Origin of the sequence: Nostoc sp. DedSLP04 (assembly GCF_034530775.1) — a bacterium.
Lineage (GTDB): Bacteria > Cyanobacteriota > Cyanobacteriia > Cyanobacteriales > Nostocaceae > Nostoc.
In genome coordinates this window covers 1-52,716 of sequence record NZ_JAVRCL010000059.1, presented here as the reverse complement: position 1 = coordinate 52,716, position 52,716 = coordinate 1, and the positions used below count along the sequence as shown (strand labels likewise).

56 protein-coding genes and 1 tRNA gene are annotated in these 52,716 nt (G+C 40.0%); 36 read left to right on the top strand and 21 right to left on the bottom strand.

The features are described 5' to 3' along the window. The first annotated feature begins 358 nt into the window (after positions 1–358). The 11 genes from nifK to RMX89_RS26980 all read left to right on the top strand — a co-directional run bounded on the left by nifK (position 359) and on the right by RMX89_RS26980 (position 8,958). Positions 359–1,894, top strand: coding sequence for a nitrogenase molybdenum-iron protein subunit beta (nifK, locus tag RMX89_RS27030; RefSeq protein WP_322674575.1), 1,536 nt, complete (start codon positions 359–361; stop codon positions 1,892–1,894). A 124-nt stretch (positions 1,895–2,018) separates the two neighbouring features. After that, on the top strand, positions 2,019–2,366 hold the full coding sequence (locus tag RMX89_RS27025; protein ID WP_322683917.1) for a Mo-dependent nitrogenase C-terminal domain-containing protein: 348 nt from the start codon (positions 2,019–2,021) through the stop codon (positions 2,364–2,366). A gap of 132 nt (positions 2,367–2,498) precedes the next feature. After that, complete coding sequence (nifE, locus tag RMX89_RS27020; protein ID WP_322691081.1) at positions 2,499–3,881, top strand: nitrogenase iron-molybdenum cofactor biosynthesis protein NifE; 1,383 nt, start codon at positions 2,499–2,501, stop codon at positions 3,879–3,881. Further along, the gene (gene nifN, locus RMX89_RS27015) at positions 3,881–5,218 is read left to right on the top strand and encodes a nitrogenase iron-molybdenum cofactor biosynthesis protein NifN (protein WP_322691080.1); all 1,338 of its coding nucleotides are present in this window, start codon (positions 3,881–3,883) and stop codon (positions 5,216–5,218) included. Before nifE ends, nifN begins: the two co-directional genes overlap by 1 nt. A 304-nt stretch (positions 5,219–5,522) precedes the next feature. Then, entirely contained in the window at positions 5,523–5,936 is a 414-nt protein-coding gene (gene nifX / locus RMX89_RS27010; RefSeq protein ID WP_069069804.1) for a nitrogen fixation protein NifX, read from the top strand. Beyond that, positions 5,933–6,409 carry a NifX-associated nitrogen fixation protein gene (locus RMX89_RS27005; protein WP_322674578.1) on the top strand — a complete coding sequence of 159 codons (477 nt, stop codon included), beginning with the start codon at positions 5,933–5,935 and terminating at the stop codon, positions 6,407–6,409. Before nifX ends, RMX89_RS27005 begins: the two co-directional genes overlap by 4 nt. Positions 6,410–6,544: 135 nt before the next feature. Next, positions 6,545–6,760: a CCE_0567 family metalloprotein gene (locus RMX89_RS27000; RefSeq protein WP_322667906.1), complete on the top strand. Its 216-nt coding sequence runs from the start codon at positions 6,545–6,547 to the stop codon at positions 6,758–6,760. Further along, entirely contained in the window at positions 6,757–7,074 is a 318-nt protein-coding gene (gene nifW, locus RMX89_RS26995; protein ID WP_322674579.1) for a nitrogenase-stabilizing/protective protein NifW, read from the top strand. The genes RMX89_RS27000 and nifW overlap by 4 nt, the downstream gene beginning before the upstream one ends. A gap of 10 nt (positions 7,075–7,084) precedes the next feature. Continuing rightward, positions 7,085–7,882, top strand: a complete 798-nt coding sequence (locus RMX89_RS26990) for a HesA/MoeB/ThiF family protein (protein WP_322691079.1) — start codon at positions 7,085–7,087, stop codon at positions 7,880–7,882. 176 nt (positions 7,883–8,058) lie between these two features. Then, positions 8,059–8,430 carry an iron-sulfur cluster assembly accessory protein gene (locus RMX89_RS26985; protein ID WP_322691083.1) on the top strand — a complete coding sequence of 124 codons (372 nt, stop codon included), beginning with the start codon at positions 8,059–8,061 and terminating at the stop codon, positions 8,428–8,430. A gap of 228 nt (positions 8,431–8,658) precedes the next feature. Continuing rightward, on the top strand, positions 8,659–8,958 hold the full coding sequence (locus tag RMX89_RS26980; protein WP_069069799.1) for a 2Fe-2S iron-sulfur cluster-binding protein: 300 nt from the start codon (positions 8,659–8,661) through the stop codon (positions 8,956–8,958). A gap of 570 nt (positions 8,959–9,528) precedes the next feature. On the opposite strand, the gene RMX89_RS26975 is transcribed toward RMX89_RS26980, so the two are convergent. Beyond that, a complete protein-coding gene (locus RMX89_RS26975) occupies positions 9,529–9,738 on the bottom strand; it encodes a molybdopterin-binding protein (protein ID WP_322667910.1) in 210 nt (69 codons plus the stop codon). 315 nt (positions 9,739–10,053) lie between these two features. Between RMX89_RS26975 and RMX89_RS26970 the strand changes: the two genes are divergently transcribed. From RMX89_RS26970 to RMX89_RS26950, 5 genes are all read left to right on the top strand, one after another. Next, positions 10,054–10,935: an AAA family ATPase gene (locus RMX89_RS26970; protein ID WP_322691078.1), complete on the top strand. Its 882-nt coding sequence runs from the start codon at positions 10,054–10,056 to the stop codon at positions 10,933–10,935. 35 nt (positions 10,936–10,970) lie between these two features. After that, complete coding sequence (lysS, locus tag RMX89_RS26965; RefSeq protein WP_322674582.1) at positions 10,971–12,110, top strand: homocitrate synthase; 1,140 nt, start codon at positions 10,971–10,973, stop codon at positions 12,108–12,110. A gap of 327 nt (positions 12,111–12,437) precedes the next feature. Then, complete coding sequence (locus RMX89_RS26960; RefSeq protein ID WP_322691077.1) at positions 12,438–12,926, top strand: ankyrin repeat domain-containing protein; 489 nt, start codon at positions 12,438–12,440, stop codon at positions 12,924–12,926. Next, positions 12,889–14,175, top strand: coding sequence for a SagB/ThcOx family dehydrogenase (locus tag RMX89_RS26955; protein ID WP_322691076.1), 1,287 nt, complete (start codon positions 12,889–12,891; stop codon positions 14,173–14,175). The genes RMX89_RS26960 and RMX89_RS26955 overlap by 38 nt, the downstream gene beginning before the upstream one ends. Before the next feature lie 18 nt (positions 14,176–14,193). Further along, positions 14,194–14,568, top strand: a complete 375-nt coding sequence (locus tag RMX89_RS26950) for a hypothetical protein (RefSeq protein WP_322683925.1) — start codon at positions 14,194–14,196, stop codon at positions 14,566–14,568. A gap of 33 nt (positions 14,569–14,601) precedes the next feature. On the opposite strand, the gene RMX89_RS26945 is transcribed toward RMX89_RS26950, so the two are convergent. Then, complete coding sequence (locus RMX89_RS26945) at positions 14,602–15,072, bottom strand: hydrogenase maturation protease (protein ID WP_322691075.1); 471 nt, start codon at positions 15,070–15,072, stop codon at positions 14,602–14,604. Between the two features lie 87 nt (positions 15,073–15,159). Here RMX89_RS26945 and RMX89_RS26940 point away from each other — a divergent pair, with 87 nt between their 5' ends. Beyond that, positions 15,160–15,435: a DUF2281 domain-containing protein gene (locus tag RMX89_RS26940; protein ID WP_322683927.1), complete on the top strand. Its 276-nt coding sequence runs from the start codon at positions 15,160–15,162 to the stop codon at positions 15,433–15,435. Further along, positions 15,432–15,845 carry a type II toxin-antitoxin system VapC family toxin gene (locus RMX89_RS26935; protein ID WP_322683928.1) on the top strand — a complete coding sequence of 138 codons (414 nt, stop codon included), beginning with the start codon at positions 15,432–15,434 and terminating at the stop codon, positions 15,843–15,845. The genes RMX89_RS26940 and RMX89_RS26935 overlap by 4 nt, the downstream gene beginning before the upstream one ends. A 69-nt stretch (positions 15,846–15,914) precedes the next feature. Here the strand turns inward: RMX89_RS26935 and RMX89_RS26930 are convergent, their stop codons facing one another. Then, complete coding sequence (locus RMX89_RS26930) at positions 15,915–16,337, bottom strand: hypothetical protein (RefSeq protein ID WP_322667916.1); 423 nt, start codon at positions 16,335–16,337, stop codon at positions 15,915–15,917. 242 nt (positions 16,338–16,579) lie between these two features. Between RMX89_RS26930 and RMX89_RS26925 the strand changes: the two genes are divergently transcribed. Then, positions 16,580–17,230, top strand: coding sequence for an RNA ligase family protein (locus RMX89_RS26925; protein WP_322683929.1), 651 nt, complete (start codon positions 16,580–16,582; stop codon positions 17,228–17,230). 89 nt (positions 17,231–17,319) lie between these two features. Here RMX89_RS26925 and RMX89_RS26920 read toward each other — a convergent pair whose 3' ends face one another. The 3 genes from RMX89_RS26920 to RMX89_RS26910 all read right to left on the bottom strand — a co-directional run bounded on the left by RMX89_RS26920 (position 17,320) and on the right by RMX89_RS26910 (position 21,465). Continuing rightward, positions 17,320–18,915 (bottom strand): nickel-dependent hydrogenase large subunit, encoded by a 1,596-nt coding sequence (locus RMX89_RS26920; RefSeq protein ID WP_322683930.1) that lies wholly within the window; start codon positions 18,913–18,915, stop codon positions 17,320–17,322. Between the two features lie 213 nt (positions 18,916–19,128). Continuing rightward, positions 19,129–20,091 carry a hydrogenase small subunit gene (locus RMX89_RS26915; protein ID WP_322674491.1) on the bottom strand — a complete coding sequence of 321 codons (963 nt, stop codon included), beginning with the start codon at positions 20,089–20,091 and terminating at the stop codon, positions 19,129–19,131. Between the two features lie 570 nt (positions 20,092–20,661). After that, positions 20,662–21,465: an Rpn family recombination-promoting nuclease/putative transposase gene (locus tag RMX89_RS26910; protein WP_322691074.1), complete on the bottom strand. Its 804-nt coding sequence runs from the start codon at positions 21,463–21,465 to the stop codon at positions 20,662–20,664. 442 nt (positions 21,466–21,907) lie between these two features. Between RMX89_RS26910 and RMX89_RS26905 the strand changes: the two genes are divergently transcribed. The 12 genes from RMX89_RS26905 to RMX89_RS26850 all read left to right on the top strand — a co-directional run bounded on the left by RMX89_RS26905 (position 21,908) and on the right by RMX89_RS26850 (position 33,314). Then, positions 21,908–22,876: a hypothetical protein gene (locus RMX89_RS26905; RefSeq protein ID WP_322691082.1), complete on the top strand. Its 969-nt coding sequence runs from the start codon at positions 21,908–21,910 to the stop codon at positions 22,874–22,876. 54 nt (positions 22,877–22,930) lie between these two features. Then, positions 22,931–23,197, top strand: a complete 267-nt coding sequence (locus RMX89_RS26900) for a hypothetical protein (RefSeq protein ID WP_322691073.1) — start codon at positions 22,931–22,933, stop codon at positions 23,195–23,197. Positions 23,198–23,205: 8 nt separating this feature from the next. After that, positions 23,206–23,430 carry a hypothetical protein gene (locus tag RMX89_RS26895; protein ID WP_322691072.1) on the top strand — a complete coding sequence of 75 codons (225 nt, stop codon included), beginning with the start codon at positions 23,206–23,208 and terminating at the stop codon, positions 23,428–23,430. Between the two features lie 56 nt (positions 23,431–23,486). Further along, positions 23,487–24,332 (top strand): NifU family protein, encoded by an 846-nt coding sequence (locus tag RMX89_RS26890; protein WP_322691071.1) that lies wholly within the window; start codon positions 23,487–23,489, stop codon positions 24,330–24,332. A 629-nt stretch (positions 24,333–24,961) separates the two neighbouring features. Continuing rightward, the gene (locus RMX89_RS26885) at positions 24,962–26,179 is read left to right on the top strand and encodes a hypothetical protein (RefSeq protein ID WP_322691070.1); all 1,218 of its coding nucleotides are present in this window, start codon (positions 24,962–24,964) and stop codon (positions 26,177–26,179) included. After that, positions 26,169–28,514, top strand: a complete 2,346-nt coding sequence (hypF, locus tag RMX89_RS26880) for a carbamoyltransferase HypF (protein ID WP_322691069.1) — start codon at positions 26,169–26,171, stop codon at positions 28,512–28,514. Before RMX89_RS26885 ends, hypF begins: the two co-directional genes overlap by 11 nt. 82 nt (positions 28,515–28,596) lie before the next feature. Continuing rightward, positions 28,597–28,860, top strand: coding sequence for a HypC/HybG/HupF family hydrogenase formation chaperone (locus tag RMX89_RS26875; protein ID WP_322691068.1), 264 nt, complete (start codon positions 28,597–28,599; stop codon positions 28,858–28,860). Positions 28,861–28,893: 33 nt separating this feature from the next. Then, the gene (hypD, locus tag RMX89_RS26870) at positions 28,894–30,072 is read left to right on the top strand and encodes a hydrogenase formation protein HypD (protein ID WP_322691067.1); all 1,179 of its coding nucleotides are present in this window, start codon (positions 28,894–28,896) and stop codon (positions 30,070–30,072) included. Positions 30,073–30,131: 59 nt separating this feature from the next. After that, positions 30,132–31,235: a hydrogenase expression/formation protein HypE gene (gene hypE, locus RMX89_RS26865; RefSeq protein WP_322691066.1), complete on the top strand. Its 1,104-nt coding sequence runs from the start codon at positions 30,132–30,134 to the stop codon at positions 31,233–31,235. 20 nt (positions 31,236–31,255) lie between these two features. Continuing rightward, positions 31,256–31,597 (top strand): hydrogenase maturation nickel metallochaperone HypA, encoded by a 342-nt coding sequence (gene hypA / locus RMX89_RS26860; protein WP_322691065.1) that lies wholly within the window; start codon positions 31,256–31,258, stop codon positions 31,595–31,597. After that, the gene (gene hypB / locus RMX89_RS26855) at positions 31,588–32,409 is read left to right on the top strand and encodes a hydrogenase nickel incorporation protein HypB (RefSeq protein ID WP_322691064.1); all 822 of its coding nucleotides are present in this window, start codon (positions 31,588–31,590) and stop codon (positions 32,407–32,409) included. The genes hypA and hypB overlap by 10 nt, the downstream gene beginning before the upstream one ends. Before the next feature lie 218 nt (positions 32,410–32,627). Beyond that, positions 32,628–33,314, top strand: coding sequence for a pentapeptide repeat-containing protein (locus RMX89_RS26850; protein WP_322691063.1), 687 nt, complete (start codon positions 32,628–32,630; stop codon positions 33,312–33,314). Between the two features lie 182 nt (positions 33,315–33,496). Here the strand turns inward: RMX89_RS26850 and RMX89_RS26845 are convergent, their stop codons facing one another. From RMX89_RS26845 to RMX89_RS26815, 7 genes are all read right to left on the bottom strand, one after another. After that, complete coding sequence (locus RMX89_RS26845; RefSeq protein WP_322691062.1) at positions 33,497–34,345, bottom strand: Rpn family recombination-promoting nuclease/putative transposase; 849 nt, start codon at positions 34,343–34,345, stop codon at positions 33,497–33,499. Positions 34,346–34,703: 358 nt separating this feature from the next. Then, positions 34,704–35,078 (bottom strand): hypothetical protein, encoded by a 375-nt coding sequence (locus tag RMX89_RS26840; protein WP_322691061.1) that lies wholly within the window; start codon positions 35,076–35,078, stop codon positions 34,704–34,706. Next, positions 35,068–36,075, bottom strand: coding sequence for an LLM class flavin-dependent oxidoreductase (locus RMX89_RS26835; protein WP_322691060.1), 1,008 nt, complete (start codon positions 36,073–36,075; stop codon positions 35,068–35,070). Before RMX89_RS26835 ends, RMX89_RS26840 begins: the two co-directional genes overlap by 11 nt. 149 nt (positions 36,076–36,224) lie before the next feature. Beyond that, positions 36,225–36,587, bottom strand: coding sequence for a hypothetical protein (locus RMX89_RS26830; protein ID WP_069068421.1), 363 nt, complete (start codon positions 36,585–36,587; stop codon positions 36,225–36,227). A 320-nt stretch (positions 36,588–36,907) separates the two neighbouring features. Then, the gene (locus RMX89_RS26825; protein WP_322674505.1) at positions 36,908–37,219 is read right to left on the bottom strand and encodes a hypothetical protein; all 312 of its coding nucleotides are present in this window, start codon (positions 37,217–37,219) and stop codon (positions 36,908–36,910) included. A 2-nt stretch (positions 37,220–37,221) separates the two neighbouring features. Continuing rightward, a complete protein-coding gene (locus RMX89_RS26820) occupies positions 37,222–37,509 on the bottom strand; it encodes a hypothetical protein (protein WP_322674506.1) in 288 nt (95 codons plus the stop codon). A gap of 35 nt (positions 37,510–37,544) precedes the next feature. Continuing rightward, positions 37,545–37,967: a hypothetical protein gene (locus RMX89_RS26815; protein ID WP_322674507.1), complete on the bottom strand. Its 423-nt coding sequence runs from the start codon at positions 37,965–37,967 to the stop codon at positions 37,545–37,547. Between the two features lie 1,017 nt (positions 37,968–38,984). Between RMX89_RS26815 and cysK the strand changes: the two genes are divergently transcribed. The 4 genes from cysK (at position 38,985) to RMX89_RS26795 (ending at position 43,129) form a co-directional block, all read left to right on the top strand. Next, complete coding sequence (cysK, locus tag RMX89_RS26810) at positions 38,985–39,944, top strand: cysteine synthase A (protein WP_322691059.1); 960 nt, start codon at positions 38,985–38,987, stop codon at positions 39,942–39,944. Between the two features lie 585 nt (positions 39,945–40,529). Continuing rightward, the gene (locus RMX89_RS26805) at positions 40,530–41,225 is read left to right on the top strand and encodes an NYN domain-containing protein (RefSeq protein ID WP_322683944.1); all 696 of its coding nucleotides are present in this window, start codon (positions 40,530–40,532) and stop codon (positions 41,223–41,225) included. Between the two features lie 99 nt (positions 41,226–41,324). After that, the gene (locus RMX89_RS26800; protein ID WP_322674510.1) at positions 41,325–42,035 is read left to right on the top strand and encodes a response regulator transcription factor; all 711 of its coding nucleotides are present in this window, start codon (positions 41,325–41,327) and stop codon (positions 42,033–42,035) included. Between the two features lie 5 nt (positions 42,036–42,040). Beyond that, positions 42,041–43,129, top strand: coding sequence for a HAMP domain-containing sensor histidine kinase (locus RMX89_RS26795; protein WP_322691058.1), 1,089 nt, complete (start codon positions 42,041–42,043; stop codon positions 43,127–43,129). A gap of 316 nt (positions 43,130–43,445) precedes the next feature. On the opposite strand, the gene RMX89_RS26790 is transcribed toward RMX89_RS26795, so the two are convergent. From RMX89_RS26790 to RMX89_RS26780, 3 genes are all read right to left on the bottom strand, one after another. Beyond that, on the bottom strand, positions 43,446–44,327 hold the full coding sequence (locus RMX89_RS26790) for a CoA-binding protein (RefSeq protein WP_322674512.1): 882 nt from the start codon (positions 44,325–44,327) through the stop codon (positions 43,446–43,448). Between the two features lie 297 nt (positions 44,328–44,624). Beyond that, positions 44,625–45,848: a succinate--CoA ligase subunit beta gene (locus RMX89_RS26785; RefSeq protein ID WP_322674513.1), complete on the bottom strand. Its 1,224-nt coding sequence runs from the start codon at positions 45,846–45,848 to the stop codon at positions 44,625–44,627. A gap of 443 nt (positions 45,849–46,291) precedes the next feature. Then, positions 46,292–46,444: a hypothetical protein gene (locus RMX89_RS26780; protein ID WP_322691057.1), complete on the bottom strand. Its 153-nt coding sequence runs from the start codon at positions 46,442–46,444 to the stop codon at positions 46,292–46,294. A gap of 52 nt (positions 46,445–46,496) precedes the next feature. Here RMX89_RS26780 and RMX89_RS26775 point away from each other — a divergent pair, with 52 nt between their 5' ends. Further along, entirely contained in the window at positions 46,497–48,254 is a 1,758-nt protein-coding gene (locus RMX89_RS26775; protein ID WP_322691056.1) for a hypothetical protein, read from the top strand. A 182-nt stretch (positions 48,255–48,436) separates the two neighbouring features. Here the strand turns inward: RMX89_RS26775 and RMX89_RS26770 are convergent. The 5 genes from RMX89_RS26770 to rsmA all read right to left on the bottom strand — a co-directional run bounded on the left by RMX89_RS26770 (position 48,437) and on the right by rsmA (position 51,982). Then, a tRNA-Gly gene (locus tag RMX89_RS26770) sits at positions 48,437–48,508 on the bottom strand. Positions 48,509–48,679: 171 nt separating this feature from the next. Continuing rightward, on the bottom strand, positions 48,680–49,315 hold the full coding sequence (locus RMX89_RS26765) for a sporulation/spore germination protein (protein ID WP_322691055.1): 636 nt from the start codon (positions 49,313–49,315) through the stop codon (positions 48,680–48,682). A gap of 328 nt (positions 49,316–49,643) precedes the next feature. Beyond that, positions 49,644–49,973, bottom strand: coding sequence for a DUF3082 domain-containing protein (locus tag RMX89_RS26760; RefSeq protein WP_322674528.1), 330 nt, complete (start codon positions 49,971–49,973; stop codon positions 49,644–49,646). Between the two features lie 163 nt (positions 49,974–50,136). Then, the gene (gene ispE, locus RMX89_RS26755) at positions 50,137–51,090 is read right to left on the bottom strand and encodes a 4-(cytidine 5'-diphospho)-2-C-methyl-D-erythritol kinase (RefSeq protein ID WP_322691054.1); all 954 of its coding nucleotides are present in this window, start codon (positions 51,088–51,090) and stop codon (positions 50,137–50,139) included. A 67-nt stretch (positions 51,091–51,157) separates the two neighbouring features. Further along, positions 51,158–51,982 carry a 16S rRNA (adenine(1518)-N(6)/adenine(1519)-N(6))-dimethyltransferase RsmA gene (gene rsmA / locus RMX89_RS26750; protein WP_322691053.1) on the bottom strand — a complete coding sequence of 275 codons (825 nt, stop codon included), beginning with the start codon at positions 51,980–51,982 and terminating at the stop codon, positions 51,158–51,160. Positions 51,983–52,716: the final 734 nt, after the last annotated feature.

Genomic DNA, 52,716 nt, shown 5'->3' with positions numbered 1-52,716 from the left:
GGATTACTCCGGCCCTTATCACGGTTATGACGGCTTTGCCATCTTCGCTCGTGATATGGACTTGGCACTCAACAGCCCAACCTGGTCATTAATTGGCGCTCCTTGGAATGAAAAAGCTCAGGCTAAGAAGGCTGAAGCTAAGGCTAAGGCTGCCGTTTAGGGAAATGGGAGAGTGAGATAAGTAAGGATAACCTGGGGCTAAAACCCCAGGGGGGAGTTGGGAATACAAAATTCAAAATTGAAAGATTAAAAATTCGTTTTGATTTTTGCATTTTGAATTTTGAATCATATTCCCACTCCCGCCTTAAATCTTCATTCCTCAATCAGTAAAGAATTCAGTAACCTTGGAGATCCAGAAATGCCTCAGAATCCAGAAAAAATTCAAGATCACGTCGAGTTATTCCACCAACCTGAGTATCAACAGCTATTTGAAAACAAAAAGCAGTTTGAAAACGGTCACGAAGCCGAAGAAGTAACACGGGTTGCAGAGTGGACAAAAGGTTGGGATTATCGTGAAAAGAACTTCGCTCGTGAAGCTTTAACCGTTAACCCTGCTAAAGGTTGCCAACCACTAGGAGCAATTTTTGCTGCTGTTGGTTTTGAAGGTACTCTACCTTTCGTTCAAGGTTCTCAAGGTTGCGTTGCTTACTTCCGCACCCACTTAACCCGTCACTACAAAGAGCCATTCTCTGGTGTATCTTCTTCAATGACTGAAGATGCAGCCGTGTTTGGTGGTCTGCAAAACATGATTGACGGCTTGGCGAACTCTTACCAACTGTACAAGCCTAAGATGATCGCTGTCTGCACCACCTGTATGGCAGAAGTAATTGGTGATGACTTACAGTCTTTCATCAACAACGCTAAGGAAGCTGGTTCAGTTCCTCAAGATTTCCCAGTACCTTACGCTCACACTCCTAGCTTTGTCGGTTCCCATATCACTGGTTACGACAACATGATGAAGGGAATTCTTTCTAACTTGACCGCAGGTCATAAGAAAGAAACCAGCAATGGTAAAATCAACTTCATCCCAGGTTTTGACACCTACGTAGGCAACAACCGCGAAATCAAGCGGATTGCTTCGCTGTTCGGCTTTGACTACACAATTCTAGCCGACAACAGCGACTACTTGGATTCACCCAACACAGGTGAATTCGATATGTACCCAGGTGGTACAAAGCTAGAAGATGCAGAAGATTCAATCAATGCGAAAGCTACAATTGCTCTGCAATCACACTCTACTCTCAAAACCCGCGAGTACATCGAAAAAGAGTGGAAGCAACCAACCTCAGTTTCCCGTCCTTGGGGCATTAAGGGTACTGATGAGTTCTTGATGAAACTCAGCGAATTGAGTGGTATCCCAATTCCTCAAGAATTGGAAATCGAACGCGGTCGTGCAGTTGATGCCATGACTGACTCCCACTCATGGATTCACGGCAAGCGCTTCGCTATCTACGGCGAACCAGATTTAGTATACAGCGTAGTTGGCTTTATGCTAGAAATGGGTGCTGAACCTGTGCATATCTTGGTTCACAACAGCAACGAAATATTTGAAGCAGAAATGAGAGAACTGCTTGCTTCTAGCCCCTTCGGTAAGAATGCAACCCTCTGGCCTGGTAAGGACTTGTGGCACATGCGTTCATTGTTGTTCACCGAACCAGTAGACTTCCTGGTTGGTAACACCTACGGTAAGTACCTGTGGCGCGACACCAAGATTCCCCTCGTGAGAATCGGCTACCCCATCATGGATCGCCACCACTTACACCGCTACGCCACCATTGGTTATCAAGGTATAATCAACCTCCTCAACTGGACTGTAAACACTCTGTTTGAAGAAATCGATCGCAACACCAACATTCCTTCTAAGACAGATATTTCCTACGACTTGATTCGTTAGAAATTGCGTAGAAACACAACGTGTTAATTAAGGGCGGGGAATAATTCGTAATTCGTAATTCGTAATTCGTAATTATGAATTATTCCCCCCTTTTCTTACTAGCATTTACCCAAGGTATCTATAGATGGAAACCATCAATCACACTCACGAACATACTCACACTCATCCTCATCCTAATTACCATCCACCTAACCAGAAAAAACCAGGATGGTTCAACAATCTTCTTAATCCGTTGCGTGGTGTAGTGGATGGAATTCAGGTTAAAAATAATCGCATCGCTCATCTAATTTGCCAAACAATTCCTTGTTGTTGTCCCTTTGAGCGACAAATTAAATTATTTGGGAAGTGTATTGATATCCCACCACTATGTAAACTCAATCCTTTATATGACGAATTTGTAGGATTGCGTTTCCGCGCTCTATCTTACCTGACCGATGTATGTGGAGAGGATGTCACAAGATACATTTGTTAGTCATCGGTCATTGATCATTAGTCATTAGTCATTGGTCATTAGTCATTGCTAGAGACGCGATTAATCGCGTCTGTACAATAGTCAATTCAAATGACAAATGACAAAGGACAATTAACAATTAAGAGAAGAGAGATGAAAAGCACCCAAGGCAAAATCAACGAGCTGCTGACTGAGACAGGATGCGAGCATAATCAGCACAAACAAGCAGAAAAGAAAAACAAGTCATGCGCTCAACAGGCACAACCTGGCGCGGCTCAAGGGGGCTGTGCCTTTGATGGTGCAATGATTGCTCTAGTGCCGATCGCAGATGCTGCTCATTTAGTCCACGGGCCGATCGCCTGTGCTGGTAATTCCTGGGGCAGTCGTGGTAGTCTGTCGTCTGGCCCGCAACTCTACAAAATGGGCTTTACTACTGACTTGGGTGAAAATGATGTCATCTTCGGTGGCGAAAAGAAACTCTACAAAGCAATTCTAGAACTTCACGAGCGCTACCAACCAGCAGCAGTATTTGTCTATGCCACTTGCGTTACAGCCTTAATTGGCGATGATATCGATGCAGTCTGCAAAGCGGCGGCTGAGAAAATTGGTACTCCTGTTGTTCCCGTCATTGCCCCAGGATTCATTGGCAGTAAAAATCTCGGCAACCGTTTTGGTGGTGAATCTTTATTAGAATATGTTGTCGGAACAGCAGAACCGGAACATACAACGCCCTATGATATTAACTTAATCGGTGAATACAACATCGCCGGTGAAATGTGGGGAGTAACACCACTGCTAGAAAAATTAGGCATCCGTATTCTGTCTAAAATTACGGGCGATGCTCGCTACGATGAAATTCGCTACGCCCACCGCGCCAAGCTCAACGTCATGATCTGCTCACGAGCGCTGCTCAATATGGCGAGAAAGATGGAGGAGCGTTACAACATCCCTTACATTGAAGAGTCTTTCTACGGCATCGATGATATGAATCGCTGTCTCCGAAACATCGCTGCTAAATTAGGCGATGGTGATTTACAAGAACGCACAGAAAAGCTAATTGCAGATGAAACGGCTGCTTTAGATTTGGCATTGGCTCCTTATCGCGCTCGACTCAAAGGTAAGCGGGTTGTATTGTATACAGGTGGTGTCAAGAGTTGGTCGATTATTTCGGCTGCTAGAGACTTAGGCATTGAAGTTGTTGCTACCAGTACTCGAAAAAGTACTGAGGAAGATAAAGCCAAAATCAAGAAGTTGATCGGCAACGATGGCATCATGTTGGAGAAAGGCAATGCTCAAGAATTGCTAAAACTGGTTAAAGACACCAAAGCAGATATGCTGATTGCTGGTGGACGTAACCAATACACCGCTTTGAAAGCTAGAATTCCTTTTCTTGATATCAACCAAGAACGTCACCATCCTTATGCAGGTTATGTGGGAATGATTGAGATGGCGCGGGAATTGTACGAAGCTCTGTATAGCCCGATTTGGGAACAAATACGCAAACCCGCTCCTTGGGAAGAAGAGGAGGTAGTTTAATGGCGATCGTTACTGTTTCTAACAAAGCACTGACAGTTAATCCCCTCAAGCAAAGTCAAGCTTTGGGTGCAACCTTAGCCTTTCTGGGATTGAAAGGGACGATGCCCTTATTCCACGGTTCTCAAGGTTGTACTGCTTTCGCCAAAGTTGTCCTAGTGCGGCATTTCCGGGAAGCGATTCCCCTAGCTACCACAGCGATGACGGAAGTCACTACTATTTTGGGTGGTGAAGAGAATGTGGAGCAAGCAATTCTCACTCTGGTGGAAAAGGCTAACCCAGAAATTATTGGTTTATGTAGTACTGGGTTAACTGAAACCAGAGGAGATGATATTGAGGGTTTTCTTAAAGAAATCCGCGATCGCCATCCCGAATTGAATAACTTAGCGATCGTTTTTGCCCCCACCCCAGATTTTAAAGGTGCGTTGCAAGATGGCTTTGCTGTTGCTGTCGAAAGCATAGTTAAGGAAATTCCTCGCGCGGGTGGACTCAGAACTGAACAAGTCACGATTTTAGCGGGTTCTGCCTTCACACCTGGGGATGTACAGGAAATCAAAGAGATGGTAACGTCCTTTGGACTAGTGCCAATCTTTGTACCTGACCTTGGCGCTTCTCTAGATGGACATTTAGAGGATGCTTATAGTGCAGTTACAGTCAGTGGAACTACTTTAAAACAGCTACGAGAAGTAGGTAGTTCTGCTTTTACCCTGGCATTGGGTGAAAGTATGCGGGGTGCAGCCAAAATATTGGAAGAACGCTTTGGCACACCTTATGAGGTGTTTGGCGAACTGACTGGATTAGAACCAGTAGATGAATTTATCCAAGCATTGGCAATTTTGAGCGGTAACAGCGTACCAGAAAAATACCGCCGCCAACGCCGTCAGTTGCAAGATGCGATGTTGGACACTCACTTTTACTTCGGCGCAAAACGAGTTTCTTTAGCGCTAGAACCCGATTTGTTGTGGTCAACAGTGCATTTTCTGCAATCGATGGGAGCGCAAATTCATGCGGCGGTGACAACCACGCGATCGCACCTTTTAGAAAAGCTCCCGGTTAAAAGTATCACCATCGGCGACTTAGAAGACTTTGATAGTTTAGCAGCCGGTTCTGATTTGCTGATTGGTAACTCGAATGTGGGTGCGATCGCAAAACGGCTCTCGATTCCTCTTTATCGTCTAGGATTGCCCATTTATGACCGCTTAGGTAATGGTCAATTTACCAAAGTTGGCTATAGAGGCACAATGGAACTTTTGTTTGGTATCGGCAACCTGTTTTTAGAGGCAGAAGAAGCGAGAGTTAAACAGTTCCAAGAGTTCGGAACTGTGAGCGCAGAGTTTTGAATTCACACTTGAAATTCAAAACAGTTCAGTTAAGAGTTGATCCTCCCTAACCCTCGTTAAGGCATGTATACACAAGTCGAATTACCCCCCTTAATCCCCCCTTATAAAGGGGGGAAACAATAAATCAAATCTAGTTCCCTCCCCTTTATAAGGGGAGGGTTAGGGTGGGGTAAAACCTTGGTTAATCACTAATCAGCTATTTCAGACTTGTGTATACACCGTAGCTTTTTAAGCGGATCTTCCGAGGCTAAATATCACTAACTGAACCGTATTGCTTCAAAATTCAAAACTGAGGAGAATTACAATGAAAATAGCCTTCACGACGAGTGACCGAGTTCATATTAATGCCCACTTCGGATGGGCAAAAATGATTGATGTTTACGAAATTACCGATGAGGGATATCACTTCGTAGAAACCCTCACCTTTGAAGGCGAACTCAAAGAAGATGGTAATGAAGACAAAATCACTCCAAAACTTGAGTCAATAGGTGACTGTACGATTATTTACGTAACAGCAATTGGTGGTAGCGCCGCCGCTCGGTTAATCAAGAAAGGTGTCACCCCAGTGAAGGCGCGATCGGAAGAAGAAGAAATTAGCGAAGTGCTAAATAAGCTAGTGAAAACCCTCAAAGGTAATCCTCCACCTTGGTTGCGTAAAGCTTTACAGCCAAAAACCACAAACTTTGCTGATGAAATTGAAGACGAAGCAACAGTATGACCACAAATAATAGTGTTAACGGAACTGCTACAACAGAAGTCTTGAACTCACCTTTCCTGAAGGTATTAATTAAACAAATCCGTGGTCAAGACAGTTATGGAGTTTATCGTACTTGGTCGGATGAGTTGATTCTCAAACCCTTTATTGTTACCAAACAAAAGAAACGGGAAATCTCCGTTGAGGGCGAAGTCGATCCGATCACGCAAGCACGAATTATGGCATTTTTTCGGGCTGTAGCGGCTGGAATTGAACAAGAAACAGGTTTGATATCTCAGGTTGTAGTTGATTTGAGCCATGAAGGATTTGGCTGGGCGCTAGTTTTTTCTGGTCGTCTCTTGTTAGCTGTGAAAACCTTGCGAGATGCTCATCGCTTTGGCTTTGACTCAGTAGAGAAATTAGCAGAAGAGGGAGAAAACTACGTCAAAAAAGGTCTTGATTTGGCGAAACGTTTTCCTGAAGTTGGCAAAATTTAAAGAGTTAGGAGTGAGGAGTTAGGAGTGAGGAGTTGAATTAACTATTAACTGATAATTCAGGATTTACAGTTACTGATTTATAACTCATAACTCATAACTTATAACTCCTAACTTTTAGAAAAGGAGTGGCTGATTGTGCAAGCAGAAGAAACGAGCATTGAGGAACTACAAGGACAAATCAGACGGCTCAACAGTAAGGCAGGTCAAATGAAAATGGATCTGCATGATTTAGCTGAAGGTCTGCCAACAGATTACAACCAACTTATGGATGTTGCTGCCGCAACTTATGAAATCTATCGTCAGTTAGATGAACTTAAGCAACATCTGAAACAATTGGAGAATGCGAAATGACTGGAACTATTGATGAATTCAAGAAACTCGTAGATGCAGAAGAATTTTTTCAATTCTTTAATATGTCCTACGACTTAGAAGTTGTGAATGTAAATCGTCTACATATTCTGAAAAAGTTTTCTCAATACATCCAGGAAATTGATGATAATTCTCCCGACTTGAATCAAGAAGAGAGACTAAATCAATATTCTTTGGCTTTGCAAAAGGCTTATCAGGTATTTGTCGAATCAACACCTCACGAACAAAAGCTGTTCAAAGTGTTTAACGACAAGCCGAAAAATGTAGTCACACTGACAGAAATCACTTCTGATTAGGAGGTATAAATTGGTTAACCTAACGCCTACCGAATTAGAACGCTATCGTCGCCAAATGATGCTTCCGAATTTTGGCGAAACAGCACAGAAGCGCCTGAAGTCAGCGACGGTTTTGGTTACAGGTGTGGGGGGATTAGGCGGTACGGCGGCGCTTTACTTAGCAGTAGCGGGCGTTGGGCGGCTAATCCTAGTCCGGGGTGGTGACTTGCGGCAAGATGATATGAATCGTCAGGTTCTTATGACTGATGATTCGGTAGGTAAGCCAAGGGTATTCAAAGCTAAAGAAACTCTGGATGCGATCAATCCTGATGTCCAAGTGGAAGCTGTTCATGATTACATCACCCCGGAAAATGTAGATTCGTTAGTGCAATCTGCTGATATGGCTCTTGATTGCGCCCACAACTTTACAGAGCGCAATTTGTTAAATGAAGCCTGCGTGCGATCGCGTAAACCAATGGTGGAAGCCGCAATGAATGGGATGGAGGCTTACCTGACGACGATTATTCCTGGTGTGACTCCTTGTTTATCTTGTCTGTTTCCAGAAAAGCCTGATTGGGATCAGCGTGGCTTTTCAGTTCTAGGTGCTGTTTCTGGAACCCTAGCTTGTTTAACGGCGTTGGAAGCTATCAAGCTGATCACCGGGTTTAGTCAGCCTCTATTGTCGCAATTGCTGACAATCGACTTAAATCGGATGGAATTTGCTAAACGCCGTTCTCACCGCGATCGCTCTTGTCCAGTATGCGGCAATAGTGCGCCTTGGAGACACGCGCAATCCAATTCGATGGAACCCACAGTCAATAGTCATTAGTCATTAGTCATTGGTCATTGGTCATTAGTCATTGGTCATTAGTCATTGGTGAATAACAAAGGACAACTGACAAATGACAAAGGACAAATGACAAAGGACAAATGACAAAGGACAACTGACAAATGACAACCCCACCTGAAATCAGAACAACTAATCGCTACAAATCAGGAGAACTGATGGCCGTTATTTTATCAGAAAAAGCAGAATTTCATCTGCGGGCATTCTTTAAAGGTTCCGCACCCGACGCCGATGGCGCAACTAAAGGTGTCCGCATCTCGGTAAAAGATGGTGGTTGCAGTGGCTATGAATATGCGATCGATATCACCAGCAAGCCTCAACCAGATGATTTAGTAAGTCAGCAAGGCAAAGTACTGGTTTACGTTGATGCCAAAAGTGCGCCCTTATTAGACGGAGTTATCGTTGACTTTGTTGAGGGAGTGATGGAAAGCGGTTTTAAATTCATCAACCCTAATGCAACTGATACCTGCGGTTGTGGAAAGTCTTTTAAAACAGGCGACTGTACGCCTACTGGTGTACCTTGCAGCTAAGATCATTTCGTTAGTGCTAAGTCAATTGTAGAGATTTCCCATAAACGCACTCCGCAGAGTTTCAATGCCCTTGAGATAGCTTCTAGTTCGCATTGCATCCCTTATCTCTATAAAAAAGCTAACTAAACTTAGCATCTCTGTCAGAAGAAGGGAAGCAAAAAGTAGGATAGGTTGCTCAAAAAATTCGGAAATTAGACCAACTGTATAACGTTTGAGGAGAATCTGAAAATGGCTTCCTACCAAGTTAGATTAATCAACAAAAAAGAAGACATCGACACCACAATTGAAGTTGACGAAGAAACTACCATTTTAGAAGCAGCAGAAGAAAATGGTATTGAGTTGCCCTTTTCATGTCATGCAGGCTCTTGCTCTAGCTGTGTTGGTAAAGTTGTCGAAGGTGAAGTTAATCAAGACGATCAAAACTTTTTAGATGACGATCAGGTTTCTAAAGGATACGCTCTACTTTGTGTAACTTATCCTCGTTCTAATTGCACAATTAAAACACATCAAGAAGCATATCTGGTCTAAATTATTACTTTGGTTGCTGCCTTTTGCAACCAAATAACAAATGAAGGATGAAGGATGAAAATATACTTCCTTCCTCCTTTCAAAATTCCTAATTTATAATTAAATATCTACCTGCTTTAGTGTTATTGGCTATTTATTAGAATTATTTATAATGCAATAGCTAGAAATCGTAACTTTTTATAAAAATCAAAATGGAATAATCTTGAAAAAACTTGTATTAATGGGAATAGTAATAGGAACTTATATCAGGTTTTGACAAAATTTTTCTCTTTTATCCTCAATATTGATAACATAGATTTTGTCCTAAAGTTAGAAAGTGTCCGAGCGATTTATGTTCGCATTATTGATAATTCCATTAATTAACCTTTATGTATAGTCTTATTTAATCATTTCTGAAACATCAAACACCTGGCTTTTTAAATAAGTTGAGTATCTGTGATTTTCAATTTGAAAAATCTAATATGATTGCTGCAATTACGCTTGAATACGTTATTGCACTCTAATTGTATAAATAAATGCAATTTTATATGAAAATATAGAGTGGCTCACAAAGGAAGCCAACTCTATTTTTTAATCAACAGCAACGATCACATCTGATGATTTAATCACAGCATAGGCTTGCTTACCTTCTGCAAGTGATAGCTTTTCCGCTGATGATTTTGTGATGATTGATACTAGCTCTACTCCTGGCGCTAGTTCTAAAGTTATCTCAGTATTAACTGAACCATGTACAACTTTTTTGACAGTACCCTTCAGAGAATTACGAGCGCTAATTTCCATGTTTTTAATTCACTAATTTTAACTATTTATACTTTAGTAAGTTAGCAAGTTTTTATTTTAAAAATAGCTTTTTTTAAAATATCTTAATAATTTTGAAATCACCTCATTTACTTAACGGTAGTATCTCTGCTTGACGAGCATTACACGAATAGGTGGGGCGGTCATTTGCTCCAAAAAGTAAGATAAAAAATTTAAAAAAAGTAACTATTGATAATAATATACATCAAATTTAAAACAGCTACTTTTATGTATAAGTACTGAGGTTATATAATAACTGTATCTTTATAATAACTAAGCTAAAAAGAGGTTCATATTGTGCAGGATCGAGTTAATACAACAAGGCAAAATCTATTTTTTGAACACTTAAGTCTAGGTGTAGGTGTAGGATTTCCTGTTCCTAAAGACTGGTTGCCAATAACGAGTTTTCCTTTACTAATCATAGTAGGTATGACTGGCGTAGGAAAAAGCACGATTGCAAAAGCTTTGGCTAAAGAAGGCTTGGATTTTACACTTTTACCTAATCGTCGTGTTTTAACCGAACGCGTAATAATTGCGCCAATGTTAAAAATGCAAGAGAAACTCATACAACCCCATTGCCGGATTAAACGCCTAACTTATACTCGTCTTTATAGAGAATACTTTCCTGGTGGAATGGGTCACATCTTAGCTTCGCTACATATTAATCCACAACAAGTAAACTCTATGTTAGTTTTCGATAGTTTACGTGGTGAAAATGAGATTCGCTATGCAGCGAAAGCTTTAAAAAATGCTAAATTTGTAATGTTGACTGCACCAAATACTGTACGTTTAGAAAGGCTTATAAAACGTCATGATTCTTTCGATCGAATTGCTAATCAAGAGTTAGACGAGCGTATGCAAATTATTCCAGAAATATTGAGTAATTTTGCTAGTTTGGGCGTACCAGAAGCTTCTGCTTATTTTACTCCTAAAGAAGAACAACAAATCTTAGAACTTGTCAGTAAACAAGTTATCACAAGTCTAGAATTGCGGGAAAAACTAAAAATATTTGTCGAAGAAAGTCAGAACTATGATTCGGTTTTGACGAAACAGATTTTAGAGGCGATGGATACGAGCGATCGCTCTCTTATAATTGATACTATAGTCAGTCCTCAAGAATCAGCCAAAGCAATTATTTCTCAATTATACAAATCTGCTAATATAAAAACTAATAAGTGAATATCCTTAGTCAGAATTAGTATAGGGATTGCTCAATGTCGCTATCTGAATTTGCAATTGTAGAAAGTACTCTCCGTGAAGGCGAACAATTTGTCAAAGCCAATTTTTCTTCAGATGATAAAGTCGAGATTGCTGAAGCCCTTGCTGAGTTTGGAGTGGAATATATAGAGTTAACGTCACCAATTGCTTCACCTCAGTCTAGACGAGACTGTGAACGATTGGCTCAGTTAGGCTTGCCATCCAAAATATTAACTCACATTCGCTGTCACTTAGAAGATGCTAAAGTTGCTTTAGCAACAGGCGTAGCCGGGATTAATTTAACTATTGGTAGTTCTTCTTTGATGCGTCAGTTCAGTCATGGTAAAAATATTAATCAAATTATTGATTTAGCATCTGAAGTTTTAACTTTTATCCATCAACAATCTCCCGATGTTGAGTTACGGTTTTCAGCTGAGGATTCGTCACGCACTTCCATAGAAGATTTAATCACAATTTACTCGGAGATTGAAAAATTAGGAGTTGTCAAACGCATAGGGATTGCCGATACAGTAGGAATTATTACGCCAATGCAAGTATTTGAATTAGTGAAGACTTTGCGCCAGTTCACTAATTTAGATATTGAGTTTCACGGCCATAATGATACAGAATGTGCAAATGCTAACAGTTATACAGCATTGGAAGCAGGAGCAACTCATATTGACACTTGTGTTCTGGGTATTGGTGAACGCAATGGTATTACCTCACTAGCTGGATTCATCGCTAGGTTATATGCCACAAATCCAGAACAGATTAAATCGAAATATCGCTTAGATCGACTTGGTTACTTGCATGAATTAGTTGCGAGAAAAGTTGGAATTTCTATTCCTTTTAACCATTGTGTTTTTGGTGAGAGTGCTTTTAGTCATAAAGCTGGCATTCATACTAAGGCTATGCTTAATAACTCTGAGACTTATGAAGCTATTAATCCCAGGAGTTTTGGTGTAACGCGCTCAATTTTAATCAATCATAAATTGGCTGGAAAACAGGCGGTTAATTACCGAGCGAATGAATTAGGACTTTCTTTTAATTTATCCCAGCTTAAAGATATTACCAATATGTTAAAAACTTTAGCTGACAAACAAAATCTTACCATCGAAGATGTAGACAATATTTTATATTCTTATCATTGCCAGTAAATTTAAAAATATACGCACTTACTATTCAAGTGCAGATCCCCGACTTCTTCAAGAAGTCGGGGATCTAAATCCACTTATATCTGCTATTAATCTATTTTATAAAAGAAAACTGTAAAAATTACTGCTTTTCCATTATTTTTCAAGCTTTTTTAAGAAGAATGTTGGCTGTTCTTTAGAAATGATTCATAATTTAAACTTATAAAATTGATAGCATATATGTAAGTTAAAAGGATTTAAATAGCATTTTGGCAAAAATGGTGAGCAATGCTCACCATTCTATTTGTGAAGCAAATTTATATTAGTAAAAAAGTTAAATTAGGAGTAGTTATGAATCGAACCAACAGTCAAAATTTGAGTGAAGTAACAACTCAATGGTTAATAGCAAAAGGCTACAATCTTAACGATTTAAATCAGCCGGGTGAAAATGGCGATACAGCTTTGATGAAAGCGACAAGAGAAGGAGTTTATACAGTCGTCAAAGAACTAATTGATGCTGGTGCAGATATCAATGCTCGAAATAGCGATCGCAACAATGCTTTGTGGTTTGCTTGTTTTGGTAATTACTACGATTTAATTAATTTACTGTTGGCTCATAACATTGACATTAACAACCAAAATGATAACGGTGCAACTGTTTTAATGTACGCAGCATCAGCCGGAAAAACAGAAGTTGTCAAGTTACTTTTACAACACGATCCTAATTTATATTTAAAAAATTTAGACGATTATAAAGCAATAGATTTTGCTAGCAACGTAGAAGTCTTAAGGATAATTAAAAATGCCATCAAGTCAGATATCGGGCAAAGCTTATCATGACGCTACCAAGCATTCTTACTTATCGGTACAACTCGATCCAAATTATGTAGATGCTTCAACACAGCCATCTTCATTTAAAGTTTATCCCAAGTTTTATCAGAGAGTGAAATTAAATCTCAATAATCCTGTTCACTCTTTTATCTCGCTAACCAGTGCAATAACACTAGAAAAAGTATATAAAGATGGCCCATTAAAACTGCGAGTGAATCCATCAGCAGGCGCTCTGTATCCTACGGAAGTTTACGTACAGGTTCGCGGGATTGAGGGAATAGTAAATGGTATATACCATCTAGAAGTTGAGAATAATTGTCTAACTCTCATCTATGAATTAATTGATGATGGGTTAGAAAATTATATTATACCGGGTAAATGTATCAACGGATTCATCTTTTTAATTAGTTGTGTTTATTATAGGTCTAGCTGGAAATATCAAAACAGGAGCATAAGATATTGCTTCTTAGATAGCGGACACCATTTAGGTGCAGTTGCCGCTTCAGCTTTTCTCCACAACCGAGATATACAACTAGTTTTTGACTTTGATAAACTTGCCCTCAATTCAGATTTAGGATTTGAGAATAAAGAGTTTATCACTGCTTGTGCGGTGTCAGGAGAAGTACAAGACAATAAAATCAGAAGCTTAAGGCTGAAAGTTCCTTTTGTCTCTGGTACTGATTATTTTGAACCTAATCAATTTATTGAAGATACCTATCAAGCAACTACTCTACAAAAGAGTCGCCAGCAGAAATTAGAGTATCCTCAATTTAACTTTGATAAGGATAAATTTTTTCAAACTGTTTGGAATAGACGTTCTATTAGACGTTTCCGGAAAGAGGCTATTTCTCAAGAAGATTATTTATATGTAGTGCAACAACTTCAGCAGTCAATACCGACAGAAAACTATGAGGAGATAGAAATTTACTCAGTGGTGCATCGAGTAGAGAGAATGACACCTGGGTTATATAAAGGTACGTATTTGATTAAAGCGGGTAACTTTAGTGAAAAGACAGGTTACTTATGTATTAATCAAGCTATTGCTAGAGATGGCGCTGTAACTTTATTTTTTGTGTCAGATTATTTAAATTATCAAACTGCTATGCAAATAGCTGGTTTTCTGGGACAGAGACTTTATTTAACTAGTAATTATTTGGGTATTCAATGTAGTGGGATTGGTGCTTATTATGATGACGAAACCCAAGAATTATTAGAAACAAATGAAGATGTACTTTATGGAATGGTGATTGGAATATAAGCAGGAAGCTAAAAAGATATGGCTAGAAAGATGTATTACTTTAATAGTGATGACTCGCATCCTATGCAACCGACATCTGCGGATATTATACTGCGGCAACAACTAGAGTATTCTATTAGCAGATACTTTTATGACGCTTGCGATCGCACAATTCAAAATCTTCTATCTACTTGTCGGTGGTATGTCACAACTCATGCCAATGCTCTAACATTGGTTATTGAATGTCCCGATCAAGTTACTAATTGGCGTATTTTGCAAAAAATCGTACCAATGGGGACATTGCTACATGGAATTGTTAGCAGTGCTAAAATCCGTGTTTGTCCGCCAGAGAGTCAAGGCGTACCTTTTGAAATGAGGGTAGATGAACTTTCTGTTTATCGGGATTGGGCGTGATTCGATTTTAGATTTTAGATTTTGGATTTTGGATTAGTTAATATTCTGGCTGATAAGTGCAGCTACCTCTTCAAAAACTAAATCAGCAGAATCTTTGACAACAGGACTTAACTCTAGTCCCAAACCAAGATTTGCCGCTTCAATTAAATAAACTGTCACATCTTCGGGAAAATTATTTTGAAAGATTTTCCGTCCGGCGGCTAAAGCATTATCCCAACGAAAATCGTGCAAGTTATAACTAGGTTCGGGCATTGCTTCCAGTTCTTTTCCTGGAACTTTAAACACAGCACCTGGCTCAGAACCAGTTGAACTTGCATCAATAATTACTAATTGTTTACTACCTCTAGCTTGAAACATTACTTCCATCCCTGCGGTGCCACAGTCATATACTCGCACATGAGGATGAGGGTTTTCAGCTAGATATTTTTGTAAGCGTTGGGCAATGATTACGCCTACTGCGTCGTCACTGCGATTGAGATTGCCGCAACCGATGATAGTTAGCATTTTTTGTACGCCAATGTCTTGAACTGCTACCAGAGCGATCGCATAAAGTAGAATAAGTCAAAGCAATTCTTTCCTTTTGTCAAGCGTATGGATACTTTGACTACAAATAGACAGACATTAATTGAGGCAATTAATGCTCTCCCAGATGAAAAATTAATTGAGCTAGCAAGCTTTGTTGAATATCTTCAATATAAATCGACAAGGCAAAAAGAAGTAAACAATCATGGGTCTTCTTTTCTAATGTCTATTGCAGGATTAGGAGCTTCTGGGGAAACTGATGTCTCAGAACAAGATGAAGATATATTAAAAAATGAGATTGATTCTGTACGTGGTTGGAGTCTTAAAGCAGATGAGCGTACATGACAGCAATCCTGGATACAAGTTTCTTATTTGCGCTTACTGACAAGAGCGATTGTAATCACTCTCGTGTTTTTAATGTCGCAAAGACTTTAAGTGAACAATTAATTTTGCCAACTTCTGTCCTTCCTGAAGTTTGTTACCTAATTTCGTCTAGACTGGGACATCAAGTAATGCGTCATTTTTTGATTGAACTTGCTGCTAGCGATATTCGGCTAGAATCAATTCACTTTGAAGATTTAGAGCGAGTTAATGAAATTCTCGAAGAGTATGCTGATAGTCAGCTTGATTTTACAGATGCAACGATTATTGCACTTGCAGAGAGAGACAACATCACTCGGATCTTGACACTTGATCGGCGTGACTTTGGTTTTGTCCGTCCGAGACACTGTGATTACTTCGAGTTGTTGCCATAATCTGCAAAATATGAGGCTTTGACTGATGGGACAGACAAAGCCTCTGAAAAAGAATTTATCAGCAGTCAACTATAACTCTACACCATGTTTCTTAGCAACTTCAGTCAGTTTCTCATACTGATGTTGTGATGCTTGAGTTAATATCTCTTCAGCCTGTTCTTTAGTACTTCCTTCTTTAGGAATTAAATACTTAACGTAAAGAGATACAAAATCAGCAGCGATCGCTAAACCAGATAAAGCGTGTTTGTCAGCTTCCTTACCAGCGATCGCTGCTACCAAACCAGCTTTAATTGGGTCTGGTTTAACTTTCATGAACTGCTCGACAAGTTTAGGAACGTAGTCTTCTGGTGGCAAATTATCTAACTTACTTCTATCAGGAGTAAAGTTACATTCTGCGGCTTGAGCTTGCTCTAAAACACACCATTCTATGTATTCTTGCAATGCTGCATCGGGAACGCGAGGAAGATAATTATGTAGCGCTAAATCAGACACAAGCTTACCGTGTAAATTGCTGTTTTATGCAAATGCATTAATGCAAGCCTAACTCACTGTTTATGGAAGTTTTAGTATGTTACGCTACGACTGTTGAATCAGCTGATTGTGTAAATGATTAATCCTGAATCTGAGCCATGTTTGCGCGTTTATCAGCCATTGCCTATAATTACGCAACGGGAAGAGACAGTTAGCGTTTAGCCCAAGCTAGGCTGGGAAAATAGTTTTTTATTCTTAACATCATGCCTCGCATTCAGCTAGCATATCCTAAAATTCTCGGTAGCAAAAACTACCCCTCCAGTCGCTGTATTGCTTTTGATAAATACGACGGTACGAATCTGCATTGGGTTTGGGAAGTCGAACTAGGGTGGTATGGGTTTGGGACTCGGCGCGATCGCTTTGATTTGGATGAGAGGGGTATTGCTGAGTTCAACGCCGCCCATCCAGGGCTAGAAGAGGCTTCTAACCTGTTTCAAAAGCTTTTCGCCACCCCCCTAGACAAACTGTTTCGAGAAAACCCCGCTTACAATAGCCCAGAAATCACCGTCTTCACTGAATTTTTCGGGGCGAATTCCTTCGCGGGGATGCACAAACCCGAAGAATCGAAACAACTGATTCTCTTTGATGTAGAAACTAATCGCGGGATGATTCCCCCCGAACAGTTTGTACAAGATTTTAGTAATTTAGCGATCGCCCGCGTTGTCTATCGTGGCAAACTCACCGGACAATTTGTAGAAGATGTCCGCGCTGGGAAGTATGGCCTAGCCGAGGGTGTAGTCTGCAAAGGTGGTAGCAATCCTGCTGATTTGTGGATGGTAAAAATCAAAACTAACGCCTATATGAAAAAGCTACAGCAAGCCTTCCAAGATGACTGGGAAAACTATTGGGAGTGATAGAACAGTATGAGTCTGAACTTTCTAAACCAGGCTAACTACAGAAATTTTGGTGCGTTACCCTACGACTAACGCACCTGACAACTAAATTAAGCAGTCCGAAAACGCGCCAACTCTTCACCAGTCTTAGCATCATGGGCGTGGACTGTGCAAACTAAACAAGAATCAAACGATCGCGCCACATGACCAACTTCCACCGGATCGCTAGAATCGTAAATGGGTGTGCCAATTAACGCTTCTTCAATGGGGCCGCGAATACCTTCACCATCACGAGGGCCGATATTCCAAGTACCTGGGGCAATCACTTGGTAATTCTTAATTTTACCGCCTTCTATTTCTACCCAGTGAGACAAAGAACCGCGTGCTGCTTCCGTTGCACCCCAACCGCGTCCATCTTTTTCTGTGGGTTTGATATACCAGGGGTCGTTTAATTTGAATTCGCGCAAACAATGTTCAGCTTGACGATATAACTTGACAATTTCGTGAAGTCGTGCTAGCTGACGCACATGAATACTAGCACCACCCATCCGTTTGAAGACATCAAGGATGAAAGGGTCGTAGTGTTGCCAAGATTCGCCATGTTTACCACCAGCTACTAATTGACGCGCTAAGGGGCCAGTTTCCAAGCGTCCGAAGTCTTTGTGAAGAACTGCACTCGACCAAGAGTAGGCGTTATCGAAGTCTTTTGTATTGATTGCAGTGGGTTTAGTGTTGCGATCGCTAGGGTGAATATCCTCTGTCCCTTCATCGTACCAAGAGTGAGTTGTATTCTCGCGGGTGAATGACTGATCCATTAAGGTGTGAGTGTGTGTGAAGCTGTCGTACACCCCACTTTTCATGATCGTTGCCGCGTTTCGTCCCTCGATAGTCGGCTTTTGGTATTTATCTTCATGGGCTAAATATCCCCAAGTGACATATTTACCAACACCAGCGCCATATCTATCTAAACCAATGTCTAAACCCATGCGCCAATAAAAACCTAAGTCGGAATCTCGATGATTGCGGTTTTCATCTAACCAATCTCTAAAATCATCATAACTTTGGATTTGTTCGTAGCGTTCTAAAGAACAACCCAACCAAACTGGTTCTAACCAATTGGTGCGGAAATATTCGAGAAGCGCCCAAGCGCGGGTAATATCTGTTAAAGTGGGGGCGCACATCACGCCACCGGGAACCATGTAGCTGGAATGGGGCCATTGTCCGCCCAACAGTGCATAAATTTCTACGGGTTTAGCGGAAATTGTTATACCTAGTTCGTAAGATTTGCCTGTGAAAGCGGCAAAACGTTTAACAGCTTCCTCATAAAAGCGACTATGGCGGTATTTTTTATTGGTTAAATCAATAGCAAACAAACCATAAAAATAGCGGGGAATGCTTTGAATAGTCTCGACAATTTGACCGAGATTTCTCGCTAAAATTGCATTGCGGGGAACTTCTGTTTCCCAAGCTGTATCTAATGCCCAAGATGCACTAGTCAGGTGAGAACCGCCGCAAATTCCGCAAATGCGAGGTGTAACAATTAATCCGGCTTGGGGATCTTTACCGCGAAGGATAACTTCAAATCCTCGGAAAAGTTCGGCGTGTGTCCAGGCGTTGACTACCCGTCCATGTTCAATATCAACTCGGACATCTAAATCGCCTTCAACTCTACCGACGGGCGAAATGTCTAATGATTGAATTGTCATTTGTCATTTGTCCTTTGTTATTTGTCATTTGTCCTTTGTCATTTGTCCTTTGTCATTTGTCCTTTGTTATTTGTGATTGGTAATTATTCACTCGCCTCACTGCAAAATAGTCGAAACCCTTGATTTCTCGTTGAGAGGTATAGAGAAGTGTGAAAGGTTATAGCCATTAGTCAAATCACAAAGGACTAATGACTAATGACAAATGACTAATGACTAAACTGTAAAAAAGTCTTCTTCTGCCCAAGGTGGTGCTGCATCTTTGGCGACCATTGTCAGTAAGGCGTATTCTTTTTTGTTCACCCCTGGCGGCAATTCTTTGGGAACTCCCATGACTGTTTGGGTTTTAAATACGGTTCCTGGTTTCAGGTCAAAGAAGGGAAATTCTGGTTCGGTGCAACCTAAACAAGGCATTCCAGCGCGGGTTTTGGAAGAGACGCGGTTCCATAGGATGCGGTTACAGGAAGAATGAGTCATGGGGCCGCGACAACCCAAGTCATAAAATAGGCATCCTTTGCGCTGACCAAATTCGGCGGTTGATGCTTTGTAGGCAAAGTGAACGTTGCGAGTACAACCTGTTTGTGTATAGGTGTTAAAGAAGGTTTGGGGACGATTTAGTTCGTCGAAAGCAATGTCTGCTATGCGTCCAGTAGCGATCGCAACTAATATCTGCGTAATCCAGTCGGGATGGGCGGGACATCCTGGTATATTAATTACAGGTAATCCTGCTTGTGATACGAAATCTTTCCCTAAAAAGCCACCTTCTTGACGTTTGAGAAATTGCAAACCTTCCGATTCGCTGGGGTTGGGTGACATAGCAGGAATTCCTCCCCAGGTTGCACAGTCTCCCACAGCGACGATAAATTGAGCAACTTTGGCGAGGTCTAATAACCAATCTTTCATGGCGCGATCGGCAAACCGATTCCATTCGCCAGTACCGTTGGGGGCGTTAACAACACTGCCTTCAAATACCAAGATATCTAAAGGAATTTTGCCAGAAATACAATCCCGTAATAGTGTTTGCAAATCATTGCCTAGTTCCAGCCCCAAGGAAGGATGCCAAAGTATATTGATACCAAAGTCGGCAATTAAATCGCAGACTGTCGGTTCTTCGGCATTGAGAAATGACATGGTGTTGCCTGAACAAGCACCACCTTGTAGCCATAGTACGTTAGTCATCGGCTAGGTATTTTTGTATTGTTTCCCATGCATGATGTAGGTGATAATGCTTGTAAAGTCTCACCTGTTTATCAATATTTATTTTTTAATAGTAAGATATTTTTTATCTAATTTACTTTCATTAAAAAAGAATTAATCATTAACAATATATTAAATATTCTCAAGATTATTTTTAATGGCTATGTCTGTTATACACAACACATTTTAAAAATGCGAAATAGTAAAAATAAACACTACCTTTTGGTTTGAAATGTTAACATTAAACAAACTCAATATGCTTAAATTGTCACGGACAAAACTATGTAATGATTAATAATTACTATCAACTGTTAATGCGTGTGAGGTGATGAGTATTTTAAGTAATCAGATTTTTATGTAATAAATGAGCAAAAAATAGGGGCGCTAAACTTTGCGCCCCGTCAACTATATATCAATACAGTTCAGTTAAGCAATTTTTTCCTTCTCTTTCTTCCCTCTGCGTCCTCTGCGCCTTGGCGGTTCGTTAAAAAATTGACTTGATAACAGAGTTTTAGCCTTAACTGAACCGTATTGAACTATATATCAGTTGTTTTAGGATTTTGGTTGTGCAGCTTGCCTAACAACTTGTTCGTCCAAACCTAACGCTTGAGCTATCTGCTCAATACTTAAACCAAAGCTTAATAACTGGGGTATCGTTTCTAACTTACCTTCTTGTCTACCTTCTTGTTTACCCTTTTGCTCACCTTCTGCAAAAACATCTTGGTAAAATCTAGTTTGCCTTAATTCATTTGATCCAAACATTTTTCCTATCTCCTCCTGGCTCAATCGCGGTAACTTGTAGATTAATATCGTCTCTATTAATTGTATAATTTCCCTAATAGTAGTGACATCTGGAATTTGCTGTCGGGCACTGTTGACTATCTCTACAGCTTTTATTGTCGCAGTTGATTCGGGTTCGATGATGAGTTTAACTGTCTCTATACCAATTGATGATGCCTCAATGGAGCTTAATTCGTCGAGATAGACGCGAGTTACTCGTTGGGAGTTGAGTAATTCTGTATATCTTTCGGTATCTCCAGTATCAACGCTGCGGTTGGGGAAGATGACAACACCACGCCAATTGTTAGTTAATTCGGTTTTATCGAGATAGTTAAAGATTTCGGTAAATAAACGTGAGTAGAATTTTTTATCTGATTGAAATTGCACTTCGGCAAAATAAATCGGTAAGTTTGGCGTATTTGGAAGAAAGACACCATCGATTCTAAACGCCAGTTGTTTAACTTCTACTGAAGAAAATTGGTAAGCACTAGCTAGTTGGGGTGGTTGGTTAATCAGTTCAAAGAAAGTACTGGGGATACTCTGAAAGATCCGATAAAAGATACTGTCTGTTTTCAAAGGAGCTTGTTTTACAGTTGATGAACATATTTTACACAACGACTAACCCGTGGTAACTATTTTGATTACAATAAATATTATGTATGTCAACAATTCAATAAAAAATATTGAAATTGTATAAGATGATGATACAAAAAGTATTTAAAAAATATTAGGTGTTTAAAGCTGACATTAATATTAGCAATTTCCCCCTAGAATTTTAGAAATAGGGTGTTTTATAGTATTGTATTGAGCATGGTATAGGACATTGGCTATAGGGAATTAAGTTTTTTCCCTAGTTTATAGTCTTTAATCCTAGCTCAAATAAAAAAGGGGAATTCCGCCTAAAGGACTCGAAGCCTGCGTAAATCAGTATGGCCCGTGATTAGATGCTTTTACGTATCTCAATCATTCGTGGGCGTTGACAGATTCAATTCCCAATTGGCTAGAGTACGGCAGAGTTATGACCCCCAGCATTACAGATTCAGCAGTGAAGGCTGCGGTAGCAGCTGTTGCTTCAGAGTCAGCTTCAGCAGAAGAAAAAATTCAGATGCTGATTGAGATAGCACAGGGTTTTCAAAAAAAGCCCAAAGCTGCCCAAGACTTGCGAAATGCAGTTGGGTTATATTACCGGGCCTATGAAATGTGTGGTGAGGAGTATCCCTTATTAAAAGCCAGGGCCCAAGTAGGGATGGCGGGGACATTACAGGCAATACCGGATGCTGATTACCAACTGTTGATGCAAGCGAAAGTCGGTTATGAAGAGGCATTACCGATTTTACAACAATTAGCTTTGCCAGAAGAAGTGGCAGAGACGCAGATGAATTTTGGGCTGGTGTTGCAGTCGTTAGTACCATTTAATTTGGCGCGGATAACCGACAGCATCCAGGCTTATCATGAGGCTTTGCGGGTCTTTACTTGGGAAGATTATCCTCAAGAATACGCGATTTTGTATAACAATATTGCGATCGCATACCTTTCTATGCCCCTAGCATCGGAACGAGAATACTTGCGTCAAGGGTTAGCTGTGCAATCATTTGAGGTGGCACTAAAGCACATTAATTTGATTGACCATCCTAGAGAATATGCGATGTTGCAGAACAATTTAGGTAATGCTTTGCAATATCTAGTGAGTTCCCATCCTGTGGAGAATAACTTAAGAGCGATCGCAGCTTATGACGAAGCGTTAAAAGTGCGTAATCCCAAAGATACACCTTTAGAGTACGCTAACACAATTTCAAACAAAGCCAACACCCTATTCAACTTACCAGACGACCCAGAAAAACCAGAAGCTGGTAATCCTCAAAATCTTTTGCAAGCGCGTACTTACTATCAAGCTGCTTTAGAAATATTTACGGAACACCAACAAATTGCACAAGCAGAAGTTGTAGTTCAAGCACTACAAGACCTAGAAACAGAAATGAAGGATTAGGAGTTATGAATCTGATTTAACTCTTATCACTTTAACAACAAGTAAAAAAACAGCATGAGAGATATTTTAACAACGCAAAATCTGATAAATTTCCTCACAAGTTTAACAGATGGCGATTTGAACATAGCAACAGAAGTCGTGTGGTTAATCATAGCAGCAGCCTTGTCTATGGTTGGCGGTGCAATTGGTGGAATGCTATTAGCTGGGAAAGATATAGGCTATCAGTTTTCAGCGATGCTTGGTGCATTATTTGCCCCTGCGGGTGTAATTCCCGCCATCTTATTAGGGCTTGCTACCTTAAATTTCTTGACAAATTATTAGGAGAAAACATGTTAGAGATAGGTTGGTTTTCTGCTAAGTTATTTGTTAAAGGAAAGCTACTACGCGACCCTGTGTATTTTGTCAAGCAAACTACTATTGGTATTGCTGTAGGTTTCTTACTGCTAGTATTACTCGCACAAGCCCCGATTCCCTTCTACCTACCAATAATATTATCTAGCTTAGTAACGGGCATGATTATGCCATTTCTTCTCAAAGACTTCAAAATGAAGTGAATTGTCATTGATAAATAACCAATGCCCAATGACAAATGACCAATGACAAATGACAAATGACAAATCTTGAAGAATTAGTTCAGGAAATTAATCGTTTTGAGGCAATTATATCCGAGTGGGATGAAAGCCAACGGTGTGTAGCGGTGGGTTTAAAAAGGGCAATTGAAGCTTTGCATAAAGCTGCATTGACTAGCTTGATTAAAAGCCTGAAAGAAGAATCAATGCCAGCTTTGCGTCATGCAGTTGCAGATGAATTAGTCTATGCAGTGCTACTGTATCACGAACTAGTCAAACCACCAAAACCTCCGCTTTCACAACGCATTCAGACAGCCCTTGAAGAAGTTCGCCCAGGTTTAAAAAGCCATAACGGTGATGTAGAATTAGTGGCAATTAAACCACCAGATACAGTAGAAGTCAGATTAATTGGAACTTGCAGCAGTTGTCTGACTTCTACTTTAACTTTATCTCAGGGAGTAGAACAAGCAATCAAAAACCATTGCCCCGAAATTACTAAAGTAGTGGCAGTTAATAGCAGTTCTACTATTAACAACGCTAATTCTAGTTTAATCAGTCCATTCTCTGCAAAAATAACTTGTACTTGGATGAAAGTAGCGACCCTTGATGAAGTTCCTGAATTTAGTGTAGTGGCAGTACAACTTGCTGGTACTTCACTTATTTTACATCGTCAAGGTGCTACAGTAAAATGCTACCGTAATAGTTGCGCTCATCTTGGATCTCCCTTAGAAAAGGGTAAAGTTGAAAATGGTATCATTACCTGTCCTGCTCATGGATTCCAATACAAATTAGAGACAGGTGAATGCTTAACTGCACCTGATATTTCGCTTCAGTCATATCCAGTCAAGATTAAAGGCGATAAGGTTTTTGTGAAACTGCAAAAATGATGATGCAAAGGTAACATTTCAACAAATATACTTGGCGATTAGTCAATCACAGTTACTTTGCTTTTTCATTTCAGTAGTTCGCGCATTGATTTTAGTCTTTTGTGCAAGCAAAATGCCTGAATGCTTTCTCAATATCTTTAAATTAATTCTCATTTGTGTAATTCAGATATTGATTTTAGTGTTTTGAGAAAGTAAAAAGGCATATTACTTACTCAAAAGCAGCTTTTACTTATTCAAACCCCAGTTTGCTTACTCATTTTGGTGTTTTCCACAAGCAAAATAAGCTTTTACTTACTCAAAAGCAGCTTTTACTTATTCATTTTGGTGTTTTCCGCAAGCAAAATGAGCTTTTACTTACTCATTTTGGTGTTTTCCGCAAGCAAAAGCAGCTTTTACTTTCTCAAACCCCAGTTTGCTTTCTCATTTCAGTACATCGCGCACTCATGCAAAAGATTCGCTATGTAGCAAAAGTTACTAAATTTGACTAGATTTTTTAAAATTGATTAATACAGAAGTCGATTAAAGGTTTTAACTTAATTTGAAAAAAGCATAATGCAAAACCGTTACTGTTGTTACACGCTAATCAACATTAATGTTTTTAAATAATTATTAGCGTCTATCTGCGGTTCATGGATATCCCAATCATAAGTAATCCCATATCACAATTACCGCTAAAAGCAACAGAAATTTCTCAATATTTGCCTCTATCACCTCAAGGTGCAGAGGTAATTTTAGGTAACATTATAGAACCAGAACAATTAGTCATACCAGTAGCGCCCAATGCTACAAATATGTTTGGGCCTCGTGGTGCTTGTTTATTATCAGAAACTGGCCCTTTATGGGTATCAGATACCGGACATCATCGATTATTAGGATGGCAAAATTTACCCACAAGAGATAGTCAACCGGCTGATTGGGTAATTGGACAACCTGATTTTTATCATGAAGGACAAAATGCTAAAAATACACCGGGAAGGGCAACTTTAAGTGTACCAACAGGGATTTGTGCTTGCGGTGAAGGGTTAGCTGTAGCAGATGCTTGGAATCATCGGGTTTTGATTTGGAAAAGCTTACCAGAAGATAATAATGTTCCAGCAGATTTGGTATTAGGACAAGTTAATTTTACTGATAATGAACCAAATCGAGGAAATCAGCAAGCATCTGCTAGTACAATGCACTGGCCTTATGGTGTTTACTATCATCAAGGACAGTTATTTATTGCTGACACTGGTAATCGAAGACTATTAATTTGGCATCAATTACCAACAGAAAATGGTCAACCTGCTGATTTAGTTTTGGGACAACCAGATATGATATCTCGCAATGAAAACGGCGGTGATTCTCCAACCGCAGCGAGTATGCGTTGGTGTCACGACATCGCTTTTTGGGGAGAAAATTTAGTTGTCAGCGATGCAGGTAATCACCGAGTGATGATTTGGCAGGGAATACCAACAGAAAATAATGCCCCTTGTACAGTGATTTTAGGACAAAAAAGCTTTGATTTTGTGGAAATGAATCAAGGAGTTTATTATCCTAGTGCTAGTAGTTTGAGTATGCCTTATGGTGTGGCGGTGGCTGGCGACTGGTTAGTAGTTGCAGATACAGCTAATTCTCGTTTGTTAGGATGGAGAAAGCCAGAATCAATTTTATCACTGCAAGGTGTAATGGCAGATGGGTTAGCAGGACAAATAAATTTTCAAAGTAAAGGTGAAAATCGTAATTTCGGACTACCGAAACGAGATAGTTTAAATTGGTGTTACGGGATAAAAATTTGTGGTAGTACGGCGGTAATAGCTGATTCTGGAAATAACCGAATTTTGTTGTGGCAGTTTAACTATGCCGACTGAAGAAATTAGAGTTCGCGGTACTGTTCAGGGAGTAGGCTTTCGTCCTACCGTATATCGTCTGGCTAAAGCTTGCGGTTTGCGTGGAGATATTTGTAATGATGGTGAAGGTGTATTAATTCGGGTATCTGGTAGTGAGGAAGCATTAACAGAATTTGTTGCCAGATTGCAAACAGAATGTCCGCCACTAGCAAAAATTAACAAACTAACTAGAACTCCTTATGAAGATGAACTTAAATTTGATAATTTTGTGATTTCTACTAGTGTCAGTAATGCCATTAAAACAGAAATTACTCCTGATGCAGCCACTTGTCCCCAGTGTCAAAAAGAAATATTCGACCCTTTCAGCCGCTTTTATCGCTATCCCTTTACTAACTGCACTCATTGCGGCCCCCGCTTGAGTATTATTCGTGCGATTCCTTATGACAGAACCAATACCAGTATGTCTGCGTTTGCTATATGTCCCGAATGTGCAAAGGGATACCACGATGTCGAAAATCGGCGTTTTCACGCCCAACCTGTAGCTTGTCATGCTTGCGGCCCTTCAGCTTGGTTAGAACGCGCTGATGGTAAATCAGTTACTGCTTCCATGTTTTCTATGCTAGATGATGTGGATGCCGTTTGTACCTTGTTGCAAAAAGGTGAGATTGTCGCAATTAAAGGTTTAGGTGGTATTCATCTGGCTTGCGATGCAACTCAGGAAACCGTTGTACAAAAACTGCGTCAGCGCAAAAAGCGCTATCACAAACCATTTGCTTTAATGGCGCGGGATATTGAGATAATTGAACAATATTGTACTGTCAACGCTAAAGAAAAAGAATTATTAGCAAGTTCTGCTGCACCAATTGTTTTACTACAAGCGACAGGTAAAAAAGTAGCATTATCAATAGCATCGGGGCAAAATACTCTTGGTTTCATGCTACCTTATACACCTTTACATCATTTAATTTTACGGCGGATGAATCGCCCAATTGTTTTAACAAGTGGTAATCTTGCAGATGAACCACAATGTATTGATAATGACGAAGCAAGAGAAAAATTAGGAACAATCGCTGATTATTTTCTTTTGCACAATCGAGAGATTATTAATCGGGTAGATGATTCGGTTGTGCGTGTTCTTGGTGATAAAGTTCAAACAATTCGCCGTGCCAGAGGATATGCACCAGCATCAATTAGTTTACCACTGGGATTTCACAAAGTACCGCAAATTTTAGCAATGGGTAGTGAGTTAAAAAATACTTTTTGCTTATTGCGTGAAGGAAAAGCAATTCTTTCTCAACATTTAGGAGATTTAGAAAATGCTGCGACTTTTAACGCTTACCAAGAAAATTTAAATTTATACTTAAATTTATTTGAGCATCAACCAGAAGTAATTGCCATTGATAAACATCCTGAATATTTATCAAGCAAACTTGGGAAAGAACTTGCAGATACAAATAAAATCAAAATTTATCCCATTCAACATCATCACGCTCATATTACCGCTTGTATGGCAGAAAACAGGATTTCTTTAGATTCGCCTCCAATATTAGGCATTGCTTTAGATGGTTTAGGTTACGGCGATGATAGTACACTCTGGGGTGGAGAATTCCTTTTAGCAGATTACCGAAATTTTAAACGACTCGCAACATTTCAACCAGTAGCAATGATTGGTGGCGAACAAGCTATTTATCAGCCTTGGCGTAATACTTATGCCCAATTAGTAGCTGCTAATCTTTGGAATGATTGCGAACAAAAGTATACTGACTTAGAAATCGTAAAATTTCTAAAAAACAAGCCACTCCAACTACTAAATCAACTTATAGATAAGAAGATTAACTCTCCTCTAGCTTCATCAGTGGGGCGATTGTTCGATGCAGTGGCAGCAGCTATCGGTATTTATAGAGATGAATGTAGCTATGAAGGACAAGCTGCGATCGCAATGGAAGCTATAGTAGATGTTAGCAGCTTAAATAATGATAAAGAAACGCTAATCTACCCTTTTAGTTTTGGCTTTTTAGATAGTATTTACTGTATAGACCCGCGTCCAATGTGGCAAGCCTTGCTTGATGACTTGCAGCAGCAGATTCCCCAACCAGTTATAGCTGCCAAATTTCACAAAGGTTTAGCAAATGCGATTGTGGAAATGATTAAGCATCTTTCTCAAGAAAATCTGATTCATCAGGTAGCTTTAACCGGAGGAGTATTTCAAAATTGTATATTGTTAGAGCAAGTTACCAAACGATTACAAACATTGGGAATAAAAGTACTCACTCACAGTTTAGTTCCAGCTAACGACGGCGGCTTATCTTTAGGACAAGCAGTTATTGCCGCTGCACAATTAATACATGAGCGTTGATATTTGAAAAAATTTATTTCACAAATAGTTCTTTCTGTTGTCTTTGCGCCTCTGCGGTTAATTTACCCTAAAAAATAAAAAAATGTGCTTAGGAATCCCCGGAAAAATTATAGAAATTACCAACGTTAACCATAAATTAGCCATAGTTAGCATTGGTGGTGTTAAGCGCGCAGTAAATATTGCTTGTATCGTAGATGAACAACATCCCCTCGAAGCTTGTGTCGGTGATTGGGTACTAGTGCATGTTGGCTTTGCGATGAATCGGATTAATGAAGAAGAAGCAGCAGAAACATTACAACTATTCCAAGAATTAGCAGCACAAACACTACCAAAAAAGCGAAATTAACAGATACATAAAATTCACTACTCCTCACTTTCTATGAAATATGTTGACGAATTCCGCGAACCGGAAAAAGCTGAAGCGTTATGCCGCGAAATCGCCAAATTATGCCATCGACTAGAAAAACCCATCAAAATTATGGAAGTATGCGGTGGACATACTCATTCCATATTTAAATACGGTATCGAAGAAATCTTACCCCAAGTGATTGAACTAATTCATGGGCCTGGTTGTCCAGTATGCGTGATGCCAAAAGGGAGATTAGATGATGCGATCGCCATCTCTCAAAATCATAACGTCATTTTTGCCACCTTTGGCGACGCCATGCGAGTTCCCGGTTCCCAAACGAGTTTACTGCAAGCTAGGGCACAAGGTGCAGACATCCGTATGGTGTACTCTCCCCTAGATAGCCTGCAAATTGCCAGAGATAATGCCGACAAAGAAATAGTTTTCTTCGCATTAGGCTTTGAAACCACAGCCCCCAGCACCGCCTTCACCATTCTGCAAGCAGCAGCCGAAAAACTTCATAACTTTAGTATGTTTAGCAATCACGTCCTTGTGATTCCCGCCCTCAAAGCACTATTAGATAATCCCGACTTACAACTGGATGGATTTGTTGGGCCTGGCCATGTCAGCATGGTAATTGGCACTGACCCTTATAAATTTATTTCCCAACAATATAATAAGCCGATAGTCATCTCAGGATTTGAACCCTTAGATATTCTCCAATCGATTTGGATGCTATTGCAACAGCTAGTAGAAAATCGTTGTGAAGTCGAAAACCAATATAACCGAATTGTCCAAAAAACTGGAAACACAGTAGCCCTGCAAGCCATAAATAAAGTTTTCGCCATCCGAGATAGTTTTGATTGGCGTGGCTTAGGTGACATACCCTATTCAGGATTAAAAATTAAACCTGAATATGCCCAATTTGATACCGAACTTAAATTTACCATTCCTAACCTCAAAGTAGCCGACCATAAAGCTTGTAAATGTGGAGAAATTCTCAAAGGAGTCTTAAAACCTTGGGAGTGCAAAGTCTTCGGTACAGCTTGCACGCCAGAAACGCCAATCGGTACTTGCATGGTATCTTCCGAAGGTGCTTGCGCAGCCTATTACAAATACGGGCGACTCTCCATAATTGCCAAAAAAACAATCACCCAAAAACTAAAAATAACTCAAGAACCCCTCCCTGCCTGCGGCTTCTCCTCAGACTAAATACTCAGCGTACCTTCGCGCTTCCCTCTGCGTTCCTTTGCGTTTAAAAAAATTTTAATATGAATATTTCCCCCACAAACCCAATCCAAAATCCCCTATTCCAAAAAATAGAACAAGCCCGCCGTCGCCAAAGTAAAGTGCAAGACACTCATATAACTCTCGCACATGGTAGTGGTGGAAAAGCCATGCGCGATTTAATAGATGATATCTTTATTAGCAATTTTAATAACCCAATTCTCTCACAATTAGAAGACCAAGCCAGCTTCAATTTAACCTCTCTCCTCCAACAAGGAGATAGACTCGCATTTACAACAGATTCTTATGTTGTAGACCCGTTATTTTTCCCCGGCAGTGATATAGGAAAATTAGCCATAAACGGTACAGTTAATGATTTAGCTGTCAGCGGTGCTAAACCTTTATATTTAACTTGTAGTGTAATTTTAGAAGAAGGATTACCCGTAGAAACCTTGCGGCGTGTTGCAGCCAGTATGAAAATAGCCGCAGAAAAAGCGAGTATTCAAATTGTCACTGGTGACACAAAAGTTGTACATCGTGGTGCTGCCGATAAACTCTTTATTAATACTGCTGGTATTGGTATCATTCCACGAAGAATTAATATTTCTGCTCATAATATTAAACCTGGAGATGCAATAATAATTAATGGTGAAATAGGCAATCATGGGACAGCAATTTTAATTGCTCGTGGAGAATTAGCTTTAGAAACTAATATTGAAAGCGATTGTCAGCCATTACATAGTTTAGTAGAAAATATTCTCCAAGTATGTCCCCAAATTCATGCTATGCGAGATGCTACGCGCGGTGGTTTAGCTACAGTGCTAAATGAATTTGCCCTCAGTTCCGATGTGGGAATTCGTCTTTTTGAAGAATCTATCCCAGTGCGTGAAGAAGTCAACGGAGTTTGCGAAATTCTCGGTTTAGACCCATTGTATTTAGCAAATGAAGGTAAGTTAGTTGTGGTGGTTCCAAAAAAGAATGCTGAAAACGTTTTATCAGCTATGAAATTACACCCAGCAGGTAAAGATGCTTGTATTATTGGCGAAGTTATTTCTTCACCCCCAGGTATAGTATTGTTAAAAACAGCTTTTGGTGCTGAAAGAATTGTGGATATGTTGGTAGGCGACCAATTGCCACGAATTTGTTAATCTTTAATAGATTTTATAATATGCACGAATTTGGAATTACTCAAAATATTGTGGCAATTGTGACTGAACACGCCAAAGGCGCAAAAGTGCAGCGAGTTTTATTAGAAATCGGCAAACTTTCAGCCATTATGCCCGATGCTATCCGATTTTGTTTTGATATTTGCACTCAAGGTACAGTTTTAGCAGGGGCGATATTAGAAATTTTAGAAATTCCCGGTTTAGCAAAATGTCGTCAATGCGGTGCAGAAGTTTATTTAGATAAACCATTTGGTATCTGTAATTGCGGTAGCGTGCAATTAGATTTAATTACTGGTGAAGAACTTAAAATTAAAGAAATAGAAATAGAGGAACTATGTGTGTAACCTGCGGTTGTTCTGATGATGGCGAAACTAAAATTACCAATCTAGAAACAAGTGAAGCTGAACACCACCACCATCATACTCATACTTTACCAGATGGTACTGTCGTCACTCACTCCCACAGTCATGACACTCATATAGAAGCACCTGAAATTCATGCCAAAATACACAACACAACCATATCTTTAGAACAGGATATTTTATCAAAAAATAACCTAATAGCTGCCCAAAATCGGGGATGGTTTAAAGGTCGTAATATTCTCGCTTTAAATTTAATGAGTTCTCCCGGTGCAGGGAAAACAACTCTTTTAACGCAAACTATCAATGATTTAAAGCATCAATTATCTATTAGTGTCATTGAAGGCGACCAAGAAACTGCTAACGATGCTAAAAAAATTAAAGAAACAGGTTCTAAAGTCATCCAAATTAACACTGGAACAGGCTGTCATTTAGATGCCTCAATGATAGACAGGGGTTTACAACAACTGAATCCACCACTGAATTCAGTTGTAATGATTGAAAATGTCGGAAATTTAGTTTGTCCAGCCTTATTTGATTTGGGAGAACAGGCAAAAGTAGTGATTCTCTCCGTCACGGAGGGAGAAGATAAGCCGCTAAAATATCCGCATATATTCCGTGCTAGTAACATCATGATTCTCACGAAAATTGATTTGCTACCTTACCTGCAATTTGATGTTCAAAAGTGCATAGAATATGCTAAAAAAGTAAATCCCAAAATTCAGATTTTTCAGGTTTCTGCAACTACTGGTGCTGGGTTAGAAAATTGGTATGCGTGGCTAACTGCATCATTATAGTAAAAACTCTGCGCCCCTCTGCGTTTCAACTAAAACCTGTCAAATTAAGTCACTGACTTACGAAATCCCTCTGGGGTTTCATCAAAACTGGAAGTATTTTTTCTAATAAGATGATCGCTATATCTCTATAATCTTGCTATCACGTTGAAAAATTTGGAGTAAGAAGCTGAAAAAATGCAAATATAAGAGAATTATCTCGAATTGTATAATGAACTACGATGCAGTTAAACATTTACCAAGCTTTTCTGCTTATTAGTGTTAGCACTTCTACTCTTTTAACTACTCCCGGATGTGCTGCCAATCCTGAACATGTTAAGCAGCTGCTGAATACCAACAAGTGTTTCAACTGCGACTTATCAGGAGCTAACCTTCAGGGAGCTAACTTGTCGCAAGCCAGCCTTTTGGGAGTTAACCTTCAGGGAGCTAACCTTCAGGGAGCTCACTTGTCGCGAGCTTTTTTGTACCAAGCCAACCTTCAGGGAGCTAACCTATCAAAAGCGAAGCTTAACGGAGCTGACTTGTCGGAAGCTACTTTGTACCAAGCAAACCTTCAAGGAGCTTTTTTGTACCAAGCCAGCCTTTTGGGAGCGAACCTTCAGGGAGCTAACTTGTCGCAAGCTACTTTGGACCAAGCTTTTTTGTCCGAAACAAACCTTCAAGGAGCTAACTTGTCGCAAGCTACTTTGTACCAAGCAAACCTGTCAAAAGCGAACCTGTCAAAAGCGAACCTTCAGGAAGCTTTTTTGTCCAAAGCAGACTTTCAAGGAGCCAACCTTCAAGGAGCCAACCTTCAGAAAGCTTTTTTCTTCCAAGCAAACCTTCAAAGAGCCAACCTTCAAGGAGCCAATCTTCAAGAATGCATCTTCCAATACACAATGATGTCTGATGGGAAATTTCATCCTTGATTTTTGTGGTGGTTTTAGCCTTAACTGAACCGTATTGACTTATAGGGTTAGAACTGGCGATGCGTATTCGTTGCAAAGAGTGCGATGATCGCGCTACGCCAGTTTTAGTTTTTGGCCTTAACCCAAGCGTATTGTGGTATAAATGGGTAAGTAAGAAAATCACAAGTTTTTTTACCAGTAAATCAATCACAAAGTCGCTGTAGTTCCTCAACTGTATTTAGGGTTTTGATAGCCTGTTGAATCACTTTTAATCGCTGTAAATCTGTGATTTGGTAAATGATTGGCATTAAATCTAAGCCAGGAGTCCCAAATTTAATCTCCAGTGCCAATTCAATACCTGAATATAATTCCTCTCGTCGTCCGCGTGCTTCTCCTTCACGTAAAATTTCTTGATACCAAGGCGATTCACGCAACACAGCCATATCCCACCTCATGATTTCTTGGACTAGGGCACTCTCTATTACAAACGTAGCAAAAAAAGCCAAAACTGTTTCAAGTTGATTTAATTGTTCATCCTGACGCAGAATTTGCAAGGCTTCTCGAATTACAAACTCGTTTTCACCCCCTTTGAGGATGGGTACAAATGGAATTAAGGATGGTAATGGTGTTTCAAAGACAGTATTTACATCAACTTCCCATAGGTTAATCACCCGATAATCTTGAGTTGCTCTTAAACCTGCAACATTTGATGTATATGTTGTAGGTATTTCTGTGTTAGTTCCTTTAAGAATGTTGATTAATACTGGATAGGTAGGTAAATTATATTTTTCTTCAGCTAGAGCTGCATAAGCACGCATCCGTCGTGGCATTTCCGGTTTATAGCGCAGTTGTAATTCATTGACAACTAGAAATTTTCCATACTGCGGATTCTCGACACGGATAAGTACATCACTTTGTCTACTAACCCACTGAAATTCTGAGTTGAGAATTTCACCTACAATAACATCAGGAATTTGTGTTACCCATTTTACCCAGTTATCGGGTGCAAGACTAATTAGGCGTTTAGTGCTGATATCAGCAGGTTTGGACATAAGCAAGTAGATAAGTTTAGATAATCGCTACTGCACTTTTATTTAGACTACCACTGATACCAATTCAAAATTCAAAATTCAAAATTCAAAATTAAGAAAGCCAGACCAAACAAAGTTTGGGAGTATATATTTGTCGCATTCTTTTTTCAATTTGTATGAATATGGACATTGCGATCGCCTAAATATTTCTGTCTCAAAATACAAAAACTAACCCAATTTACAGTAGTTAGTTATAAGTTAATAACTAACTACATTCAATAAAAAAATAAATTTTATCTCTCATAAAATACAATACCCTGCACTTTAAAAGTACAGGGTGTTAGACAGCGGTAAAGATGATTCCCAGTTTCTATTTACCTCAAAGCCAATCTCGATAAGCTGATATTTCATTTACGCTGATTTCAAACGGCGTTCCTTTGCCGAATGGCGGATAAACGCGGATTTTACCATTGCTAGCAAACCGCTCTAACCGATTACCCAACTGGGGAATATTGCTGACAATATGCCAGTAAGATACTAAGTCAGGGCAGTCAATAATTAATGTGAGGATGGTAGCATTTGTTGTCAGATACCATTGACAATTAGATAACAGTACTCGCGTAATGCGATCGCAGGCTAGATAAAAGCATCTGCCAGCAGACTGTTCTAACTCCATTTGCAGCATTCCATCCTGTTTTGTTACCTCAGCTGGTGGTAAATCATCAGGAGGAAGCAGGTATAGTTTAGAAGACATAATTTCGCACCTCTTGGTTGTAGCGCGTCAAACTCTCTAGGTTTTTTTGCAAATCCGCAGACGAGGGTTTGAGTGCTAGCGTACCTAAATTTAATTCGTCCTGAAATTTCTTGATTTTGTCTCGACAAGTCTCCACATCACCGATAATTGAGTTCTCAATTAAATAATCTTCATCGAAACAAATATTTGTGCGGTCGAATGGTTTTTGGTTGGAATTCGCACTGTTTTGCAATACTTCAGCCGAATTAGCTTTCATTTTCTGGCTAAATTTGCGAACGAAAGGTAACGCCTCACTCACCGCCTCATCGTATGTTTTGCCAACAAAAAAGAAGCGTGCCAGCACTAATTTTTCCGCACCACTAGAATTTAAGGCTCGATATTTGGTAACAGTATCCTTCAATCTCTCTAGAGAAAATGGCGGCCCACCCATCAAGCTGAAGGAATGTTTAGCAGCAAGCTCAATACCGTCATCACCACCAGTGGCAACATACACTGGTATTTGACTTTGCAATGGTTTCGGATAAATCGTTAAGCGATCGCATTGATAATATCGCCCATTAAATGATACATCAGTTTCATATAAGAGCTTTTGAATCAATGCGATCGCCTCTAGCATCTTGGGACGGGATTCACTTGGGAGGGTCGCAAAATGCTTGTTTTGTTGAGGAAAGGGGCCGCCTTTGGCAACTCCAAATAATAATCGTCCATTGCACAAGTTATCCAAAGTGGCAATATCTTCCGCCACCCGAATCGGGTTATGGAATGGCAGCAACACCGCCGCAGTGCCTAATTGGATAGTTGAAGTCAATCCCGCCAAATGTGCCATCAACACCAACATGGACGGGCTGAGATTAGATTCACTAAAATGGTGTTCGCTCACCCACGCTTCCTCAAAACCTAAGCTTTCTGCCTGTTTTACCAGTGCAACTTGCTCAAAGATGGCACGACGAGCATCTTGGTGAAAATTATCGTAATTGCAGAAAATTCCAGTTTTCATTACTTGCGTTGATACTTTATATTCACCGTAGGTGCTGGTTATTCTAGTGGTCGATAGGTTTGTAGTAAGCACAAAGTGTGCTTAAATATTTGAGGAATAAAGTCCTCTCTACAAAATAATTTACCCCTCTTAATTAATGCGATGAATCACTAAGTTGCAACCCACTGCAACTCCAACCATAGGCGTGGGTTGTTCTCTTTGACCTTCGACATCGGATCGCGCAACAATCGCTTGGCATTCATACAGACAACCTGGATTAAACCCATGTTGTCTGCTACTTCTCTGAGTATTTCTTTTTGAGCTTGCACACAGGAAATCATTTCGTCAGAGCAATAAATTCCTATATATTGCAAACGTCTAGCAGGTCGTCCCCAAAAACAGGTGATGACTTTCACATAACACCCATCCAGCAATTCTCCAACTTGCGGGTAGTAATGGTTGACGACTCTTGTGAATTCTTTGGCTAAGATATCTTCAGCAATCATTGGAACTGATATTTCTGTAGCGTCCATCACGCTATTTAATATAACATAGTTTTATCAATTAAATATGACAAAATAGCTGATTAAGCTTAAATAAAAGCTTAAATATGACATAAAAAAAGAGGTGTGCCTCATTTGGCATCACCTCAAATTTGCGTAAAGCATTTTTATACAATTAACTCATGTGGGGTAGGCTGAAAAGCCCGCTCAGTTTATATGGCGGACAAGATGCCCACCCCACAATATTGGATAATTTTTTTCTTGGATTTTCCTAATTGCCAGGTATATTTGTAAAGGTGAGATGCTCCCTAATACTATGATGTTGAATTCCAAGTTTTGAATTTTAATTATTAGCGAGCATTGCGTTCGCAAACTAAGACCTCTGCTATGATTTCCGGCACATTTATAAAGTCCGTAAATCCTTCAGAACTACGGATTGGTGAAATAAATGTATAGTTTGGATCGCACGCTCCAGTGTCATATACTTGAATAAACCACCGATCGGGAAATCCTTCTATACCTAGTTCCACAGTGTACCAACTCTCGCCAATCAGACGAGAGCTAAAGATAGTGAACCACTCTCGGTTCTCTTCTGAAATATTCCAATCTGCCATCAGCAGTTCTAAAGCTATTTGTCCCGCATCCGTTGAAGTCAACAGCATTTTTACTCCTTATTTGCAACTTCAGTATTTGCAACTTCAGTACTGGGAACTTCCGGGTATAAACCTAATTCTTTCGCTAGCTCTCGTGCCACAAAAAATAAAAATTGGGCACCATCTTGATTGCCTTCATGGGCAAACATAGTAGCTACTTGTAACATTGTTTCTACTAAACCGGAATCAATCAATTCGGGTTTAGATTCCAAAATTTCTGGTTCTTGACCATTAGGACATTTAAGTAACTCATCAATCAGATTAAAATACAAGCTTTGGCGTTGTTCTTGGTCTGTCATGGTAATTTTCTTGATTTTAGTAAATTGTGAATAAGTTACTGTTCGATACTTTGGCGCCACAGCCTTTCCAACATTTCAACTTGTTCTTTTAAAACAGCAGCGCGATGAACCAGATATCTGTCGTAAAAGAGAATCCCTAACCCAACACAAATCGGGGTTAACAAGAAGAACCATTGCAGGATAGTGGCAAATTTATATTGTTCAGCAACAGTTAGCATTTGATGAACCACATTGCGATCGAAGGATTGAATGCTAGTCTGAGGGGAATGTGTACCCTCTTTCTGGGGAGCCAAGGCGGGAGCATCTGTAGTTGTGTTGTTAACTTCGTAAGCTAAATTCTGAGATTTTACTAACTCCAGATGTCGCTCCCAAATTATGCCAAATACTACTAGTCCTGGTGAAAGCACTGCTAAGGTAACGACGCAAACTGTAAGAACATTGAATAGTTTGGCTTTCATCTTGGCTCTCCCTTGCTAGGTAGTATGCACCCAGTAAGAAAATATCTTTTGCTGTTTATCTAAAGTAGTTATATATTTCTACCTCTCAAACAGTTTTGATATTAAAATATGTGTAATCGGTAATTTTTACAATCATTAGTTGCCAGTTATTTTTCTCGTCACTACTGACTACTGATTAATAAAAAGTTACCACCATTTTCACAAAACATAGGATTATTCAGTCAGAAAGAACGCACTTGATTCGGGAATCTGGTTTCATCCTCTTCTCAAAAAGAAGATTAAGAAGTCCCCCCTAGTTCACTAAGCTTTCGCTCAGGAATGTTGGGGGGTAGAGGGGAATCTCTGCGTAAATCCTATACGATTTATATCAGCCGCTCTCCACCAAACAGTTTACCCCAGCCCTGTTAAGATTATTAAATTCATTAGAATAGTACTCAAAGCCTGTAATTCATACATGATAAGTCTTATAAAAATTCATTGGGGTATGGGTGCTAGTATTTTTTGGACGGGGTTCTAGTATTTTTGAGGTGGGGTTCTGGGGTTTTTGCACTCAATCTCAAAGCAATGTAGGCAATGGTTAAAGACTGTTTTAGATGCAATTTGGGATTGACAAAATCTGCACTCAAAATAAAATATCAATGTCTCTTGATAAAGATAGACTAATAAATTAGTAAAAGCAATTAAATATTTTAAAATTCAATTATATTTTCAGAATAAATAGAAAATAATGAAAAAATTATTCATCTATACAGAATGATAAAAATTGAATCTCAATCCAAGAGACAATAGTCAGCAATTACAAATGTTAAACTAGAAGAATGGTAAGCTAGCCTCTTCTGAAGTAAGAATCAATGAGAATATCTAATAAAAGTTCTTCCTAAACTTTCATATTTTGTGGTTTAGTTAGAATACATAGTATATGCACTCATTGACATTAAACGGCAAAATAAATACATCAAAGCTTATTGTTATCAGTAAATACTCTGTACTAAGATTTAGGATTTTAGGGGTTAAAGAATGCGGATTGCTCAAGACATCACAGAACTGATTGGACGAACTCCTTTAGTTCAACTGAACAAGATTCCTCAAGCTGAGGGAGTAGTAGCAAGGATAGTTGTTAAATTAGAAGGGATGAACCCAGCGGCTTCGGTGAAAGACCGCATTGGGTTAAGTATGGTACTCTCGGCGGAAGCCGCTGGCTCAATTTTCCCAGGAAAGACCATTTTAGTTGAGCCTACTTCAGGTAATACAGGAATTGCTCTAGCAATGGTAGCAGCAGCGCGTGGCTACCGTTTGATTTTGACCATGCCTGAGACTATGAGCCAAGAACGACGCGCTATGCTTAGAGCTTATGGTGCATCTTTGGAGTTGACACCAGGAACTGAGGGTATGCGGGGAGCAATTCGCAAAGCCGAAGAAATTGTGGCTAATACTCCCAATGCTTTTATGCTGCAACAGTTCTGCAACCCTGCTAATCCCAAAGTTCACCAAGAAACCACCGCTGAAGAAATTTGGACAGATACAGACGGGGAAGTAGATATCGTCATTGCTGGGGTAGGTACTGGTGGGACAATTACTGGGATTGCCGAAGTACTCAAACAGCGCAAACCGACTTTTAAAGCGATCGCAGTTGAACCCAGCAACAGCCCAGTTCTATCTGGTGGTGAAGCTGGGCCACATAAAATTCAAGGTATTGGGGCTGGATTTATCCCAGATGTCCTCCGTTTAGAATTGGTTGATGAAGTAATTAGAGTCAGCGATGAACAAGCGATCGCTTATGGGCGCCGTTTAGCAAAAGAAGAAGGCTTATTATCTGGGATATCCTCTGGTGCAGCTTTGTGCGCTGCAATTCAAGTAGGTAAACGTCCAGAAAATGCCGGACGTTTAATCGTGATGATTCAGCCTTCCTTTGGCGAACGTTATCTCAGCACACCCATGTTTCAAGATTTATCTTTAGAAACTGCTGCGGTGCGTTAATAAGACAGGGGGACAAGAGAGTAATCAACCTCCCTGTCCTTCTCATTTGTCTCTTACATAAAATTAAGGCAACTTACCTTTTGAGGTGCGATCGCATCTCAATATTACGTTATTAGTGCTTCTAACTCTTTGACACTCCCACAGCTGCATAAATATTGCTACGCTCATTCTCCCTAAAAGCAGTGGGATTCTTGTGCGGAATTTGCTTATGTCGGGTTGCCTCTATTACAGGTCTTACAATTCATACTTACCGAATTATTATAGATATAGCGCTTCTAGGTTGAGTGCAATACAGACCTAACAAAAACAGTCCTTACCCTGACAACAAGATTTATTTTCTCGAAACTCTTGCTGTCTCGATGGGTAAAGATTAACATATCTGTGGGCAGAAGCAATATCTCGTTGAATCAACCGTAACAATAGTGAAAACCTTGCGCTGTCTATTTTGAATCTTGTCTAGCAGCAGTTAAACTTGTCTGTATATAGTGACTTAAGACCATTACCTGCTAGGTTATAAATCAGGCACAGACTATACTATAGAAAATTTAGTCAAAATTCTTTACAGCTTTAAAATCAGAGGTATCAATGATTATAACTAATTTTAGCAAACAAAGAAATGAATTTAAGGAATCTAAAGTACTCAAAGCGAAACCACATTGGCAAGGGCAAAATTTGAGCGATACTGCTGTCAAAGGTAAAGATACCAAGATGCGAGATCCTGCACCTGATAGTTCGATTTTGAATAACTTAAATCGCGGTCGAGTTGCTATTTTTATTGATGGCTTAAGCCTGTTCCATACAGCCTTACAACTCGGCATAGAAATTGACTACGTTAAATTGCTTTGTCATTTAACCAGTGGTTCCAGACTGTTGCGTGCTTTTTTCTATACTGGGGTTGATATCAGTAATGAAAAGCAACAGGGTTTTCTCTTGTGGATGCGTCGCAATGGCTATCGCGTAGTAGCAAAGGAACTCGTTGTACCAGCAGAGAATTTTAAAAAATCAAATCTGAACGTAGAAATTGCTGTAGATATGATAACTTTAGCTCCTTATTATGATACAGCGGTTTTAGTCAGTGGCGATGGAGATTTAGCTTATGCTGTAAACGCTGTTAGCAGAATGGGGGTTCGGGTAGAAGTAGTCAGTCTGCAAACAACCACTAGTGAAAGTTTGATTGATGTTGCTGACTGCTTCATTGACCTCGATAGTATTAAAACACACATTCAAAAAGATTCTAATCTTGGCTATAGTTATCGCACAGCGTCAAATTCAAACCTCTAATTAAAAAGAGGTGGAAAGTGGGAGACACAGGGACGCATAAAAGATATCTCTGTGTCTCCCACTCTTTGCTCTGCCCATTTTGCTCGACTCTATATTCAGATGGATATTTTAATAGTTGAAGATGAACCAGAAATTGCTCGTTTAATCGAACTCTCTTTAGAAAAAGAAGGATTTTTTTGTCGCACTAGCCGCGATGGCATGAATGCTTTGCGGATGTTTCAAGAGCAACCACCGGATTTAATTATTCTAGATTTAATGATTCCTGGTTTGGATGGGTTGGAAGTTTGTGCCCGAATTCGCCAGAAACCAGGTGCGAAAGATCCTTACATTTTAATGCTTACTGCTAAGGGTGAAGAAATCGATCGCGTCATTGGTCTGTCTACTGGTGCTGATGATTATATGGTCAAACCCTTTAGCCCCAGAGAGTTAGTAGCTAGGGTGCGGGCACTATTACGGCGTAGCCTCCGCCAAGGAGGACAACATCAAGTCAATCGTACCCAACACTTTATTGTTGATGTAGACCAGCGCACTGCCAGTCGCCAGACGAATTCTCAAGAAGTTGAAATTTTGGACTTAACCACCCTAGAATTTAACTTGCTAACCACCTTTGTCAGTAATCCTGGTCGAGTTTGGAACCGTACCCAACTAATTGATAAACTTTGGGGAGATAATTTTTTTGGCGATGAACGAGTTGTAGATACTCATGTAGCTCGGTTGCGAAAAAAGATTGAACCCGATCCGGCAAATCCGACTTTTATTAAAACTGTTGTTGGGGTTGGCTATAAATTTGAAGATCCTTTGGTAGCGTAAATGTTATGAAGATGGGGCTGAGAGGGCGGCTATTTTTCTCCCACTTAGTAGTAATGATTGTGGGGGTAGCTAGTCTGGTAAGCATCAGCAAAATTTCTTCTCCCCGCTTGTTTGTCTTACATTTGGAAGGATTAGAAAATCAGGGGTTCGACTTAATCGATGTCCGTGCTGAATTGGTGACAGGATTTGAACTTGCTTGGCAACGCAGCACTATTTGGTCAGTCTTAGTCGGTACTACCGCCGCCGGAGGATTGAGTTACTGGGTGTCCAGACGAATTATGCAACGATTGACCGAGATGGAACAAATCACCCAAAAATTTGCTGCTGGTCAGATGGATGCACGACTACCTGTATCTGACATTCCAGAACTTAGTGGATTGAGCAGTAGTTTCAACCGAATGGCAGCCAGTTTAGAAGGCGTAGAAGCGCGGCGGCGAGAAGTGATTGGAGATATGACCCATGAATTACGCACACCATTAACTGTGGTGCGCGGTTATTTGGAAGAACTGGCTGATGGGGAAATTGAAGCGTCTCCTGAAATCTATCGGCGTTTAGCGAAAGAAACTCGACGCTTAGAGCGGTTGGTGAACGATTTGCAAGAACTATCTAAGGCAGAAGCTGGTTATCTACCAATTAATATCCAACGGGTAAATTTGCGTCCGTTGTTAGAGTCATTAGTGGAGAAATTTTCCGACCAACTATTGGAAGATGGGCCAGTTATGCTCTTGCAATGTCCATCTGTGCTACCTCCTGTATTGGCAGATGTTGACCGTACAGAACAGGTGCTAGTTAATCTGCTAGGTAATGCAGTTCGTTACACTAACGAAGGTTCAATTACCATTACTGTTGGGATTGACGCATCTCAACTCTGGATTGCGGTTAGTGATACAGGCATTGGTATCGCTCCAGAAAATTTGCCTCATGTGTTTGAGCGCTTCTGGCGAGCCGATCAATCGCGCGATCGCCATTCGGGAGGTACTGGTATTGGTTTAACTATTTCCCGTCGTTTGATTGAATTACAAGGTGGTCAAATTCAGGTAGAAAGCGAATTGGGAGTTGGCAGTACGTTTCGCTTTTTTCTGCCTTTGGTTTGAGACAAAACCTTCAATTCCGAGGGATTGACACAAGCTAGTCATGGCTGTGTCATACCCAATTGCTAATTTGAAAGTATCCAAAATTCTAGCTTGTTGATGAATGCCAGGATTTTAGAAATGCATAGAGTGTAACATTATGTCTACTTTTATTTTGGCTGCTTTTTTGGTTAGTTTACTCAGTGCTTCAGGTTATGCTGCGATCGCCTACCTGTTTCCTCAAAATCGCTCATTAAAATAATTCGTAATTCGTAATTCGTAATTCGTAGTTAAAAATTGAATTACGAACTTGTACTGAGCGTAGCCGAAGTATTAGTAATTAGTTAATCTCCTTTCTCAATAATTCTGGAATTTGAGAAGGACGTTCAGCTACTGTAACTTCCGCTTCTTTTAAAGCGGCTAATTTACTTTGGGCTGTGCCAAAGTCAGGGTCGCGTCCGATAACTGTTGCTAAAGTCCCAGTTTGACGCCAAGTTTTTCCTGGTGGTGCAAGTCTTCCTGCAATGTAGGCAATTACTGGTTTATCAATTGCTTCAGCAATATACCGCGCTGCTGCTTCTTCACTACCACCACCAGGTTGACCGACTAAAACGATCGCTTCTGTGGTTTCATCCTCATCGAGAATTTGCAGCCATTGCAAAAATGAGGAACCGACGATCGCATCACTACCAATACTGACACTAATTGACTGCCCTAAACCTGCTTTTGTTAATTCGTAGGCAATTTCGTAGGTGAGGGTGCTGCTACGACTAACGATCCCCACTGTTCCAGGGGTATAAAATTCGCTGGGTTGAGTTCCTAAAAGAATTTTTCCCGGTACAATGATCCCCGGACTATTTGGCCCGATTACCAAAGTTTCACAAGCTTCGGCTTTGCGGAGTAATTGCACCATATCCAAAGGCGGCACACCAGCAGTAATAATAATAATCTGGCGAATATTAGATGCGATCGCTTCTAATGCTGCATCTAAAACATCATAAGGATCTACACAAATAATTGTGGTGTCAATTGCCCCAAATTGTTCTATTACTTCCTCTACTAAATCAAATACTGGCAGTCCATGCAATTCCTGTCCGCCGCATCCAGGATTGACACCAGCTACTAAATTCGTGCCATAAGCTTTCATTTGATCGACATGAGTGCTTGATATAAATTCACAAAAGCCTTGAATTAAAACTTTACTTTCTGGCGTTAGGTTCATAAAAAATTACCGTAAGTTTGATAACCCAGCGCTTTGAACTACTGGGCATAGAAACAACACATTTACAGTGTCGTATTGATTCAATTTTTACTGAAATTCCAAAAATGAGTCTGGAAGCTAAGTGTTCCAAAAGTGAGAAAACGCGCCCCTAGCTAGAAATATTCAGTTTGAATGTACTATATAATTTAGTCCCAGAAAGCAAAGCTGTATTTAATTTGAGCATCAAGTTCAACAATTTATACCCGACGGTAAAAACTAATAATTTTTGATTTTTGAATTGTCACAAAATGACATTCACTATCTTTTATTAGCCGTTGGTTTAGCAAGGAGAACTGCTGCTGCCACTGCCTCATCTAAATTTTCTACCACAACAAGCGCATCGGTGTGGGTTTTTAGTGTTGTCAAATATTTTCTCGCAGTGTTAAATTCAGAACCCGCAAGCCGGACAACTAAGGATGGAAAATTAAGCTGTCGCCGTTTACTACCATTAGAACGTACAACCTGTGATTGAAGTTCGCTGTCGTCTTGCTGCACAACTCTAGCTATAACTTCAGCCACTTCCTCGGTTTGCGGAATGCTACCCAGAAAGTTAATTAGTATTACTTGAATGCTTTTATCAGCCTCCAGCATTTTCAAACCTGTTTCTAGGCGATCGCGGAAGGTAGTTGGTGTAGTATCTGTAAGAAAAGCATGACGTAGATTCAAACAAACACCTGGATTGCCACCAGCATTTGCAACTAAATCTAAAGTTGCCATCACTGAACCAGTACCGTTACCTAAAATACCGATTTTTCCATGCATTTGTACACCATCCCAGTCGCCCAAAATACCGTTAATTTCAGTAGTGGTATGACGACTGATAATTTTTGCTGCCATCTCGGCCAGATCGGGATGACGCTTGATCGACCGTTCGTTGACCCTGACTTTACCATTAAGAGCCATAACTTGACTAGTAGTACTGACTGCCAAGGGATTAATTTCGACTAAATCCAGGTCTTTTTGGACAAATAAGTGGTACATCTTTTCCACAACGCTGCTTACTGACTGCATCAGCGTTCCTTGCAAACCCATTTTCAAAGCCAATCGTCGGGCATAAAATGGTGAGAATTCCTGTTCTACGACAACGTAGTGCATTCTTTCCCCAGCCGATTCCCAATCGATATCTGCTTCTTTGCAACCTAAAAGTACCGGTCGGCAGGCAGCAGTATCTAAAACTACTGCTAGATAAAATTCTTGGTTGGCGTCGTATCTAGATTCTGCCAGTACAACTTCCGGCAATTCACCCCAAATTGGTAAACTAAAGATATTTTGAGCAGCTGCGATCGCATCGATAGTCGTTTGGGCAAATCTGACTCCACCAGCTTTTGCCCGTTCCGCTCCGTGGACTTGAGATTTCAGTACAATTGGATAGCGAATTTTTAACCGTTTCAAATCTGTAGGATGGTCAATTCGTTGGGAAGGCAATACCGGGATGCCTATCTTCGCAAACCATTCTTTAACTTGGTACTCTAATAAATCCATTGATACACCTTGTATTGACACTTTCCAAGATTTTGGTTATTCCTGTCTTGATATTTTGCAGCACCTTTATTGCAGAATTAACCTTTTTGCAGCTATAAAAACTTATTTTTCACGGATCAATTTTATCGAATTCAGCAAATTCAGCATATTAATTTTGATAGTCAACTTGTTTGTGACAGGGCCACAACACATAATTAATCTCCTCAGTAAGTTTCCCAGCATAGAAGATAACTAGCTTTTTTGTCAAAACCCTCTGACATAGCATCGTTTTCTTAACCTTTAGATAATTTGGTAAAAATTGTTCTGCAACTAGCATTTTGCAAAGCAGTAGCTTTTGTGAGTTTAATTATCGCAAAGTAATGCAGTGAAAATACCCAAATCTTCTATTATTCCCATTTTTTATTTTTAATTTATATCTGAAGACAGATTATTTAATTTTGTATCTAGCGCTGTAAAAATGTATCGGCACGAACAATAATTACTTTTTTAATTTTTGGTGAAAAGTCAGAATTTGTGTTAGAAAGTTGGTCGTTCAGATTCTCAGGCTGTGGTTGATTAAACTGTGCATTTGCATTCAACAAATCTAAAAAGTTCATTTCATCCCCTTAAAGATAATCAAAACAATATAGAGTTCAGCGGGAAAGCTGTATGAAAGTAGCAGTCCAGCAGGAAGATTTACAGCTTTTAGCCAAAACTTTGCAAGAACAATTACTTGTAGAAGTCTCAACCGCTGAAGTCTTCGAGGTTAAGTGCGTCGTCAATAAAGGCGAGCTAATGATTTTAACGCAACACGCGTCAGATGTAATCGTTGACGCTCAACTAATTTTTGCAGTCATTGAGGAGGTACTTCAGTCTCTAGCACCCCACAAAGAGCAACGGGTGCAATGTTTCCTCAGAGTTTTTGGCGAACAACTCCCTTATGCTAAATGTTTCTTGGCGTTGAAGCCGACGGGAGGATGGGTAGCAGAGGGAGATGAGGAAGTACAAAAAGATGAGGAAGTAATATTCCCCTCATCATCTCTGACATATTCTCCATTAATCAATGAGAGCGAAGAAGAAAAAGAAGAAGAACTGTTTGACCCGTTTGCAGATGTGCCGAATTTCTCGGCTTCAAAGCCAGGATTCCAGGTCAAACCTATCCTCCTGGGTGCAGCGTTGGTGGGAATTATAGTTTTAGGCGGTGGTGCTTACTTATTGACTCGCCCTTGCGTGATGTCTGAGTGTAAGGAAATACAAAACGCCGAGCAAGTAAAAACAAAATCTCCACAACTAATGCGCCGCGCCAAGTCTGAAAAAGAATTAGTTGCTCTACAACAGCAACTTGCAGCAGCCAGCACAGACCTGAATGTAATTCCTAGTTGGTCGCCTCGTTACCAGCTGTCACAGGAACTAAAAGCAAGTTTATCTGGGCGATCGCAAAAAATCGATCGGGTGGTCAAAGCTTTGCAAACGGCATCTTTGGCGACACAAAAAGTTCAAACTCCAGCATCTAGCTTAGAGGAATTACAAACTAGGCAACACTTATGGCGACAGGCTATAGCGCCACTAGAAAGTATAAGTTCTAGTAGTGAACTCTATGGGCTAGTGCAGGGTAAATTACTGAATTATCGTGTCCGTTTGCACACTGTAAATCAACAGATATTTATTGAGGAAAAATGGCTAAAAAAACTAACAATGGCAAAAGGTGTAGCTGTTGCAGCTGAGAAGCAAGAAGCTGCTGCTAAATCCTTGAATGACTGGCAAAAGGCGCAGTCTACTTGGCTGGTGGTAATTAATGCCTTGAATACGATTCCCCGAAATAGCGTTGGATATCAAGAAGCCCAAAAGCTGTTGCTAGATTATAAACCTAAGTTAGTATTAGTACGCGATCGCGCTACTAAAGAACAATTAGCTGTTAAAACCTACCAACAGGCCCTTACCACTGCCAAGCAAGCCAAAGTTTATGAACAACAAAAACAATGGCAAGCAGCGGCGATATATTGGGAGCAGGCTTTGCAAACTGCTAAAAAAGTTCCCCAAGATAGCTTGTACTACACTCAGGCTCAGTCTCTCATCGAACCCTATTCATCTGCGCTCAAACAAACACAAGAAAAAGTACAAGTTGTTAGTAGTTTGCAACAAACCCGCGCTGACTTAGATAAGACTTGTATTAATGGAATTCGGATTTGCACCTTTAGCATAGACAATGCAGAAATTATTGTCCGACTAACTTCTGAGTATGACCAAATAAGGCAAAATAACTTGGCTAATCCTTATTCTCAGAATTCGGATACTGCTGTTGACGTTACCAATCACTTGCAAATCTTACGCGAAGCCCTAGCCGTAATTGGTGAAAATGCCAATCTGTCCCTTTTTCTTTATGATTCCCAAGGTCAGGTAATTTATACGCGGACTTTAGGCGGGTAAGTAAAATACCGATTGAAGTATAAAGGATGAATTGTACATTAACTAATTATTTGTCAATTTAACAAAATACTGCTACAGCATTTCAAATACCTAAAACCCTGACATAGTAAGGATTATGTCAGGGTTTTTCCTATTTCAGGAAAATAGCGATCGCACCAGTGGCTAAAAGTTGCAGATTTTAAAGCGGGCGATGGGACTCGAACCCACGACGTTCACCATGGGAAGATGACATTCTACCACTGAATTACACCCGCAAATTACTAACATAAACTTATGCCTAAAATTAAGCATACCACTATTTACAGCTGTTTTCAATTGGCTAGAAAATACACTATTTTGACAACTACTGATGCATGAGTCTTATAGCTGTTCAGATTAGGAAATTTTTTTAGCTAGCTGATGACGACACTTATTACAATATTTAACTAAAGAACAATTTCCTCGCCTCGCTCCGTGAAGCGAACCTCTTTAATATTCCATTGAGCATTACTCGTTAAGGTTTTGCGGAGACTGCCAAACAGAGCAAACTGTTCGCAACTAGAAAGAGAACTTATTTGCCGCTTTGACTCAGGAGATATTCGTAAATCAACTGTAGCAATGCCATTTTTGATGTTGACACGATACCCAGACAAGCTAAAGTCGCTTGTATCTCGTTTTTCTAAGATTTTACTTACGACATTTGTCACTGGTTCCTCGGCTGGTACTGAAATCTTTTCTGGAATTAGCTTTTGACATTGGATATCACTTGTGTATAGTGTTACGTTAGTAGTTTTGCTAGTGGCAACCTTAGAAGTTGGTGAGGAAGGCGTATTTTCCTTTGGTGAGGAAGGCGTATTTTCCTTAGAAGATTCTTGATTAGGAAACTTTTCTCTCAACTGAGCTACGCTAGGAATTTGGCTGGGAGACTGAGAAGGTAGGCTATTCGTCGGTGCTGGTACTGTAGTAGGGTATGAAGTTGCGCTGTTAATATTACCTGCGGTAGGGTTAGAACTACAACTACCGAGGCTCACAACCATTGTCACAAAAATAGGGGATAAAAAATATCTCTTGATTGTGTTCATAAATTTTGCTTATAAATAATGTTATTTATTTCAGTGTCGTTGGTATTAATTCCGCATAAATTCGTGAATATTGAGCCAGTCTATAAAGTGTCAACCAAAAACCTTTTAAAGTCAAATTTTATACTATTCACTAAAATTACAACATTTGCTATTCAAGGATCTATGTCTGACAACATTAGGGATACAATAAACTAGATAATTACTGGAACCAGTAGCACTGCATCTGCACCTGCTGCTTGTGCTAAATAAATTTGGCAAGAGTAAAATCAACTCCTTGCAAAATATTAGAAAGACTTGTGCTTTTAGATTACTGATTAAAAGTAAATTACTAGTTTTCACTACTTTTTTGCTTCGTCAATTGCTGCACTAATAATTGTACTCCCAAAGCCAACAAACCAATTGCCACTATAGCAAAAATCCCGCTACCTAAAGCAACTACACCAACTACCAGAGTACGAACAGCAGAAGAAATCTTTACCACCAATGGATTGATTGAATGGATCGGTTTACTAGCAAAATTTGTCGCGATCGCAATCATCAGCGAATAGGCTGCAAATGCCATTCCTCCAGAAATCGCCGCCCCAGTAAAACAGCGTAACGGACTAGCTGTCACCTGTTCTTTAGCATTTGTTTGCGGCGTTAGATTTTGGTCATTCATAATATTTAGATTTTAGATGTTAGATTTTGGATTGGAGCATTAGGAATAATTATTGTTTGTCATTTAAATTGCATCTTTGCGTTTTTTTGATGATTTGAACTATGCAACTTAAAAGCTCATTCATCAGCTTATTGCCCATACTTCATTAACAATAAAGATTTATTTAAATTGAAGATGCCACCTGAATACCATGTGTAATTGTCCGAGTCACAAACAATTCTAAGTCTTCATCAAGAATTGCTTCCCTAGCTTGCAGTTTGACTTGTTCTGCCTGCTGCTGAGACTCAACAAGAGTAAAAACTGTTGGCCCAGAACCAGACATCATTGTTCCTAAAACACCTTCTTGATTTGCAAACATTTCTCGCAACTGCAAGACTTGCGGATAGGCTGGCAATACGACACTCTCTAAATCATTGTGCAGTTTTTGGGCAATTTTTCTGGCATCTTTATCCAGAATAGCTTTTACTATAGCCCCTGAATGAACTGCATTAGCACGCGCTTCCAAATTTTTGCTATCTCTAATATAAGAATGACCAAACTGCTGTCGATAGGTTTTGTATGCCCAAGGTGTGGAAACTTCCAGACTGCGGTATTTCCCCAATACTATATATATGTTATCTAAACTCGGCAGGGGAGAAAGTTGCTCACCCCTACCTGTTGCGATCGCAGTTCCACCCGCTACACAAAAAGGTACATCTGAACCAAGTGTACTTGCCAACTCCTCTAATTCTGACTGAGTTAGCCCCAACTTCCATAATAAATCTATCCCCACCAACACAGCTGCTGCATTTGTCGAACCCCCAGCCAACCCAGCAGCTACAGGAATCTGCTTATTAACGGTAATCTCCACACCCCCATATTTAGCAAAGGCTTCGGGAAATTGCCTTACCATTAATTCTGCTGCGCGGTATGCCAGATTACTTTTATCTGTCGGTACTTGTGGGTGGTTGCAGTGAACACGAATGCTGTCAGTGCTGAGAGAACGCACATCAATTTTGTCTGCAAGTCCGATACTTTGAAGTATCATGGCTAACTCGTGATAACCATCAGGGCGATCGCCAATGATTTCCAAATACAAGTTGATTTTAGCAGGGGCAATTAGGCTGTAGGAACGCATTTTCTAGAAGTGGGGAATGGGGAATGGGGAATGAAGAAGGAGGAATGGGAAAAATCTGCCTTGTTCCCTACTCCCTACTTTCTACTCCCAGTTCATTTGCTAAAATTACCCATTGCTGAACGCTGAGGTCTTCGGCTCTAGCTTGGGGATTTATTTTTAATTGTTCCAGTAAGTGGCTCAGGCGATCGCGTTCTATAACTGATTGCAAATTATTTCGTAACATTTTGCGCTTGGCACCAAACCCCAATTTTAAGAAATTCTCTAATTGTCGGGGATTAAGTGCTGGTATTTCTATTTTTCGGGGACGCAATCGCACCACTGCTGAATCGACTTTTGGCGGTGGATGGAATGCGGCGGCTGGGACTGTGCAGATCAACTCACACTCAGCCAAATATTGTACCCGCACACTCAACGCCCCAAAAGCTTTTGATCCTGCTTTAGCATACAATCTTTCTGCGACTTCTTTTTGTACCAGTAACACTATTGAGTCAAATGGTTCGGGGTTGGGGTTAGCGATCGTACCCAGTAGTTTCTCAATAATTGGCCCTGTAATGTTGTAAGGAATATTGGCTACTACCTTATTTGGCTTTTGGAAATTAGGAAAGGCTAGTAGATTAGATGGTAAATCTAGGGTGAGAAAATCGCCTTGCAGCAATAGGAAAGTTTTAGTCTTACCGAGTTGCTTTGATAACAGTTGACATAAATCGCGGTCTATTTCAACTGCAATCATAGATTCTACTAAGGGCAATAACTGACGAGTTAGAATGCCAGTGCCAGGCCCAATTTCTAGGACGCGATCGCTTTGTGTACACTCAGCTGCTTTAATAATTGCGTCGAGCGCCTTTTCACTTTTGAGCCAATGTTGAGCAAAGACCTTACGCGGTCGGATCATCTGTATTTATTGCCTAGTCTAATTTTTAGCTGTTTATCAAAAATTCATTATAAATTTTGAAGTCCCTATACAGCGCTAGATTTACTGTAACGCCTATCTTCTCCTCCAAACGCTTTGCGATCGTAGTCATGGCGATCGCGTAAATGTCCATATAAGCGTCACCTGTAGGATGGGAGTCTTAAACCGCAACCTTCGCAACAACTATGCTTTTAATATAATTAATTCGAGCATTTGGATTCAAGATACATACCTCTAGCAAGACTACCTCCTGCCTTTTTGAATAATCATTAATTACTTAATTTGCATCAGATCCCATTTAGATTTAGAGACAAGCAACGTGCATTATTCACACACTCAGGTTTAGCCACTTCGTTCTCGCCTCCCTCCTGTTGCTTAACCTATTAACCTGAAAGCAAGTCCAGGCAAGCGATTTGCCATTTTAGAAAAAAAATAAATTTACCCCTTGACAAACTAGGGGATGACTAGTTACTCTAGTTAAGTGGAAAGGCGAAAGACGCCAAAACCACCGCTGAACCTGTAAAACATAATACTTTGAAAGCTTAAGAAAAAACCAATCCTCGTCAAAAGATTTTGCTTTTGGTAAATCCAAAAGGATAGTCAAAATTAATAACAGGATTCCGGGAAATATTTTTTTCGGAGCCACAAACTCGAAACACAACAAAACGGAGAGTTTGATCCTGGCTCAGGATGAACGCTGGCGGTATGCTTAACAC

Coding starts and splice junctions, on each gene's coding strand:
- nifK (WP_322674575.1), top strand. CDS start 359: ATGCCTCAGAATCCAGAAAAAATTCAAGATCACGTCGAGTTATTCCAC.
- RMX89_RS27025 (WP_322683917.1), top strand. CDS start 2,019: ATGGAAACCATCAATCACACTCACGAACATACTCACACTCATCCTCAT.
- nifE (WP_322691081.1), top strand. CDS start 2,499: ATGAAAAGCACCCAAGGCAAAATCAACGAGCTGCTGACTGAGACAGGA.
- nifN (WP_322691080.1), top strand. CDS start 3,881: ATGGCGATCGTTACTGTTTCTAACAAAGCACTGACAGTTAATCCCCTC.
- nifX (WP_069069804.1), top strand. CDS start 5,523: ATGAAAATAGCCTTCACGACGAGTGACCGAGTTCATATTAATGCCCAC.
- RMX89_RS27005 (WP_322674578.1), top strand. CDS start 5,933: ATGACCACAAATAATAGTGTTAACGGAACTGCTACAACAGAAGTCTTG.
- nifW (WP_322674579.1), top strand. CDS start 6,757: ATGACTGGAACTATTGATGAATTCAAGAAACTCGTAGATGCAGAAGAA.
- RMX89_RS26985 (WP_322691083.1), top strand. CDS start 8,059: ATGGCCGTTATTTTATCAGAAAAAGCAGAATTTCATCTGCGGGCATTC.
- RMX89_RS26980 (WP_069069799.1), top strand. CDS start 8,659: ATGGCTTCCTACCAAGTTAGATTAATCAACAAAAAAGAAGACATCGAC.
- RMX89_RS26975 (WP_322667910.1), bottom strand. CDS start 9,738: ATGGAAATTAGCGCTCGTAATTCTCTGAAGGGTACTGTCAAAAAAGTT.
- lysS (WP_322674582.1), top strand. CDS start 10,971: ATGTCGCTATCTGAATTTGCAATTGTAGAAAGTACTCTCCGTGAAGGC.
- RMX89_RS26960 (WP_322691077.1), top strand. CDS start 12,438: ATGAATCGAACCAACAGTCAAAATTTGAGTGAAGTAACAACTCAATGG.
- RMX89_RS26955 (WP_322691076.1), top strand. CDS start 12,889: ATGCCATCAAGTCAGATATCGGGCAAAGCTTATCATGACGCTACCAAG.
- RMX89_RS26950 (WP_322683925.1), top strand. CDS start 14,194: ATGGCTAGAAAGATGTATTACTTTAATAGTGATGACTCGCATCCTATG.
- RMX89_RS26945 (WP_322691075.1), bottom strand. CDS start 15,072: ATGCTAACTATCATCGGTTGCGGCAATCTCAATCGCAGTGACGACGCA.
- RMX89_RS26940 (WP_322683927.1), top strand. CDS start 15,160: ATGGATACTTTGACTACAAATAGACAGACATTAATTGAGGCAATTAAT.
- RMX89_RS26935 (WP_322683928.1), top strand. CDS start 15,432: ATGACAGCAATCCTGGATACAAGTTTCTTATTTGCGCTTACTGACAAG.
- RMX89_RS26925 (WP_322683929.1), top strand. CDS start 16,580: ATGCCTCGCATTCAGCTAGCATATCCTAAAATTCTCGGTAGCAAAAAC.
- RMX89_RS26920 (WP_322683930.1), bottom strand. CDS start 18,915: ATGACAATTCAATCATTAGACATTTCGCCCGTCGGTAGAGTTGAAGGC.
- RMX89_RS26915 (WP_322674491.1), bottom strand. CDS start 20,091: ATGACTAACGTACTATGGCTACAAGGTGGTGCTTGTTCAGGCAACACC.
- RMX89_RS26905 (WP_322691082.1), top strand. CDS start 21,908: ATGACCCCCAGCATTACAGATTCAGCAGTGAAGGCTGCGGTAGCAGCT.
- RMX89_RS26900 (WP_322691073.1), top strand. CDS start 22,931: ATGAGAGATATTTTAACAACGCAAAATCTGATAAATTTCCTCACAAGT.
- RMX89_RS26895 (WP_322691072.1), top strand. CDS start 23,206: ATGTTAGAGATAGGTTGGTTTTCTGCTAAGTTATTTGTTAAAGGAAAG.
- RMX89_RS26890 (WP_322691071.1), top strand. CDS start 23,487: ATGACAAATCTTGAAGAATTAGTTCAGGAAATTAATCGTTTTGAGGCA.
- RMX89_RS26885 (WP_322691070.1), top strand. CDS start 24,962: ATGGATATCCCAATCATAAGTAATCCCATATCACAATTACCGCTAAAA.
- hypF (WP_322691069.1), top strand. CDS start 26,169: ATGCCGACTGAAGAAATTAGAGTTCGCGGTACTGTTCAGGGAGTAGGC.
- RMX89_RS26875 (WP_322691068.1), top strand. CDS start 28,597: ATGTGCTTAGGAATCCCCGGAAAAATTATAGAAATTACCAACGTTAAC.
- hypD (WP_322691067.1), top strand. CDS start 28,894: ATGAAATATGTTGACGAATTCCGCGAACCGGAAAAAGCTGAAGCGTTA.
- hypE (WP_322691066.1), top strand. CDS start 30,132: ATGAATATTTCCCCCACAAACCCAATCCAAAATCCCCTATTCCAAAAA.
- hypA (WP_322691065.1), top strand. CDS start 31,256: ATGCACGAATTTGGAATTACTCAAAATATTGTGGCAATTGTGACTGAA.
- hypB (WP_322691064.1), top strand. CDS start 31,588: ATGTGTGTAACCTGCGGTTGTTCTGATGATGGCGAAACTAAAATTACC.
- RMX89_RS26850 (WP_322691063.1), top strand. CDS start 32,628: ATGCAGTTAAACATTTACCAAGCTTTTCTGCTTATTAGTGTTAGCACT.
- RMX89_RS26845 (WP_322691062.1), bottom strand. CDS start 34,345: ATGTCCAAACCTGCTGATATCAGCACTAAACGCCTAATTAGTCTTGCA.
- RMX89_RS26840 (WP_322691061.1), bottom strand. CDS start 35,078: ATGTCTTCTAAACTATACCTGCTTCCTCCTGATGATTTACCACCAGCT.
- RMX89_RS26835 (WP_322691060.1), bottom strand. CDS start 36,075: ATGAAAACTGGAATTTTCTGCAATTACGATAATTTTCACCAAGATGCT.
- RMX89_RS26830 (WP_069068421.1), bottom strand. CDS start 36,587: ATGGACGCTACAGAAATATCAGTTCCAATGATTGCTGAAGATATCTTA.
- RMX89_RS26825 (WP_322674505.1), bottom strand. CDS start 37,219: ATGCTGTTGACTTCAACGGATGCGGGACAAATAGCTTTAGAACTGCTG.
- RMX89_RS26820 (WP_322674506.1), bottom strand. CDS start 37,509: ATGACAGACCAAGAACAACGCCAAAGCTTGTATTTTAATCTGATTGAT.
- RMX89_RS26815 (WP_322674507.1), bottom strand. CDS start 37,967: ATGAAAGCCAAACTATTCAATGTTCTTACAGTTTGCGTCGTTACCTTA.
- cysK (WP_322691059.1), top strand. CDS start 38,985: ATGCGGATTGCTCAAGACATCACAGAACTGATTGGACGAACTCCTTTA.
- RMX89_RS26805 (WP_322683944.1), top strand. CDS start 40,530: ATGATTATAACTAATTTTAGCAAACAAAGAAATGAATTTAAGGAATCT.
- RMX89_RS26800 (WP_322674510.1), top strand. CDS start 41,325: ATGGATATTTTAATAGTTGAAGATGAACCAGAAATTGCTCGTTTAATC.
- RMX89_RS26795 (WP_322691058.1), top strand. CDS start 42,041: ATGAAGATGGGGCTGAGAGGGCGGCTATTTTTCTCCCACTTAGTAGTA.
- RMX89_RS26790 (WP_322674512.1), bottom strand. CDS start 44,327: ATGAACCTAACGCCAGAAAGTAAAGTTTTAATTCAAGGCTTTTGTGAA.
- RMX89_RS26785 (WP_322674513.1), bottom strand. CDS start 45,848: ATGGATTTATTAGAGTACCAAGTTAAAGAATGGTTTGCGAAGATAGGC.
- RMX89_RS26780 (WP_322691057.1), bottom strand. CDS start 46,444: ATGAACTTTTTAGATTTGTTGAATGCAAATGCACAGTTTAATCAACCA.
- RMX89_RS26775 (WP_322691056.1), top strand. CDS start 46,497: ATGAAAGTAGCAGTCCAGCAGGAAGATTTACAGCTTTTAGCCAAAACT.
- RMX89_RS26765 (WP_322691055.1), bottom strand. CDS start 49,315: ATGAACACAATCAAGAGATATTTTTTATCCCCTATTTTTGTGACAATG.
- RMX89_RS26760 (WP_322674528.1), bottom strand. CDS start 49,973: ATGAATGACCAAAATCTAACGCCGCAAACAAATGCTAAAGAACAGGTG.
- ispE (WP_322691054.1), bottom strand. CDS start 51,090: ATGCGTTCCTACAGCCTAATTGCCCCTGCTAAAATCAACTTGTATTTG.
- rsmA (WP_322691053.1), bottom strand. CDS start 51,982: ATGATCCGACCGCGTAAGGTCTTTGCTCAACATTGGCTCAAAAGTGAA.